The sequence below is a fragment of the uncultured Slackia sp. genome, from assembly GCF_934630525.1.
GTDB lineage: Bacteria > Actinomycetota > Coriobacteriia > Coriobacteriales > Eggerthellaceae > Slackia.
The window spans coordinates 1-57,671 of the sequence record NZ_CAKTVX010000011.1 but is presented as its reverse complement, the minus strand read 5'-3'; the positions used below and the strand labels follow the sequence as shown (position 1 = coordinate 57,671).

The following is a 57,671-nucleotide window of genomic DNA, read 5'->3' as shown; positions in this document are numbered from 1 at the left end:
TGGGATACCGTCGTCGTCTGCTTGCTCACGGGCCTCATGCTCATGACCACGCTGCTCGCCAACCCCGAGCTTTCCACCGCAATCGCCGATGGCGCCATCTCTTCGGGCGCTGGCCTCGCCACCGCGGCCTTCGAGAAGATTCCCGTGTTCGGCCCGTTGGTGCTGCTCGTTGGCCTGCTGACCTTCACTTACTCCACCATTCTCGGTTGGAGCCAGTACGGCAATCGCGCCATCAGCTACCTGCTTGGCAAGAAGGCCGTGCTCCCGTACTACATCGTGTTTCTGCTGTTCGTCTTCTGGGGCTGCATGATGGTCGGCGACGCAACCGGCAGCGCCGCGGTTTCGAATCTGAGCTCGGTGGTGTGGAACTTCGCCGACGTGATGAACGCCCTTATGGCGATCCCGAACTGCATCGCAGTGCTCGGCCTTTCCGCCATCATCGCTCGCGAGACCAAGCACTACGTCTACGACGGCAACCTCGACGAGGTTGACGACACCGAGATTCCGCAATACGACGAAAAGTAATTCGCCGGCGGTATTCCCTCACAACCTAGGCGGCTGCCTTCGGGCGGCCGTCCCCTTTTCGGGAGGGGCGCGCATGCCCCCTCCTTTCTTGTTCCCAAATTACGGCATTTGCTTGGAAGGAAGCGCCTGATTATGGAAGGCCTTGGCCGCCGCAATGGCGCATTCGGCCCCATCGTGGAAATGGCCATTCCCATGAACGATCGCGTGTGCTGGTTTGGCGAAGGCGTGTCCCGTGCGAGCGATTTCCACCTATGATTTTACGGCCGATTCGCAGACCTGCATAAGCTGCATGCGTTGCATGTGCGATTGTCCCGCTCATGCGCGCAAGGTTAATGGCCTTATGGCGAAAATCGCATCGGCCGCCATTGCGAAGGAATGCAACGTTCGCAAGGAAGCCGAGTTGTTCCTTTAGACAGCTTTCATCTGAGGGGCGGGCGTTGGCCAATTCATGCGGTTCTTCTCGATGGAGGGGGCCTTGTCGTGCGTTGTCGTGCGCGAGTTCGAGAAACGGCGTTCCCTGTACGCTTCACTTTCGGGACAGCCGCTTCACAATCTTAAACTTTGCTTTTGACACTGTCGCTTCAGACCCCCTGGATTTCAGCGTTTCTAGCGTGGCCTTTGTTGTCAACGACGTCGATCCCTCGGCGCGTTTCCGGTTGCGCGGTTACTCCGCTTCGAGCTTCGTTACGCGGCAGACATTGGTGTGCTGCGGGTTGCCTTTGGCGAGCGGCGAGGGGCGATACACGGTAAGCGTGTTGATGCAGCCCCCGAAGTCGACCTCGCGCTCGTTAACGCGCCGCGCATCGTACCAGGCACCTTGTGAAATCGCTACGGTCCCTTCGACAATATCGCTCGTGAGCTTCGCCGGCAGGCACAGCTCGCCCTGGTAATTTCTCACGAGCACTTTGTCCCCATCGGCGATGCCTCGTTTGTTCGCATCGCTCGTATTCATCCATACCACCTGCGGAAACATCGATTTCAGCTTCTCGTCGAATCCCCAGCTCGAATGGATGCGCGCGCGGTCGTGAAAACCCGTGAGCCGCAGCGGCATTTCGGCATTGGGAATGCCCGCTTCCGTCCATTCGGGAATGTAGGCGGGAATGGGCGCGAGGGTTGAAAGACACGCGAGCGTGTCGCCCTCGCGCAGGTCCCAGCCAGCCGTGTCGCGCAGGATCGCTTCGCTGAAAAGCTCGATTTTGCCCGACGCGGTCGCAAGCGGATGCTCGTCGGGCGATTCGCGGAACGCCTTAAGCGCGACATGCGGTCCGCGCCATACGCTCACGATGCCGGCGCGCTGCGCCTCGTCGAATTCGGGAAGGCCAAGTTCGGGCTGTTGTTCGCGCGCTTCGTCGTAGAGCACGCGAATCCAGTCGCTTTCGGTGCGGCCCAGCGTGAATTCTTGCTCGACGCCGAGGCTCGCGGCCATGAGACGCGCCATCTCGTAGGCGCTTTTCTGCTCGTCACGCGCGGTGGGCACGGGCCGCCCCGTCACGATATGCCCTCAATCGGCGCCGCCCGAGGTTTGCGATTGCTGCTCGATGCGCAGCAGGTCGGGGAATATGATGTCGGCGTATTTCAGCGAATCGCACATCACGGTGTCGATGCCCAAAATGAACTCACATTTGCTCTCGTCGGCGAGCACTTCATGGGAATGACGCACGTCTGAATGCTGGTTGGTGAGGCTGTTGCCCGCGTAGTTGATGAGATATTTGATTCCGTGTTCAAGGCGGGACGCGCCGCGAACGCCGCTGTTTTCGGCGGTCATTTCCTCGCCATGCTCAATGGCATGAATGGTCTCGAACACGGGGATGCTCGCCGCCACGGGGTTTTGTCCTGCGGGAAGCGAGCTCGAAAGCACGCGGTGGTGCCAGGGATACAGGCCGTTTGACGTGCCTTCGAGGCCGACGTGGCCGACGAGGCACGGCAGCGCCATGACCGCCCAGGCGTTCCATTCGCCGTTGCTGCGCCGCTGTGGACCCCAACCCGACAACACATGGAGGCGCCGGGCGTTCGCGATGCTGCGCGCAAGCGAGCGAATGTCGCTCGCCGCAATGCCGCACATGCCTTCGGCCCATTCGGGCGTTTTCGCAGTGCGGTCATAGCCTTCGCCCGTCACGTAGTCGTGATACGACATATGCTTTCCGCGGAAAGCTTCCGGCATGGTCGTCTCGTCGAAGCCGACGCAGTATGCATGCAGAAAGTCCAGGTCAACGACATTCTCCTGGATAAACTCCCACGCAATTGCCGCCACAAGCGCCGCATCGGTTCCCGGCGTGATGGGCAGCCATTCGACGTTGCCCACGACCGATTCGGTCTTGCGCGGGTCAATGACGATGATGCGCGTGCCCTCTTGCTTTGCCAGGCGTCGCCATTGCGCGCCGATGTTCGCGCCGCCGTCGTTGGCGACAACGGGGTTCGCGCCGAAGGCGATCACGAGGTCGGCCGAAAACGCCTGCTCAAAGGAGCTGCCGTTGTCGGGCTTCATTCCGAAGCAGTATTTCGCGGCCCAGGTGGCCTGCGCGCATGAGTAGTCGTTGTAGCGTGATAGGTAGCCACCCAGGCAGTTCATGAGCCTGTTGAAGGGGCGCGCGGTGGTGCAGTTCGCGTTCGTGCCGTAGGCGATGAAGACGGCGTCGTTGCCAAAGCGGTCGATGGTATCGCGCAGCTTACTCGATGCGATATCGATTGCCTCGTTCCATGTGATGCGTTCGTAGAGGCCCGATCCTCGCGGTCCCGTGCGTTTGAGCGGCCATTTCAGGCGCAGCGGGCTCTGAGCCCAGGCGAGCATGCGGCGCCCGCGCACGCAGGCTTGGGGCAGGGGCGTGCCGTCAGGCGCGCTCGCCGGGCACGAGCCAACGCCCACGGCGCGCCCGTCTTCGACCTCGAAGCGCAGTGCGCATCGGCCCCCGCAGTTGGCGGCGCAGTGGCTCCAAATGACTTGGATGGCGGTGGGCGTGTTCGCCGTTTGAGCCTCGACGCATCCTGAGTTTGCGAAGCGCGTATTGTTGGTAGATGTATCCATGGAATGGCCTAGCGTGAAGGAAGGTTGCACGAGCCATTGTATGGCTTTGCGGCCAATGCATCATCGCAATTGCTCCTACAAGCGCTCGAATCTACGGTTTTCCGAATTTAATTCAACCGCTTCGCCGTCCGCGTTAATTCTCGGCTTGAATTGCGGTTGCGTGGCGTTTGCATATCGCCACGAAATCGGCGACTTTTTCTCGTTCGGGATGCTTGCGATACATGACATAGATCGGATAGCGTGCACAGCCATTGTCTATGAGGCGGCCTTCGAGTTTCGCGCTCACATTGGGATCGAGTATGTTTGCCGCATTGCCGAACACGATTTCGTCGTCTTCCAAAATGAACCCGACCATATCGAAGTCGGTGAAATCGCGATAACGGCATTTTGGCCGAACGCCGTTGCGACCCAACGCATTGATGGCCCCGTCGAACACGGTTTGGAGTTTCGCGTTCGACGAACAAAGCAGGTATTGGCCGTCGAGGTCCTCGAATCGAAGCGCGTCCTTTTCCTTCAAGGGGTTGCTTTTGCTGAAAAATACGGCCAAAGGCAATTCGGCGATTTTCTCGCACATGCAATCGGGCAGATCTTCGTCCGGAGGTCGGAATACAATTCCGACGTCGGCCGATCCTGACGCAATCGATTGCCCAATTGACGAGAAATCATCGTGAACGAAGTAAGGCTCGGGCGTATCGGGGAAGCTGCGGGCGAATTCCGGAACGGCTCGATAGAATATGTCTCCCCAAATGCTGTTGCTGGATAGTGGCATATTGAGGCGAATCGCTTCGGACGACTTGCGGGCTATAACCTTGCATTGCCTGACAACCTCGTCGTATCGCGACAAAACCTCGTCGCAGCCCAAAAGGAAGTAGCGGCCCTGAGCTGTAAGGGCCATCGGGTTGCGATTGAGCAGGCGAAACCCGAGCTCCTGTTCGAGCGATGCGATATGGCGGGTGAGGGTGGGCTGCGAGATATGGAGCTGATCGGCTGCGGTATTGAAGTTCAGCGTTTTGGCAAGGACGCGGAACTCTCGTATATTCTCAAACATTTTATCCCCCCAGATATTCAAGGCCTTGTCGTTCTACCATGATACCCCTTCGAAGCTTCGTTTCAAACCGCACGCTTCATAGGCAATCGAGGTCGCTGCGCCGCATATTCCGAATTGGGCCATCGCGATGTGAATCGCCGATTCGGAATATGAAAGCCCCTTCCAGACATTGAGAGAGCCTTCTCAAAAATGTGGCGATTTAATGAACCTACAGCCCAAGGATTGGGAAAAAAGGACTAAAAGGGGTCGAAATGAACGAAAACATGGCTATGCTTGGCCGCCGCAGCTTCTTGATGGGCATGGGCGTCATGGGAGCCGGTATCGTCGGCATGAGCACGGCTGGCTGCTCGCCCAAACCTAAGGAAGAGGAGCACGCTTCCGGTGATGCCGCCAATACGGAGCCCAGCGAGGTTACTGCCGATACCGTCGAGATCATCAATACGCGCGACCTGATGACGCTCGAAGAGCTCAACGCGAAGCGCAAGCAGCTGGTTGATTCCAAGACCGACGACTATGTGAAGGCCGACGGCACCGTTGTTCCTAACGTGTATGTGAAGCTGCAAGCTTTGCTGAACACTTACGGCAATGGCGTCGGCTCCGAGATTCACGACAACAGCTTCAACGAGGTCATGTATCTTTTCAAGCCGGAAGAAGCCCAGGCGTATCTCGAAATGCCCATGGGAGTGATGTTCACGGCCAAGCAGTTCGCCGATGTTTCGGGGCGTGCCGAGGCTGATTGCACCACGGTGTGCGACGACCTGGCTTCGCGCGGCTTGTTGTTCCGTACGGTGTCAAACGGCGAGCCCCAGTACCATCAGCTCGCTGAGGCCCATGGCATTTGGGAGTACAACATGGGCAATTACGAGAAAAACAACGGCGAATACGTGAAAATTCACTCGAGCCAATGGGGCACCGATATCGTCTACCAGCTCTACAATGCCCGCACGAGCTTCTATACGCCGGTTCCCGTGAGCCGCGAGGTGGTCGGCGACAGCTCGATCGCCCTCGAGTACGACGATTACGAGGCTGTGATCAAGAAATTTGACACAATTGCGGTATCTCCCTGCCAATGCCGCTTGAGCCACAAGGCGGTCGGCAAGGAAGACCCGGGCGACCATCCTCTCGAGACGTGCATCACGCTCGGTGAAGAGGCCGAGTACTACATCGCCAACGGCATCGCTCGCCAGATCGATCAGCAAGAGGCGCTTGACATCGTGCACCACAGCGTCGAGTGCGGCATGGTAATTCAAATTTGCAATTCGAAAAAAACCGAGGTCATTTGCTCGTGCCACGGCGATTGCTGCGACATTTTGGGAAGCTATGTGACTATTGCGCAATCGGAGGACCTCAAGCCCGAGGATTTCAACGTCTTCGAGCATCTGAGCCACTACAACCTGCGTCACGATAAGGAAACATGCTTGAAGTGCGGCAAATGCGCCGAGCGTTGCCCGCTGTTCGCGATTACGATGGATGAGGAAACGGGATTCCCCACTGTGAATGGCACCTGCGTGCGCTGCGGCCAATGCGGCACCGTATGCCCGGTTGGCGCCCGAACCCTGCATTTGGCCGACTCGATCCTCGAGTTGCCCGACGATTTGCTTGACGACTACAACACCAAGGCGAAGTATCGCTTTGCCAACGACATGGTGTATTAGTTTCTCGCTGTCTAGCCCCTCCCAGCCCCGCACGTCGGCCTCATAGCCGACGTGCGGATTTTATATTGGAATAATCGAACAGGAGCAGCTCATGCATGAGATGGCCCTATGTCGCAATGTGGTCGACATGGTTTTGGAGGAAGCAGACAAGGTCGGGGCACAGCGCGTTTCCGGTGTGTATCTTACCGTGGGCTATTCGCGCGATATCGTGGAGAGCCTTTTCGACGATGTATTCAAATGGCTCAGCCGCGATACGAAGCTCGAGGGCGCGAGCCTGTACATCACGCGCGTCCCCTTCACGGTCAAGTGCCTGGAATGCGGCTACATCTATCACGTTGATGTTCACGACCCCGATACGCTCCCGTGTCCGAAATGCGGTAAGAAGCGCTACACGCTTCACAGCGGGATGGAATTCTTCATAAACGACATCGAAGTGGTAATGCCAAGCGAGCCGATTAAGGAGCAATGATGGAAGAAAAGCGAATCATCCAAGTTAAGCGCGACATTCTTTCGGCCAACGACAGCAAGGCCGACGCATTTCGCCGAACTTTGCGTGAGCGCGGGACGTTCTTCATGGACATCATGGCATCGCCCGGTGCAGGGAAGACGACGTTGCTTTTGGCGCTGATCAGGCAGCTGCGCGCGCTTGGACAAAGCGATTTGGCGGTAATCGAGGCCGATTTGGAGTCGGACGTCGACGCCCTAAAGATCAAAGAGGCCGACGTCACCTCGATTGAACTGAACACGCGAGGGGTGTGCCATGTCGAGATGGGCATGGTCGAAGCTGCCTTCGAGCCGCTCGAATCGATGAACCTCGACTGGCTTTTCCTGGAGAACATCGGGAATTTGGTTTGTCCGGCCGAGTTCGATACGGGCGCACACTGCCGAGTGATGCTGCTTTCAGTCCCCGAGGGCTACGACAAGGTCTACAAATACCCTCCCATGTTCTCGCTTGCCGATGCCCTCATTGTTACCAAGAGCGATTACCTCCCGCTCAATCCCGATTTCAAAATGGACGCCCTGCGCGAGCAAGCCGCGGTTCTCAACCCCGATATAAACATCTTCGTCACATCGGCGCGCACGGGCGAGGGCATCGAAGACCTCGCGCAATGGCTCATGGCCAAGCGCTTCGAAGCGTTGTCGTAGCAAGGGTTTCCCAGGAAGGAAAGATATGTGCACAAACGGAATCAACGTCGGGCAATTTGCCACCATGATCGAGCAGATTGACGACCATATAAAGCTCGAGCGCAGGTGGGCCCACAATCTGGCGCACAAGGCGGAAGATGCAGGGTATGAAGCCGTGCATCAAAAGCTGCACGAGGCGCAACACATGCTCGACGACGTGCGGGCCGTGCTCGACGATGCGAAGGACGCTCTCGACGAAGACGCCGCGGCCGCGACGAATTTCGACGTGAAGCTCGTGTAGGCCGATTTCCTCTGGGCCGTTTGATTTGGAATCTCGTATAGGTTGGAGTATATATGGGCACGCCTCAAATTGCGCGTCTTGCCGATTCGGATGCCGATTTCGAAAGATTCAACGTCGTAAGGAATCGCCCGGCGCCGCGCGAGGACACGCTGCGCACGAACGGCAGCAAGGGCTCTTTTGAGTGGTGGTATACCGATGCCGCCTTCGAAGACGGCACGACTGTTGTGGTGATTTTCTTCGCGAAGAACTATTTCGACGTTTCGGGCCCCGCATGGCCCACTGTTGATTTCGAGGTCACGAATAAAAACGGCGAGCGCGTCAACGTGTTCGTTCAAGGCGAAAAGGGTCGCGTCGTCAGCAGTGCAAAAAATGCGTGCGATGTGCGCATAGAAGATTGCTTCATTCGTTGGCAAGAAGACGGCAGCTACCATGTCCGTTATAAAGACGCGTCGATTACCTACGACGCCATTATGAGGCCCAAGGTTCCTATGTGGCGTCCGGGCAGCGGATACTGGCTGTATGGCGAAGGAAAGCGCGAAAAGCAATTCGGGTGGTTCGTGGCGCTGCCCGAGGCCATTGTCGACGCGACTCTCAGCATGGACGGGGCAATGCGTACACTTTCGGGCGGGCACGGCTATCACGACCATAATTGGGGCAACGTGAGTCTCGACTATATTTTCAACCATTGGTATTGGGGCCGCGCGAAAGTCGGCGAATACAATGTGATCATCAGCGATATGATTCTGCATAAGCGCTACGGGAACAAACGGTTGATGTCGTTCATGTGCGCGCAGGGCGACGCAATCGTGTCCGACGACTCTCATATCACAAAAGCCGAGCGCAGCGGCACGCGTATACATCCCAAAACGGGTAAGTTCATCGATGACTCGATCAAAATTATCCAGCATGTCTCCGACGATGAAGAGTACGTCATCAGCCTCGACCGCAAATACGACATTATGTATCGCAGCCTGCTCGAGGTGGTTTCTCCTCTGAAGCGTAAACTCGCGCAAATGGTGGGCATCAACCCCACATATCTGCGCATCGGCGGTGACGTGACGCTGACGGTCAAAAAAGACGGCAAAGTTGAAACGCATACGCAGGAAGGCCTGTGGGAGCAGTATTTTACTGGTTCGAACAAATATCCGACCATCGAAGGCGTAACGTACAAGGTTGACGAATAAGCACCGGCAAATCGTCGATTGGCTCAGTCGTATCGCGATGAAGACGGCAAGGGCGCCGCGGATTGATTTCCGCGGCGTTTTTTTATGCAACGGGGTCCATTTCCTCCAGGCCTTCCGCCTTCGCTTCGGCCTCAATCTCGCGGTCGGTCGCGCTCTTGCGGCTCGGCAGCGCGATGTCCATGTCGAAATCGACCGGCTTGGTGACCAGGCTCACGAGCGGCACAATCGCAAGCGAGAGCACCATGGCGAGCGCGCCACAGTTGATGGGGCTCGCGATAATCGCGTGGCCGAAGAAGCCTGCGAGCATGTTTCCGCTGGTCAGGCCTACGCCAACGATGAAGCTCGTCCACACGGCCGCCTTCGAGATGCGCTTGGAGTACAAGCCCCACAAGAAGGGACCGAGGAAGGCGCCGGCCAGCGCGCCCCAGCTGATGGACATGAGCTGCGCGATGAACGTGATCGACGAGTTGTACTGCACGAGCGCGATGATCGCGGAAATGGCCACGAACGCCATGAGCAGGCCGCGCATCCATACGAGCTGGCGCTTCTCGTCCATGTTCTTCACCACGTTGTCTTTCAGCAAGTCGAGCGTGAGCGTGCTCGACGAGGTAAGCACAAGCGAGCTGAGGGTCGACATCGAGGCCGAAAGCACGAGCACGATCACGAGACCGACGAGCAAATCGGGCAGGGTGGAAAGCATGGTGGGGATGATGGAGTCGTAGATGGGCGTGCCTGCGGCCGACATCTCGATTTGACCCGAGTACAGGCGTCCGAAGCCGCCAAGGAAGTAGCTGCCGCCGGCGACGATCATCGCGAAAAACGTGGAGATGATTGCGCCCTGTTTAATGGCGGGGCCGCTTTTGATGGCGTAGAACTTCTGCACCATTTGCGGAAGGCCCCACGTGCCGAGGCTCGTGAGCACCACAACGCCGAGCAGGTTGAGCAAATCGGGCCCGAACATGCTCACGAACGCGCCTTGCAAATCGGGGTTCGTTTCGGCCTGCACGTGCGACAGGTCGATGACCGCCTGTGAGAAGCCGCCATTGCCGGCGAGCACGGCACAAATTACGGCGGTGATGCCGAACAGCATCACAATGCCCTGCAGAAAGTCGTTCACCACGGTGGCCATGTAGCCGCCGAGCACCACGTAAATGCAGGTGATAAGTGCCATGCCGATGACGCATGCCTCGTACGGCAGGCCGAACGCCATGCCGAACAGGCGCGACAGGCCGTTGTAGACGCTCGCGGTGTAGGGAATGAGGAACACGAAGATGATGGCGGCGGCGGCGATGCGCAGCGCGCGGCTGCGGTAGCGCTTGCCGAAGAATTCGGGCATGGTGGCAGCACCCAGGCGCTGCGTCATTTCGCGCGTGCGGGGGCCGAGCACCCACCAGGCGAGCAGGCTGCCCAAAATGGCGTTGCCGATGCCTACCCACGTGGCCGACAAGCCGTATTTCCAGCCGAATTGGCCGGCGTAGCCGACGAAGATGACGGCCGAGAAGTACGACGTGCCGAATGCGAACGCGGAAAGCCAAGGGCCCACGTTTCGGCCGCCCAGAATGAAACCGGTCACGCTGCCGGCGTGTTTTTGGCACAGGATGCCGATGATGATGGCGATTGCCGCGAAGGCGAGCACCATGGTGATTTTTGCGATCATTGGAATTCCCAATCGGTCTTGCGCGTTTGGGCGCGAGCCGATTTCTCGACGGGGCACCCGTTTGCCCTATTCGCCCCTTATTGAGAAACCGGACCATGCCCAAATGCGCGAAATTACGCGGACATGGAGGCGCACACGACGGCTGTGGCTGTACGCGACGCTGGCGTGCGACGCGACGAGCGGCCCTCGTGCGCTAGAGGTATCGATAGGAATAGAGGTACTCGGGGTAGCGGCCCGTGTGGGCATGGCAGAAGAAGCCGGCGGCGGCTGCGCAGGTATGTGCGGCGGCGTTGCTCACGCATGCTCCTTCCAAATTCGGCCCGAGGAAGCGGGCGACGTGCGCGATCTTCGTTCGGTGTGCCGTGGGCGTTCATTTCGTCGCGCGCGGTTCCCGATTGGTTGCGGAATGCGTTTAGTATAGCGGCGAAATCGCACACGTCAACACTCTAATGCGCTAAAGTGTCGTTTTCCGTTGATGGCCGGTTCGTCGTCGAGCCGATTTACATTTGTCGGAAATTCCGCGAGCAGTGCACGGTTTTTGTTTCGTCCGAGCTTCATTCGTCGGGAGTTTCGTATGCTTTCGCGAGCTTGACGCAATGCGGGCGATGTATTTGTTGAGGTGTCGCCGAATTCGTCGCGCGGGCGAGCTCGTTCGTCGGAAACGCTATTATCCCCTTTGGCAAAAAGTTGATCGCGCGTGCGGCTCAGGAGGAAATCGTGCATATCGAATCGGAATCATCGTTTGACGTTGTCGTCGTTGGCGGCGGCATTGCCGGATGCTGCGCGGCGATCGAGGCGGCACGCGCTGGTGCTTCGGTGTGCCTTGCGAGTGCGTCGGGCGTCTTTTCCGGCTCGAGCTTCTATCCAGGAACGTGGGGCTTGGGGCTTGTCGGGCCTCGCGACGCGTCCGATATCGACGATATGGTCGAGGCGATTCTGCACGTCGGTCGCGGCGTTGCCAATGCGGCGCTCGTAGAGTCGTTCGTGCGGGGCATTCCCGAGGCTATCGCCGCGCTTGAAGCGATGGGTGTTTCTTTGAAGCGACCCGCGAATCCCGATGAGCCGCAATACATTCCCTGCTTCGACCATTCGCTGCGTATGTGGCGCGGGCTTGAGCGCGACTCTATGAAACGCGGCATTGAACAGGCTCTTTGTGAAGGAGGAGTTGTTCGCTTCGACAGGTGCGAGCTGCTTGATATCGCCATGGACGATGGGCGTGTGCGCGGCGCGCTGTTTTTCGACCATTCGGCCAAACGTTTTCGTGCGGTGTCGTGTGGGGCAATCGTGCTTGCGGGAGGCGGCGTGGCTGGGCTTTACAAGCGCAGCCTTTCCGCCTCGGGCAATTCCGCGACGGTTCAGGCGCTTGCTGCGCGCTGCGGCGCTCGTTTGGTGAATTTGGAATTTATGCAAATCATGCCGGGACTTGTGTCGCCGCGCCGCAACATCGTGTTCAACGAAAAGGCGTTTCGTTTTGCGCGTGCTAGGGATGCGTCGGGCAAGCCGATCGCGCGCGATGTCCTTGAGGCTCGCAGCGAGCATGGGCCGTTTTCGTGCGAGCGGGCTGGCGCGCCGCTCGATTTCGCCATGGAAGCATGCGGCGATGAGGGCATGGAAATCACGTGCGACGTGGGCGATGGCTCGCCGGAATTCGTGCGTACGTTTTCCGAGTGGCTCGAGCGGGAATGCGGCGTTTCGGCGAGCGCTCCTGCGCGCATTGCGCCGTACGCGCACGCGTCGAATGGCGGCATCGCGATTGACGAGCATGGCGCGTGCGGCGTGCCGGGCCTGTTCGCGGCCGGCGAATGCACGGGCGGCATGCATGGCGCCGATAGGATCGGCGGCCTCGCGAGCGCGAATGCGTTGGTTTTTGGCCGCCGCGCGGGCGTTGCTGCAGCGAAATTCGCGAGTCGGAATGAATTTTGCGATGCCCATTCCGCGGCGGGCTTCTGTTTCCCGTTGGGCAGTGAATCGGTTTCGTTTGAAATTGAGGAACGTGCATATTCCTCAAGCAGCGCGATACTTCGCGAATTGCGTGAGACGATGTCGGCGCACTGCATGATTTCCCGCGACGCCGAAGGGCTAAAGGCGGCGGCAAGTGCGATTTCCGCTCTTCAGGCACGCGTTGAGGAACCGGCTTCCGCGTCTGGGCTTGCGTCTGCGGCCGTGGCGACAGTCGCGCCTGCGCCTATGGCTGCGCCTACACTTACGCCTGCACCCATGGTTGCATCGACGCCTGCGGCTGCGGCCGCGACTATGTCTTCACTTGTGTCTGGGCTTAAGCCCGAGCCTGCGCTTAGGTCTGCGCCTTCACCTGCGTCTGAGCACGTGGCGATGGCTGCGCTCACGCCGTCTTCCGATGCTGCGTCGATTGCCGCCACCATGAGAATTCGTTTGCAGCTCGAAACTGCAAGCGCGGCCGTCGCGGCAATGCTCGCGCGCAAAGAAAGCTGCGGCTCCCACTATCGCAGCGACGCCGTCCTGTAGTCGGCGATGCGGCCCGCTTGCCGGTGGTTTTGCTTGGTGATGCGGCGTTGTGGCTCAGCAATCGGCGGTATCGTCCAGCAACGGCGATGCGGTTCGGTGCCGTTGAGGCGCGGCTTGGCAGCTGGCGATGATGGCTGGTGGCGCGATGTGGCGACGCGCGACGCGGGGCTGGTTCGGTGTCATCGAAAATCATCCCGCTAGCGTGCTGCGCGTTAGGAATTCGCGGGATCGAAGCGGAATCTGCGCGTGTTTTCGAGGGAATTCGACGGCATTCGGGCGAGGTTTTTGCATGAATTCCGCGGCCTTTGATCATGACTTTCGCGGTGTTTGGAGATGCTATTCGTGCTGTTTGGGCATGAAAATCGTCGCTTTCGAGCGTGGGTATTGCGACTTTCCAGCATGGATTCCGCAGTTTTCGGGCACGAATCTCGCGGCCTCCAGACAAGAATTCGGCAAGGTTTTCGCGTTAGAGTCTTCCGTATGACTATTTGCCTTGCACATATGAGCGCGCTCCAATACTGGAGGGCCGTGCGATGTGGGCTTCGCCCGAAGCCTCGCGCGGCTCGCGTTGCGTTGCCCGCAAAAACGAATAGGAGTGAAGTGACGTCTTTGCGAAACGCCTCATGGTCACAGGGCGTTTTTTCGGGGCGGCTTCATGTGGCGGTATCATGCCAAGGCGGAATGAGAACTATTCCGGGGGCCACATGTCACTGTTTGTCGGGACCGTTTGTTTCGAAGAGTCTTATGCGCATTGGTCGCGACACGTTCGTCTTGTCTCCGGAGGCGACATTTCTCCAGCTTGCGCAGTTTTACTCCTTCGAACAGCTCTCTTTACTCGCATATGAGCTGTGCGGGACCTATTCGCGTGTTATTGGGGAGTCGAATGCTGCTCTTTTGAGGACGATTTCGGGCTCGAGTCGCGTCGTTCCAAAGCCAACTTACGAATCAGGCCATGATGCTTTGCAAGCTTGCTCTGAATCTTATTCCGAAACCTCGGATTATAGCGAGGCGCCTCGCCGAACTATTTTAGATAGCACGTCTGGGCCCAACGGGTCCGACTTTGTGCAGGCTTTCGGGTTCGATAAATTCGCCGCAACGTGTAACTTCAAGTCCGGCTTCGTGTCCTCGGAGCCAATTTCTTCTGTGGGTTCGCTTCTCGCTTTTGCAAATTCCGCGGCGGCATTCCCGGGATGCGCCCGAGCGCGGAAAGCTCTTCGGTATGTGCTCGACCGGTCCGCTTCTCCCGCGGAGTCAAGGCTCGTGTTGCTTCTTTGCACGAAGCGGTCACTGGGGGGCTACGGGCTCCCCCTTCCTCAAATGAACTACCGTATCGACGTTGTTGGCGAAGGGCGAAAATGCACGTCGCACAAGTATTTTGTGCTTGATTTGTTTTGGGAAAGTGCACGCCTTGACGTCGAATACGACAGCGATGCATTTCACGTTTCGAAAGCTGGAATTACTTCTGACGCCGAGCGTCGGAATGCACTCGTTGCAATGGGTTATACGGTTATCACGGTGACGAATGGCCAGGTGTCATCGGTGAATTCCCTTGACGACGTTGCCTTTGCCATCGCCCAGGCGTTAAAGGTTCGTATTCGGCGGCAAAATGGGACATGGAATCAGAAGCGATATGCTTTCCGACGTCGCGTCGACGTTGCCCAGAGGAGCATATAAGGGCGCGGTGTCGTCCAGAGGAGCGCATAAGGGCAGGGGTCATAAAATCATGTGAGGGGTTCTCGAGGGAGGTTTCCATCGAAGGGGCTCCTCTCGAAAGTGTACTCCTCGTGTCAAAAAACGCCACGATTAGGTCGGATTGCGCATGGTGGGGAGGCAAACTTTCGTTTCGCAGTGTGATTGCTGGAAGCAGAAGAAAACTTGACCTGGTGTTTTGTCGGTAAACAGAATGCCGCGTAGGGAGAAGGGGCGCGCTTGACTCTTTTTGGATGGGTTGAAAGTACCTAATCGTGGCGTTTTCTGCCGTATAACCGGCCAAGCGCTGCAATCTAGCCTAATGGTCGCGTTTTTTGCCGCGGTGCTAAGCGAAGGGAGCGGTGTGGAGTCGTATGTTGTCGCGCCGCCGCGCCGCCGCGCCGTCGCGTTGCCGTGATGCCGTGTCGCAAAAATGGCGCGCATTTGTCGTTGGCCGTCCCTCGTCGAGGGGCTGGCATGCAAGCATTATCATGCAAAGCGTAATGAACGCCGAAGAAAGGGGCTATCCCATGGATAAGGAATTGTTCGATTACGTGGCCGAACGCGCCGAAGTGCTCGCGACCAACGATGCGAGCACGCAGGTCACCAAAGACGCGGCAGCTGCGTGGAAGGCTGCCGTCGCGGCGGATGCGAGCGATGGGGCGGTCAGGGCCGCTACCGACAAGCTGCTTGACGTGCTCGAAGGCCGCCCCACGACCATCGACGGCGTGATTGCATTTGCCGAAGGCCCCGCCAAGCAGCTCATGGGCGAAGAGATCGCTGCGGCGATGCTCGCTGAGCAGCTCAAGCGCAAGGAAGCCGGCGCGAAGTACTGCAACTGCCCGTCGTGCACCGCGGCAAGCGAGCTGCTTGCGAAGTTCGGCCGCATCGAGCTGTAGGTTTCTGCTCGCTTAAGCTCGCAGGGGGCCGCTTGGGCGGAGCATTTTCAATGGTGGCGTCGCCGGAGCTTCGACAGGGATTTCGACAGGGATCTCGACAGAGACCTCGATAGAAATTTCAGGAGGCGTTTCGACAAGGGGTTTCGGGGGCGTTTTCCGATTGTCGGTCGATAGGAAACTCTCCCTGAGACATTCGTATTGCCTGGCCATGGCGCCCGCGCCTGGCGGTTCTATCGGTTGTTCGGGGCGGCAGGCGCTTCGGCGGCAACGCCCCGACCCTCTTCGGAGTGGGACAGGCGGCCATCTGGAGGCGTCCTATCGGCGACCCCTGGCGGCTTTTCCATATCGTAGGCAATACGTCGAATGATCCCCATCGAATCCTGTCGGCGACTTACTTCGAACCGTAATGGGCGTTTCGACTGGGGTTTTCGATAAAAGGTTTCAGCGGGGCGTATTGAGAAGGGGCTCAACAGGGGCTCATAAGGCTTTGATCCGCGTTTTGATGGGGCTCGATGAAACCCAGTAGAAACCCATTGCAGACCCAGCAGAAGCCCAGCAGGAATCCGGTAGAGACCTGGTAAGGATTCGGCAAAGATCAAGTAGCGATCCAATAAAGACCCGGTGGAAACCCAGCAGAGATCCAGTAGGATCCTGGCAAGGATTCGGCCAAGGCCCAGTAAAGACCCAGCAGGGACCTTGGTTGGGGTCCAGCGAGGCCCGATAGGGAATCCGGTAGGGCACGGTAGGACCTGGTTGAGCCTCGATAGCGCTCGGCAGGAATTTGGCCCCAAAGGGATTCCTCCCCAGCCCGCATTCCCCAAGCTGCAAGGAGGTGCTCCGTTGACGCGTTATTTCGAATATGGCACCGACGCCATTGAATACCTCAAGGCGAAAGACAAAAAGCTCGGTGCCGCGATCGATGCGGTGGGCGTTGTGCGCCGGGAAATGGACGAGGACGATTTGTTCTCGGCGATCGTGCATCAGATTGTCGGTCAACAAATCTCGACCGCAGCTCAGGCGACCATATGGAATCGCATGCGGGAGCGCTTGGGCGAGGTGACGCCTGCTGCCGTGCGCGCCGCCGCCGAAGAAGAGCTGCAGTCGTGTGGCATCACGTTCACGAAGGCGCGGTACATGAAAAGTTGTGCCGAAAAAGTCGCTTCGGGGCAATTCGATTTGGATGCGGTGCGCGAGATGAACGACGCCGAGGCTATCGCGGCGCTTTCCTCGCTCGAAGGCGTTGGGGCTTGGACCGCCGAAATGCTGCTGCTCTTTTGCTTGGGCCGCCCCGATATTTTGAGCTACGGCGATTTGGCAATCCGGCGCGGCATGCGCATGGTGTACCACCATCGCAAGGTGACGCGCGAGATGTTTGAGCGATATCGCCGTCGCTACAGCCCCTACGGCAGCGTGGCGAGCCTTTATTTGTGGGTGATATCGAGCACGAAGGTGCCTGGCTACGAGCGGGACTATGCGCCGAAAAGGGCGAGGTCGACGAAGGAAGGGAAGCCGGGCGGCACCAAGGCTGGGAAAGGGCTAAAAGGGGATAGGAAGAAGAAGGCTCTCGCTTGCCTTAGGGAGCGCTCGTGAGGTTGAGCTTCGAATGGGCTATCATGCAGGGTATGAAAACCACGTTGAACATAGCGGGCGAGCGCGTAACGATCACGGCCTTTGGCGATGAGGCTCGTGCGGTTTTTGACGGCATGGATTCTGTGGTTTGCGACGACATGAAGCTAGCAGCTCTCGACGACAAGCACTTTGCTCTTTCGCGCAGTGGGGTCTCTATGTCCTCCGACGACGAGTCTTCCGCGTCCCTGGCGCATGAACCTCGCATGTCGTTCGGCGCCGACAGCCTTGCGGCCAGAATCGTCGAATCGCGAGTGCCGCCCGACGGCGGATGCCGTGCGGCTTTTGGCGACGCGAGCCTCGTTCTTGAAGCCGCCGAATCGCGCGTGCCCTCCGACGATGGCCCTCATGCGCCCTTCGGCGGTTCGAGTGTCGGGCACGACGCTACCGAATCTCACGTGCCGTTTGTGTATATGCACGAAATCCAAGACGAAAGCGACGCCGTGTTGAAGCGGTGCGCGGAATTGGGATGTCCGCCGTTTGTGCTGGTCGCGGTTCATGTTCCCGAATGGAACGACATGCTTACGCCATGGGAATGCCCAGGCATTTTTGCCGATGACGCGCCGTTTGCGGGGCATGCGGAGCACCAGCTTGAAATACTTTCGGAAATCGTGCAGAAGACGGAAGAACAGCTTGGCGTGCGGCCGATCCATCGTTGCATTGCTGGCTATTCGCTTGCGGGGTTGTTCGCAACCTGGGCGCCGTTTCAGGCCGATCTATTCGATGCCGTCGCGAGCGCGTCGGGCTCGATGTGGTATCCAGACTTTGCGGAATACGTTGAGGCTGGCATGTTCGACTGCCCGCCGCGATGCGCGTATTTCTCGTTTGGGTCGAAGGAAGCACGCACGCCGAGCCGTCTTTTGCGCGGCGTGGCCGACGGCACGCAGCGCGTTGTCGACGCCTTCAGAATGAAAGGCGTCAAGACTGTTTTCGAAAGCAACCCAGGCAACCATTTCAAAGAACCCGATTTGCGCATGGCGAAGGCGATTTGTTGGGCGGTTTCGAATTGCGGCGAGGACGGGCCATCGAAGTTGAGGGAATGCGAGCTGAGACGCGAGTAGTCGGCGGAAACTCTGAGCGATTCGCGGAGTGCTTGCGATATCGTTCTTGCCGCTGTGAGCGTTTGGCTCGTCGCCGATTTCCGATTAACGACGCCGATTGCTGAATGCCGATCGCCGATTGACGCCGCCGATTGACGCCGCCGATTGCCGATCAGCGATCGCGAATCGCTGATCGCCGTTGTTGTTTCCGCGCTTCTTCTCTGGGCTGTCTCCCCCGATGAATTGCGTTTTATGTTTCTGCATGTGACCACTTGAAAGGATTCCCCATGATTCGTCCCATCGTAAAGTCCCCTGCGCTGCTCTCGACGCCGAGCGTCGATGCCACGCCCGCCGATGCTGCCGTGGGCCAAGATCTGCTCGACACGCTTGCAGCGCATGCGCACGAATGCGTGGGGCTCGCGGCGAACATGATTGGCGTGCGCAAGCGCGTCATCGTGGCCGCGTGCGCGGGCGGCGCGGTGCTCATGTATAACCCCGAAATCGTGGAAGCGTCGGGCGAGTATCAAACCGAGGAAAGCTGTCTGTCGCTCGAAGGCTCGCGTCCGTGCGCGCGCTACAGGCGCATTAAAGTCGCTTATCTCGACGCGTCGTTCACGCCACGCAAAAAGTCGTTCTCGGGTTTCGACGCACAAATCGTCCAGCACGAAATCGACCACTGCGCGGGCATTGTGATTTAGGGACGCAATCGCTTCTCGCGCTTTCGCTGCCGTTGCGCGATGGCATATCTCGCTCAGTCGCGAAATGCGCTATGGTGAACATTCCTGCAAAAAGCTGAAAAGGCGCTCTGAAAGGGGAATCTATGGCTGAAATCGTGCCCTGCACCGACGAGTTTGAGGAATACCTGCGCGACGAATCACGCAGCGTGGGGTCTGCGGAAAGCATCGTGTTCCCCGAATCGGAGGCCGATGTGCGCACCGCGTTGCGCGAGCTGTATGCCACAGGTGCGCCCGTTACCGTGCAGGGCGCGCGTTCCGGCTTGGCGGCCGGCGCGGTTCCCCATGGCGGCTGCGTGCTGAACACGTCGCGCATGAACCGCGTGCTCGGGCTGCGCCGCGCCTCCGACGGCTGCTTCTTCGTGCGCGTGCAGCCAGGCCTTTCGCTCATGGAGCTGCGCGATATGCTGCAGAAGGCGAGCTTCGATACGGCTGGTTGGAGTGATGAAAGCCTCGCTGCGTTGTCGCAGTTCAAGGCCGCTCCTGCACAGTTTTTCGCGCCCGACCCGACCGAGGCGTCGGCGGCGCTCGGCGGCATCGTGGCATGCAACGCGTCGGGCTCGCGCAGCTATGCCTATGGGGCGGCGCGCCCGCACGTTGAGGCGATGCGCGTGGTGCTTGCCGATGGCGATATTCTTGCCTTGCGTCGCGGTGAGGCGTTCGCGGTTGGCCGCGAGCTCCGCCTTGTGACCGAGGGCGGTCGCGAGCTGGTGTTGAACCTTCCCACGTACGATATGCCGAAGGCGAAAAATGCGTCGGGCTATTTTGCGTCCGACGATATGGACGCGATCGACCTCTTCATTGGCGCATGCGGCACGCTTGGCGTGATTTGCGAGCTTGAGCTGGCGCTTTTGCCCGTGCCTGTCGAGGTATGGGGCGCGAGTTGCTTTTTTCCGGGCGAGGCCGAGGCGGTCGAGTTCACGATTGCCGTGCGCGACGCGCTCGAGCATGCAACGGCTATTGAATACTTCGACGGCGCCGCGCTCGATGTTCTGCGTGCGCAAAAGGCGAACAACCCGGCATTCGCCGAGCTTCCCGAGCTCGCCGACGATGCTCGAGCATGCGTATTCGTCGAGCTGAGCTGCGGCGATGAGGAAACTGCCGAAGCCGAGCTCATGGTGCTGTGCGAGCAGCTGGAAGCATGCGGCGCCGATACCGAAGGCGCGTGGGTTGCGACGACCGAGGCCGAACGCGCCGGCCAGCGCTTCTTCCGCCATGCGGTTCCCGAAAGCGTGAACATGCTTATCGACCAGCGCCGCCGTACCGATCCTTCTATCACGAAGCTCGGCAGCGATATGTCGGTGCCCGACGATCGCCTGCGCGATGTGATTGCGATGTATCGCCGCACGCTAGCCGAAGGTGGTTTCGAGAGCGCCACCTGGGGCCATATTGGAAGCAACCACGTGCATGTGAACATTTTGCCGCGCTCCGCCGAGGAATACGCGCGCGGTACCGAGCTGTTCGCGCAGTGGGCCGCCGAGGTGTCGGCCATGGGCGGCGCGGTGTCGGCCGAGCATGGCGTGGGCAAGCTCAAGGCTCATTTCCTCGAAGAAATGTATGGCGCCGACCATATCGCGGAAAGCGCGCGCATGAAGGCGCAAATCGACCCGAAAGGCCAGCTCGGTCGCGGGAATCTGTTTAGCGAAGAGGTGCTTGACGCCGCGTTGGCGGAGTTGGCCTAGGCGCACGAGCGGGAAACGGGCAGGTGTGTTTGCCCGCCTGGTTTGCGGCGTGGCGCTCGCTTCGCCTGGTCCTTCTCTTAGAAACGCAGCGCTTCGGGGTTCAGGCAATCCATCGGACGCACGCCGCTCACGACGTCGATTGCGGCTTGCATGGCGCGGCGGCGAAGTTCTTCGCCCGATTCCTCCGACCAGTATGCCGCGTGCGGCGTGAGCACGGTGTGCGGCGCCGAAAGCAGCGGATGGTCGCGTTCGACTGGCTCGTTTTCGAATACGTCAATGCCTGCGCCCCACAGCTTGCCGGCATTGAGCGCTTCGGCGAGCGCCACTGTGTCGACAACGGCTCCGCGGGCGGTGTTCACGACGATGGCATCGGGTTTCATCAGGGAAATCGCGTGCGCGTCGAGCATGTGGTGCGTGTCGGGCGTAAGCGCGGTGTGGAAGCTCACCACGTCGGCGCGGCGGAGGAGCTCCTCATATTCCACGATGTCATAGCCTTCGGGCGTGCGGCGCCCTGGCACGAGCGAGCGCGACGTGCATATCACGCGGAAGCCGAGCCCCGCGGCCTTGCGGGCGGTCGCGCGTCCGATTTCGCCCATGCCCACCACGCCGAACGCGCGGCCGTAAATCTGGCCCAGCGGGCGGTGGCGGGCGTAATCCCAAATGCCCGAGCGCATGTCCGCATCGGTTTCGCTCATGCGTCGCAGCACGCACAAGGCAAGGGTAATGGCGTGGTCGGAAACCACTTCTGCGCCATAGCCGGGCACCACGCACACGGCGGTTTTGTTTTTCGTGGCGGCAGGCACGTCAATCGTGTCGTAGCCAATGCCCGTGCGGCTTACGACCTGCAGGTTTGGCAGCGCCGCGAACACTTCGGGCGTGAATGTGCCGTATGAGGTCACTATGGCGTCGGCATCGGCGGCGTTGCGGATGATGTCCTGCGGCTTGGGTCCTTGAAACGCGGCAATTTCGACGCCCGCGGCGCGCGCCATGGCGAACTCGAAGTCGCTGTTTTCGAAATCGGAGTCGGTGATGACGATTTTCGGCATGGCGGCAACCTTTCGAATGGGGAGTTTCTCGACCGATTGTACAGCGCGGCGCGTGCCATGCCGAGAAACGAGTCGTGATTGGGTTTGAGCGGCCGCTTTCCGCGCGCATCTGCCGTTTTTTCGCAAAAATAGCCACGAAGTGCGTAGGTCTTTGCGCGGGCGGCGCGCAGCTGTCTTTGTGGCTTTGCAAAACCCCAGGTCACATGTTCTCGAAAAATCGCTCTTCTTGGCGACTTTCGGAGGACCTACGCACTTCGCGACTATTCATGCATGTTGCGCGGCGAATATCGCATGGAGGCGCTCGCCACAAAGCGAATGGGCGCCCAGGGAATGAAGCGAGGGATGATTTGCGGGGTCCACGCGGGGGATTGCCGCTGTTCTCGAAAGTGCACAGCGTACAGCGTGTTCCTCAAAAAGCGAATGGCCCAGGCGGCTTTTGCAAAAAGTCGAATGGCGCATGGCGCCCGCCAAGGTCGAGTAGCCCATGGCGTCGCGCGTCGAAAAAAACGAAGGGCGTTCGATGATGCCTGCCGAAAAGCGAATGGCGTACAATGGCAGCCGTCAAAAATCGCGATAGGAATGCCATGGACCAGAACTTCTACAACCTTCTTTATAACGGCTACACGGGCGAGTTTCAGCTGATGGGCGCGCTGTATCGTAACGGTCTCGATGCGCTGCGTCCGCCGGCCGATATGGGCGTCGATGTGGTGACGGTGAACTTGAAGGCGCAGCTTCAAGATCCATCGGTGCAGCCTGAAACGCTCATGTTCCAGGTGAAAACTGCCGTAGTTACCGTCCAGAAGGCGGGGGAAGGCATGCGCGGTTATACAACGGTGTATTTCATGCTAAAGGAAAGCGAAGTCAACATGCTGTGTGCGGCGCGAACCCGTGCGCTCGTGTGCTACGTATATGACAATCGCAACAGCATGCTGACCGATGCCTACGAGGCGCCATTTATTAGTTTCTGGATCGATGGCGAGCATCTGCGCAAACTGCGCGAATCGGGCGCTTTCACCCAAGCCGACAACGGCAAGCTCGCGATTACCTGCCAGTTGCGCGAGCCCGCCGATGAGACGGGTCACTGGTACGCGTCGGTTATCGACCAAATGGGCAGAACGGTCGACAACGGATATTTGGGAAGCCTCGAGGCCGATGGCAACAGGAAGGACTCTTTCGACGGAGCTGACCATTACAGCATACGCGGGTATCTGGAGCACGTGAGAAAGGATTCATGCGGTGCGACCTGCGATAACCACGCTTTTGTGAAGGGGTCGGGGTCTACAGCGGCGAAACCTGCTGGCGCGCAGCCTGCTGCCGCGGAGCTCTCTGGCGCGGGGCCTGATGCCTCTCAATCTTCCGTCGCTCGGTCCGCTGGTTCGGAATCGGGCGCCGCGCAATCTGCCAGTGCGCAATCTGTTGGCTCGGAGCATGACGCTGCTCGATTAGTTGGCACGAAACCTTTTGTTGTCCAGGTTGTTGGCGTCGGCTCGGACGTCGCACGGTCCGATGCCGCGCAGCCTGCTGGTGCGGGGCAAACCGACGAGGGCGCGGCAGAAGTTGAGCTCCCCTGGTAGAGAGCCGGCTCGCTGTCCAGGACCCAACGGCCGATGTTGACCGAATGGTCCATGGCGCCTGCGAGATGGCTCGCTGCGCAAGGGCCGGTGGCTGGACAGGGAACGAACCGCAATCCATCCCTATGCTCGTTGCCCTGCGCCTATGCCGCGGGGCAGGGGCTGAACGGTTCGTCTGGCTCGTCGAAGTCGAAGAACTCCTCGAACTCCCACTCATCGGGCGTGCTGAAAACCGCTTCCGTCTCGGCGCGCTCGAGGCATGCGGCGAGCTCGGGGTAGCGCGGGTGGTCTTCGAGACGGAAGGCCTGCTCCATGCGGCCGCGCTGCCCGCGCACGAACACCCACCACATGCCGGCCGGGGTTTCGAGCAGCGCGCTCGCCGGCTTGTTGGCGCGCGTGGCGAAGTACTGCGCGGTTCGCTCGTCTTGGAAGGCGAGTACGAGCTGCGCGTCGCAGTTGCCGATGATTGAGTTTGCGGCGGGCGTCCCGTATCGCGCCTCGAGTTGGCTGACGGTTTGGCAAATGATCGTGCAGCTGATCTCGCGGCTGCGTATGACCGCCATCACGTCGTCGATGTGCGGCAGGTTCAGGTTCGCGAAATCGTCGAGCACGAATCGGACGGGCACGGGCAGGCGATGGTCGGGGTAATCGTGGTCGGCCGAATCGCAAAGCGCGCAGAACGCCTGGCGAATGAACATGCTCGTGAGCCTATCGAGGCTGCGGTCCATATCGTTGATGGTGACGAACAGCGCACGCTTTTCGCGGCCGAATGAACGAAAATCCACCTGACGCGCGCGGCGATACGCTTTTGTGGCCTCGGGAAAACCGAACGGCATGAGGTTCGCCGCAAGAATCCCCAGAATGCTCGAATGCATCTTCTCGGCGCCGCAGGTAACCCTCGTGCGACGGTAGAGCGCAGGCGCAAACGCGCCCGGTTCGTCGGCATCGAGTTGGGCGAACATCCTGTCAACGCGGCCGGAGCAGGCGGCCTCGAACACCTGCATCACTGATCCCATGTGCCACTCAGTGCTCGGTAGCGCCTCAAGCACGTAGGTGATGTAGGCGCACAGATAGTTCGCGGCGGCTTGCGGCCAAAATGGGTCGCTTTCGTGGTCTTCGATGGGACAAATCGCCGAGGCGATGGCGATGATGTCTTGCTGAAGGGGTTCGCCGTCGACGAAACGCACGTTGGCGAGTGGGTTGTAGCCCACAGTGCCTCCCATGGTGGAGAAGTCGAGCTGGTCGACTACGTATCCCGCTTCGGCCAGGTAAGGTCCCACTTCGCGATACAGGCTGCCCTTGCAGTCGAGCACGATGTAGGAGCCCGATGCCTGCAGCAGGTTGGGTTTGACGTGGTGTCGGGTTTTGCCGCCGCCCGAGCAGCCCAGCACGAGCACGTTGTTGTTCAGACCGCTTTGCCAGGTGTCGGTTTCGATTTCGGTATGGGCGGTGAGCAGGGTGCGTCCGCGGTATGCGAGGCGCGGGTCGCGCGTGTCGGCTTCATGCATGAGGCCCGATTCTACGGCGGTGTCGGTCCAAGGGCCGCGCCCAGTTTCGGCTGCGTTTTCGACGAGGGTTTCGAATTCGGCGATTTTCATAAGGTTCTCCTTAAAAGGGCTGTTGGTGAATGGAGAATGCGGTCGACGCGGTTGTTTGCGAGGGGTGCGGGGCGCGAGGAACGCGGTCGACGCGGCCGTTGGCGTGATTCGCGGGAGAAGGGCGCCTCCCTGGACTCGCGCCGCGCCGCACCAACCTTGCGTTGGGCCGCATCGAGCTCGCGTTGGGTTGTGCTCGCGCTGGGCCGCACCGACCTTGTGTTGCATTGCGCCGTGCCACGCTGCACCGTGCTCGGTGTTGGGTCATGCTCGCGTTGGACCGTTCCGAGCTTCGTGCTGGGGCCGTGCACATGACGACTGTGGTTGCGCCGCGTCGCACTCGGTGTTGGGGCCGCGTGCATGAAAGCCGTGGTTGCGGCGCGCATCGCGGCCACGACCGCGTGCCGCTTCTAGAGCTCGCGAATCACGCGGTCGGCTAGATGCGCGGCAACGGCTTCTTCGGCTTCGAAATACGTGTCGCGGGCCGTGAGTTCGAACACACGCTCGAGCGGCATGCCGGTATGCTCCGCAATGACCTGCGCGGTTATGTCGCGAATGCGCATCAAGTCGTCGGCGCGCGCCTTCACCGAAAGGGCGCTTCCGCCCACGCCTGCGCCGCCGATGAGCGGGTCGTGGATCATGACGCGGCTGTGCGGCAGCATGTCTCGCGTGTCGCCGGCGATGAACAGCAGCGCGGCCATGCTGGCGGCAAGCCCCAGGCACACGGTGCGCACGGGGCAGCTGATGGCGCTCATCACGTCGTAGAGCGCCAGTCCCGATTGCACCTCGCCGCCGGGGCTGTTGATGAACAGCGTGATGGGTGCGGCGGGGTCGGCTTTCTGCAGGTGGCGCAGGCCGCGGATGATGTCCGCGACCGATTCCGCGTCGACGGGCCCGCACAATTCGAGCTCGCGGCAGGCGAGCATCTCGTCGCGCATGTCGAATCGCTCGAGGCCAAGAGCGGTTTCTTGCATAATTTGGGGCGAGTAGGAAAACGTGCTCATGGGGCTCCTTCCAAGGGGCATGAAGACGCTACGGGTGCGCATGAGCGAGGGGGCGCCGGCGAAAGCGATACGGGTTGCGGTGATATGGCCGCGAGACTTTGAAGGGTCGCAAGGCGATGCAAAACGCCGCAAGGTCGCACGAAAGCTCGAAACGGCAGCGAAAACCACTCTGCTCGGGATGCGTCTTCGTATTCGGTTGTGATGGAAAAAATGAACCAGCATGTAACACGCCGCCGCGCTGTGCGCGACTCATAAGCAAGGGCCGCCGATGCGTCCCCCATGCGGTTTTAAAAAGGCTGAATCAGCCGTAACGGGTGCTTTTCGAATATAGCACGCTCGATTCGGGCTTTGCAAGAAAAAATAGCACAAGCGTTCGAAAAAGTACTCTTATCAGGTATTTTGTTGGACGTGACGCCGCGGTGCGCCGCCTGGGATATAATGCACTGTTCGTATGCATTCGCCCGCTTTTCCAGCCGCTTTTCGGCGCATTTCGCAGCGGGCGCACCCATAGAAAGGACCCCCGTGGCACCACTTGCCGACCAAATCGCCTCGCGCCGCACGTTCGCGATTATTTCGCACCCTGACGCAGGCAAAACTACGCTCACCGAAAAGCTGCTGCTCTATACCGGCAGCATTCAGACCGCCGGCTCGGTCAAGGGCAAATCGTCCTCCAAGCATGCCGTGTCTGACTGGATGGACATCGAAAAGGAGCGCGGCATTTCGGTCACGTCGTCGGTGCTGCAGTTTACCTACGACGATTGTTGCGTGAATATTCTCGACACCCCTGGCCATCAGGACTTTTCCGAAGACACGTATCGAACGCTCATGGCTGCCGACGCCGCCGTCATGGTTATCGACGCTGCCAAGGGCGTCGAGGCGCAAACCAAGAAGCTCTTCAAAGTGTGCACGCTGCGCCACATCCCCATTTTCACGTTCGTGAACAAGCTCGACCGCGAGGCGCGCGACCCGTTTGACCTCATGGAGGAAATCGAGTCGGTGCTCGGCATTGGCACGTATCCCATGAACTGGCCCATCGGCTGCGGCCAGAACTTCCGCGGCGTGTTCGACCGCCAGGCTCGCCGCGTGATTGCGTTCGAGGGCGACGGCCATGCGAACGCCACGAAGAAGGTTGCCGAAATCGAAGCCGAGCTCGGCGCGCCCGAGCTGGGCGAGCTCATCGGCGAGGCGAACCACGAGAACCTGATGGACGACATCGAGCTGCTCGACGGTGCGGGTGACGAGCTCGACTACGCCGCTGTGAACTGCGGAAAGCTTTCGCCGGTGTTCTTCGGTTCGGCGCTCACGAACTTCGGCGTCGAGCCCTTCCTGAAGGAATTCCTGCGCCTGGCGCCAAGTCCGCTGCCGTACACCGACACGCTCACCGGCGAACAGGTCGACCCGCAGCGCGACGATTTCAGCGGCTTCGTGTTCAAAATCCAGGCGAACATGGACAAGAACCACCGCGACCGCATCGCGTTCGTGCGCATTTGCTCGGGCAAATTCGAGCGCGGCATGGAGGCCTTCCATATGCAGGGCGGCAAGAAGCTCAAGCTCGCCACGGGCACGTCGCTTATGGCCGATGACCGCGCGATTGTCGACGAGGCGTACGCGGGCGACATCGTGGGCCTATTCGACCCGGGCATTTTCAGCATCGGCGATACGGTGTGCACGGGCAAAACGCATGTGCAGTTTCCCGAAATTCCCACGTTCGCGCCTGAAATGTTCAGCCGCATCACGCAGGTGAACACGCTGAAGCGCAAGCAGTTCGTGAAAGGTATGGAGGAGCTGGCTCAGGAGGGCGCCATCCAGATTTTCCGCGAACCGGGCTTTGGCATGGAAAGCGTCATCGTCGGCGTCGTGGGCGTGTTGCAGCTCGAGGTGCTCGAGCAGCGCCTGAAGAGCGAATACGGCGTGGAAGTGCGTCGCACAGGCCTACCGTACACCGACGTGCGCTGGATTAAAACCGACTCGAAGACGTTCGAGTTCTCGAGCCTGAACGTCACGCGCGACACGCTCAAGGTTGAGGACATGCGCGGGCGCCGCCTGCTGCTGTTCACGAGCCCGTGGAACGTGAACTGGGCGGTCGATAAGAATCCCGACATCGAGCTTTCCGAAGTGGGCAACTGGGAAGCGTAAGGCTTGCGGGCAAGTTGTGCCGCGGCATTGGCGATTTTGTGTGGCGTGAGCAGCCGCGTTGCTGAGCCGTTACAATACGAACCCTCCCATACGCGCCTTTTGGCGATAACTGAAGAATTCAAATTCCACCCGGGGTTGCCTGGGTGGAATTTTTCTGTCCCAAATGCGGGATGGGGAATGCGCGTGCGAAATGCCCAGTTGGGCGCTCCTTATGAAGGAAATCCTTTGCCGGGGTGCACTTTATTGGGCGTCTTCGCTTGGACGCTGCCTGTTTGGGGCGGCCCTTTATCTTGGTGCCGACTTGGGCAAGGCGGTCTGCTGGCTACGCCGCCGTTTGGCCAGGAGGTCCTTTGTTCGGCCTGCTTGGCCCTGCCGGCTATTCTGGCAGTGCTGCTTTTGCCCCCAGGCGACGCGCGCGACACGAACGACGTACGACGAAGAAGAATTGAGAGCCCTTGCAGCGCGACAAAATCAAACCGATCCTGTTCAGCATCATCAAGCACTCGAGCAAAGAGGAGCTTAAAGAGCAGCTCCCTCGCGACATCGTATCGGGCATCGTGGTCGCCATCGTGGCGTTGCCGCTTTCGATCGCGCTGGCAATTGCTTCGGGCGTCGGTCCTGAGCAGGGCTTGTACACGGCAATCGTCGCAGGCTTCCTCATCGCGTTTCTCGGCGGTTCTCGTGTGCAAATCTCCGGCCCTACAGCGGCGTTCGCGACCATCGTTGCCGGTATCGTCGCGACCGACGGCATCGATGGCCTCGTCGCGGCGACGCTCATTGCCGGCGTGCTGCTTGTGGCTATGGGCCTGCTCAAGCTGGGTACCATCATCCGCTTCGTTCCGTACACCATCACCACGGGCTTCACGGCAGGCATCGCGGTGACCATCGTCATTGGTCAGCTGAAAGATTTCTTCGGGCTCACGTACCCCACCGGCACGGTGACGGTCGAGACGGCTGATAAGGTTTCGGCGCTCGCGGCGAACTTCGGCACCTTCAATTGGCAGGCGCTCCTAGTGGGCGCGGTGTGCCTCGCGGTGCTGTTTTTGTGGCCGCGTTTGGGCGCGCTGGGCGCCAAGGTCCCCAGTTCGCTTGTCGCCGTTATCGTGGGCATGGTTATGGTGCCCCTGTTCGGCATGAACGTGAACACCATCGGTGATTTGTACACCATTAACGCCGGCCTGCCCGAGCTGCATGTACCGCAACTTTCAATCAATTTGCTGCGTGAACAGCTTCCCAACGGCATCACCATCGCTATTCTGGCCGCCATTGAGTCGCTGCTTTCGTGTGTTGTTGCCGACTCCATGATCAGCTCGCACCACCGCTGCAATATGGAGCTCGTGGCTCAGGGCGTGGGCAACATGGGATCGGTGCTGTTCGGCGGCATTCCCGCGACGGGCGCCATCGCGCGCACGGCCGCTAATGTGAAGAGCGGCGGACGCACACCGGTTGCCGGCATGGTGCATGCGCTCGTTTTGCTCGTGGTGCTCGTGTTCCTTATGCCGTACGCGGCGCTCATTCCCATGCCGACCATCGCGGCCATTCTGCTGCAGGTCGCTTACAACATGAGCGGATGGCGCAATTTCGCGCACCTGTGCCACACGGCTTCGAAGGGCGCGGTGGCCACGCTTCTGCTCACGTTCATGCTGACCATCGTGTTTGATCTGGTGACGGCCATTGCGGTGGGCATGCTCATTACCGTGGTGCTGTTCATGAAGATGGTTTCCGAGGAAACCGAGGTCAAAGGTTGGCAGTATTACTGCGACGCCGATTCCGAGGTCACGCATTTGCGCGAGCTGCCCAAGAGCGTGCGCGTGTATGAGATCAACGGCCCCATGTTCTTCGGCATGACCGACCGCATTACCGATATTTCGGTGAAGGAGTTCACGAAATACCTGATCATCCGCATGCGCGGCGTACCGTCGCTCGACTCGTCGGGCATGAATGCGCTTGAGAATCTCTACGATTACTGCGAGGAAAATGGCGTGAAGCTCATTTTCAGCCACGCCAACGAGCAGCCCATGAAAACGATGCGCCGTGCCGGCTTCGTCGACCTGGTGGGCGAGGAGCACTTCCGTCCGAATATCGATGACGCCATCGCCCACGCGCGTGAGCTGCTTGAGGCCGAAGAGGCTGCAAAGGGTGCCAAAGGAGCGAAGGCTGAAAAGGTTGCATAAACCGAAGGGCTGTGAAAGTTTGCGAGGGTGCGTTTGACGCGTGAAGGCGTGAGACCAAATAGCTGCATAGAAATCTGAAAAGGGGCCTTGTGCCCCTTTTTCGGTTGCTTTTCCTTCGGTTTGCACGAATATGCACGAAGTGCGTACCCATAATTTAGTTTTGCAATGAAGCGGACGTTTTATGCCGGTAAAACTCCAGGTCGCGGCTTTTTTAGTTACAATGCGAAGCGGCTTTTTCGAACCAGGGTACGCACTTCGCGCGATTTCTTGCAACAAACCATTTCCGATGCTTATTTTGCAATCCCCATGCCCTGAGCGTACCATGAGGCGACTTGCTCGGGCGTCTCGCTCACGCCACTCCCGAACCACCACGAAACTATGCGCGAAAACAAGCTCGCGCATAGTACGCGCATCAGATCTGCAGGCATGCCCTTTGGTGCCACCGGGCCGCTTTTTTCAAACAGCACGCCGAGTTGTTGCTCGAAGTACCTGGTGAAGCGCAATCTGCAATCGTGTTGGGAAATCGGGGATTGGCAACCATAGAAACATCTTTTTCGACGCTGCCTAATCCGTCTCTTTGCCGCGCTGTGCAATGCATGCTCTTAGGGCGAATTTCGCGGTCTTGCGTTTGAGCTAAGGGCGCGAATTAGAAGCTATGCTTTGTGGCGGGGATATGCCCACACCGCGCTGGGCGCACGTTGCTTCTGCCTCCTTGCACGCTGTGATTCGACCACGGGGCCATCGTTTGCGCGAAGATGGCCCCGTGTCAGCCATGGGGTTATGGCTTGCGTGTCGTCGTCGACTAAAGCTTGCGTAGCGTTATGGCAATGGTGTTCAAGTATTCGAGCGCGCCAGCTTCGATAGCCTTGCGATCGCCTTGCGCGTAGGGGTTGTCGCACGCGAGCCAATCGGCCCATGCCTCAGTGGTGCACTCCATAGCGTGCATATCAACGATTTCGACTCCTTCGGTTTGTGAAATCATAGCTCGCCACCAGGCGATATCGTGCATATAGTCGAGCTGCTCGGACGTCCACGACTCAAGCAGGCATGCTGGCAGGTTGTTGTGGCAATCGCGCACCATGCCGGGAAGGGCCAGGTAGAGCATGTCGTTTCGTTTTACGTAAGGCAGCAGCTTCTCGCCGAGATAGTGCGGGTCGCGGCCATAATAGTTGTATGAATCAACGCTCACCACAGCGTCAAAGAATTCTGGTGCAAACGGCAGTCCCTGCGTGGCGTCGGCTTTCACGGGGTGAATGGTCTCAGGGAGAATGCCGAGCTCGTTGAAGAACGCACGGTTCTCGACGGGGTTGCTCCACAGGTCGACGGCATACACGTCGAACCCGTACTCGCGCGCAAGCATTGCGCTTGTGATGCCCGTGCCCGAGCCAAGGTCGCATACGACTGAGCCAGGTGCCAGATTCACTTCACTCAGGAGCTCTTCGCAAATTTTGAGTGGGTTGGGACCCATAATTTTCTCGCGCACGAGATTGGCGGGGAAGCTATTTGCTTTTGGGAAATTCAGTGTTCAGTCCTGTCTTTTGAAAACAGCGGCTGCGTTGCCATGCGCGTTGGTGCTAACGCGCATCCACAACCGCCGTGTATTTGCTCATATGGTTCAACAGGCGGGAAAAGCGCCACACGAATTTAAGCCCTGAGGGCCCTCCTTATCGCATTATTCGTTTGGCGTTCCCTAAAGAACAACGACCGTAAGCCATCACCCTTGATAATCGGTCTTGGAGGGCCAATCCCTCTCCGTTGCGTTCGATTCTAGCACGCCGTTGCGGCTATTTCTCTTCTTGTGCTTCCATGAAAGGAAAAAGTAAGGTTGTCTTCAGGGTGAGGTCTTCGCCGTACTTGTTCGGCCTTTTTTGTACAGCTCTTTTGCTGGTTGCGTTTGGACGCCGGCGCGTTGATTGCGACATACGAGCATTGCTACGAGCCTCGTTGCATGAAAACGCACGAAGTGCGTACCCGTAAAAGAAACAATGGGCGAGACGTCAGGATTGAATTTTCGTGACCTGGGGTTTTGCAGCGGCGCGCGTTTGTTGCTATCTCAAGCGCTCGACAAGGGTACGCACTTCGCGCGTTTTCACGCAACCGCATTTCGGCGCGGCGCAAAATGCATGAGCCAATCGGGCTATTGCCCGAGGGTCGCCCAGTCGATGAAGATGTTGCGCCTTAAATCTATTTCGCGCCGCGTTTCTTCGGCGCTCTTGTTTCGATACGTAACTCCGATTTGCTTGGCGACCATCCTGCGCACCACGTCGAAATTGGCGCGCTCGGCGATTTGCCGGTAGGTGAGCGGCATAACGGTAAAGCCCATCTGTTGAAGCGCGGCCATTCGGTCCGAATCGGAAATCGCCGCCGCGTAATCGTCGTGGGCTACCTTCCCTTGGCACTCGATAATGAGCGGGCTGGACGTTTCAGGGACGTCGAAGAGCAGGTCGGCGTAGCAGGCGGTTTTACTGCAGATGCGCCTCGCGTTTCTCGAAAGCGGAATCTTCTCATTGTTGGTGAAGCTCGAAAAGCCTTCGCCTCCTTTGCTTCTTGGCAGCGCGAACAGCATCGAAGCCTGCGCTTCGAAGGGCGAAGCCGTAATTCCGGTCACGTATTTCACCGCACGCGCGAACTGCCGTCCGCCGCGAGCACTTTTCATTTCGACGGCGAATCGCTGCAGCTCGTTTATCTCGATAAGCGGTTCGCGTTTCCAGAGGTCGGTCTTTCGGCCGGCGGGACTTTTGATTCGTTGCCATCCGAATGAACGAGGAATCAGCTCGGAACAATCGATTCGATCGAGGAGCGCCTCGATAAGCGGGCTCGGCCGAAAAACCGAAAATGTGCCGCAGAATTCGTACATTGCCATCGCAAGATGAACTTCGCTGGTGTGTCCGGTGAGACTGAGCAGGGAATAAAGGGGACTTGTCGTCAAGATTCCCAGACTGGTTTCTTGTATGCATCCCGACGGCAATTCGTTCGTGACGAGGTGTGATACCGTGCTCGAATTATTCAAGCGCTGTTTGCGATCGCGCGTCAGAAGGTGAACGGGCCCGCCAAGCACCTCCTGCGTGAGCACGTGGTTTTTGAACCCGGCGCGATTCCTGTCGCATGCCCTATCGGGGTAAGGCGGGCAGAGCATAAGAATCTGCGGAGGGGTCCGATGAAAGCGGAACGCCGATATGTCGCACAAAATTTCTTCCATGTGCGAACTTTACCAGGCCCGGCACGCCAGGAGGGGCAAAATGGGGAGACGGGGCTGAAATGTATCGTTTCGTTGCATGAAAACGCACGAAGTGCGTACCCTCTTGGCGATGTTGTCGAATTGGCGGAGGAGCGTTATTAACCGACCTGGGCTTTTATTGAACTGCAAAATTAATGCGAGAGCATAGAAATCAGCAGGGTACGCACTTCGCGCGTTTTCATGCGAAAAGCTTCGAAGAAGTCCGTCAAGATGCTGCCGCCTGGGCCGCTCTTTGTTGCTGCCTGGGTCGTCCAACGTTTTACGCAACTAGATGTTGCTTGGAATGGTGCTTCGCGCACGATAAAGTTTAAGCAGGGAAGGCCGGCGGGCGGCATTCCAGACGGTGCTTCGTGGGAGGTTGCGAATGAATTTCGGAGAAACGCTTCTTGATCTGCGTAAACGCAAAGGGCTCACACAGGAGGAGCTTGCGGCGAAATTATACGTGACGCGTCAGGCGGTGTCGCGGTGGGAGCGCGGCGAAGTGACGCCCGGCATTGATATGCTGAAGCTTATCGCGAATGTGCTGAATGAGCCTGTTGCTCACTTGCTTGATTGGCCCGAGCATTACTGCGAAAGCTGCGGAATGATGCTCGCGCCCGAAGAATATGGCACCGATGCTCACGGTTCGGCCGACTCGCATTATTGCAAATGGTGCTACCAACAGGGCGAATATACCTATGAAACAACAATGGATGCCATGATCGAAGACTGTGCGCCGCGCCTGGCGGAAAGCACAGGAATGACGCGCGACGAGGCCGTGTCTCTTATGGGCGCGGTGTTGCCGCACCTGAAGCGCTGGAGCGCGGTGCACTCGAACGAGATGCGTTATGGCATTGAGGCTCGCGAGCGCTATGGCGATGCGGCGGTTGATGCGGCCAATGAAAGGCTGCTCGACATGAGCGATGAGGAGTGGGGGACGAAAGAAAAGCTTGAAGTCGCGATTATCAAGCAGTTGAAGAAGGCGATGTCGACGGGCGATGCGTTGAGCCCTGAAGCTACGAAGTTGGCGCGCATGCATGCCGACTGGATTTGCATGCAATGGGCAAAGGGCGCCTATTCGCCGCAAGCTCACGTCTGTCTCGCTCAGGGATATTTGGCCGATAGCCGATTCGTCGAGTATTATGACTCCCGCGCGGGAAAGGGCGCGACGGAGTTCCTCATGAAGGCGATAGAGGCTGCGCTCGTTTAGAGCGATACGCTGTCGCGCAGATGATGCGGATCGGCTCATGCATGTGAGCCAGCTGGAACTCATGGGCTCTTTGAATCGGCACGGGCATCTGATGCGGCTACGCTATTTCGTCCGATTTGGATAAGCCAGTCGCAAGCCGTCCACAGGGCCCGATCGTACATGGCGTTTCTGTCCCAGTTTTATCCCAATTCGGAAACAGATGTTGCAAAAGCTACCAATTCGTATTGAGACGGTGTATCATTTGCAGCATAAGCCACGGGCGAAGGGCCCACGGCTGGAAATCCAAAAGGGGGATTCGAAATGTCCAAATACGCTGGAACCCAAACTGAGAAAAACCTGCAGGCTGCGTTCGCGGGCGAGTCGCAGGCGACCAATAAATACACGTATTTCGCGTCGGTCGCGAAGAAAGAGGGCTACGAGCAGATTGCCGAAATCTTCCGCAAGACTTCCGCGAACGAGCAGTATCACGCCAAGATGTGGTTCCGCGAGCTCGAGGGCATTGGCACCACGGCGGAAAACCTTGCCGCTGCGGCCGATGGCGAGAATTTCGAGTGGACCGACATGTACGACGAGTTTGCCAAGACGGCTGAAGAAGAGGGCTTCCCCGAGCTCGCCGAAAAGTTCCGTCAGGTTGGCGCCATCGAGAAGCATCATGAGGAGCGTTATCGCGCGCTGCTGCACAACGTCGAAACCGCCGCTGTGTTTGAGAAGAGCGAGGTCAAGGTGTGGGAATGCCGTAATTGCGGCCACATCGTCGTAGGCACGAAGGCTCCGGACGTGTGCCCCGTTTGCAACCATCCGCAGGCGTACTTCGAGATTTCGGCTGAAAACTTCTAAGCCGAAATCGATCTCGAAAGTAAATATCGAACATCGCAAGAAAGCCGCCCAAGGGCGGCTTTCTTGATGAGATCTCCCGTTTTCGGGGTCGATTCGCATGGTGAGAAATGAACGTTTACGAGGCAAAAGGGCTTATGGGAAAAGCCCGGGACAAAAGCCCGGGACATAAACCCATAGCGCAAAAGCACGCAGGGGAAGAGCCTCGGACAAAAGCCCACAGGACAAGCTGTGCCTGTTTCCAGAGCGCCCGCGCAAGCCTTGTTTATCTTTCATGAAAGAAGCCGCCCGAACCGACTTTTCCTATAAACCGAAGTGGGTGCCACAAGACCTAGCCTTCAGGCCATACGAATTCGGCGGCGCCCGCCTCGCCTCCATCGATAAGGAGGTTTTGGCCGGTCATGAAGCGATTCGTCACGCCAACGAAATAAACCCACTCGGCGATTTCGTCGGGTTCGGCCCAACGGCGCAGCGGCGTGAGCTGCATGATACGCTCCCACATGGCGGCGTCGTCCATCACGGGGCGATTGAGCTCGGTAAGCACGCCTCCCGGGTCGACGCTGTTGCAAATGCCCTGGGGCGCCAAGCGATTTGCGACGTTTTTCGTGTACGAAAGAATGCCGCCCTTGCTCGCTGCGTACTCGGGAAATTCGGAACCCGTGTGTCCGCTCGCCGAGCCGACATTCACGATCGAGCGAATCCACGGCGCGGGCTTCGCGGCGGGAAAGTCGCCCACGAATGCGTACGCCTCGGTGATATTGATGGTGCCCTGCAGGTTCACGGCAATATCGTCTGCGCCCTGCACGCCGGCATTATTCACGATGACGTTAGGCTCGAGACCGGCAGGAAACGCTGCTCGATCACGCACGTCGACAATGAAATGCTCGTATTCTGCGTGAGCAATCGACGCCGGCGCGATATCGAAGCCGTACACCTGCCACCCGCGCCGTAAAAACAACTCGGCGCATGCTCGGCCAATGCCTGCCGAAGGGCCCGTTACGAGTGCCTTCATTGGTTGGCTTTCTGTGCGGCGATGCGATTGATGTATGCTGCGCCCACGTTCTCGCGCTCCCAGCCGCGCACGACTTTGTAGCCCACGGGGCTCAGCAAAATCTCGCACAGCAGCTCAGCCATAGCACCCGTGAACGAGCAGGTGAGCACCTGAATCCACGTCCAGCCGAAGAACACATGCGACACGACGATGGCGAAAATCAAGTTGTCGACGAACTGCGCAATGCCTGTGGAAATGTAGGAACGCTTCGCGAACGCGCCGAAGGTATTCGACGTGGAAAGGCGGCCGATGGCCACGTTGAGCAGGGAATTCACGGTCGACGAGCACAGCATCGCAAGCGAGCTGCCCAGCACGACGTACCACGTGCCGCCGATGGTGGCGTTCAGGGCGTCGTTGACTTCGACCATGCCGGTGTCGTAATAGGCGCCCCACATGCCCGGGGTGAGGCTCATGAGCCAGAAGAACAGGCACACAGCCAGGTTCACGCCCAGCGCGAGAATCGAGATTTTGATGGACGCCTTCGCGCCGAAGCGCTTGCAGATCATGTCCATGCAGAGGAAGGAAACCCAGCTCACGGCGAAGCCGCAGTCGAGCGCGAGCCATGGCGTGCTCAGAAGCTCCTTGTTTGCCATGAGATTCATGAGGATGACGCTCACGATGAAAATCGTGACGGTGGGAGCGGGAATGCTCCGCAGCAAGACCTTGTAGTCTTCGAAAAATTTGCGCATTGCGACTTTCTCCTTTGGTTTTAGGTTTTACAAGCAGGATTTCGGACCCGAACTGCTTGGGTGGCGCTTCTTGCTTTTGCGTACCATTTACCATAATAACGCTCTGGTTCTGTTTTTCCAAGGCAATGCGCGCGCTTTGCACAACGAACGCGCGCCCGTCATATAGAATTCAACGGTTGCATAAATACACATGAATGCGGAAGGTTTAGCGCCCATGCTTATTGAAGCTTTAAAAGCACTGCTCATTGGTCTGGTCGAGGGCATTACCGAATGGCTGCCTATTTCCTCGACGGGCCACATGATTCTCGTTGACGAGTTCGTGAAACTGCAGGTTTCCGATTCGTTCCTTGCGCTGTTCTTGGTGGTTATCCAGATTGGCGCCATCATGGCGGTCATTATTCTGTATTTCCATAAGCTCAACCCCTTCTCGCCGAGCAAAACGGTCGACGAGCGTCGCAGCACGTGGCGCCTTTGGGGCATGGTGGTCATTGGGTGCCTGCCTGCGGCCGTGTTCGGTTTCGCGCTCGACGATTTCATGAACGAGCATTTCTATAACAAAGTTACCGTCGCGGCCATGCTCGTTTTGTACGGCATCGTGTTCATCGTGCTCGAGCGTCGCAATCGCCGTCGTTTCAAGGAAGCGCTCGCCGAGGTGGAAGCGCCGCGCGGCCGTCATGCGCGCGTGAGCGAGGCCGACGCTGAAGCCGCCGCCGAGGCGTCGCTGTTCAAGGTGACGAACGTCGACGACATCGATTGGAAAACCGCGCTGAAGATCGGCTTCTTCCAGTGCTTGGCCATGGTCCCCGGCACGTCGCGCTCGGGTGCAACCATCATTGGCGGCATGCTCACGGGCTGTTCGCGCACGGCTGCGACTGAGTTCACGTTCTTCCTGGCCATTCCCGTGATGCTCGGTTGGGGCGTGGTGAAGGTTGCGAAGTTCGTTTTGGCAGGCGTTGCCATGACGCAGACCGAAATCGTCGTGCTCGTGGTGGGCATTGTGACCGCTTTCGTGATGTCGGTCATTTCAATCAAGTTCCTCATGGGCTATATCAAGAAGAACGACTTCACGGCATTCGGCATTTACCGCATCATCGTGGGCGCGCTGGTTTTGGGCTATTTCGCGTTCGAGACCATGGGAATGTTGCCGTAGGAAACTCGCGGGAAACGGACCTGTCCGCCCCATGCCCCAGTGCATGGTTTCATGCTCAAACAGTCCTGAGCTCGCGCAAACAGCACATGAGGTGCTGTTTGGCTCGTGCGGAACTGTGCGGAAAACCACGCACTGAGGCATGGGGCTTCGTTTATATTTGCTTGCGTCGAAGGTGGATATATGACTAGCATCGATATCGATTCCTTGAATCCCGCGCAGCGCGAGGCCGTGCTGTGCACCGAAGGCCCGCTGCTCGTGCTCGCGGGCGCTGGTTCGGGTAAAACGCGCGTGCTCACGTATCGCATTGCGCATATGCTCGCCGACAATGGCGTGCAGCCGTGGGAAATTCTGGCTATCACGTTCACCAACAAGGCGGCCGCCGAGATGCGCGAGCGCTTGAGCAAGCTCGTGGGCCCGGGCGCGCGTGGCATGTGGGTGTCTACCTTCCATAGCATGTGCGTGCGCATTCTGCGCGTCGATTGCGAGAAGCTCGGTTTCGACAAGGGCTTCACCATTTACGACGACGACGATTCGAAGCGCCTCGTGAAGGACATCTACAGCGAGCTCGATTTGGATCCGAAGCGCTGGCCCATCAACAACATTCGCAATCGCATTTCATCCGCGAAAAACGAACTTATGACTCCGGGCGAATTCGCGAAAAGCGCCACGGGCGACCCTGGTGCGAAGGTCGCGGCGCGCGTGTACGAGAAGCTGCAGCAGCGCTTGAAGGCGGCCAACGCATTCGACTTCGACGATTTGCTGCTCTACACGCATTTGCTTTTGAAGAACCATGCCGACGTGCTCGAGGCGTACCAAAATCGCTTCCGCTATCTGCTCGTGGACGAGTATCAGGATACGAACAAGGCGCAGTACGAGATCACGAAGCTGCTCGCCGCGAAAAACCAGAACATCATGGTCGTAGGCGACGACGACCAGTCGATTTATAGCTGGCGTGGCGCCGACATTCGCAACATTCTGGAATTCGAGAGCGATTATCCGAATTGCAAAACGGTGAAGCTCGAGGAAAACTACCGCTCAACGGGCAACATCCTGAATGCGGCGAACGCCGTAGTGCGCCATAACCAGCATCGCAAAGACAAAACGTTGCGCACTTCCCAGCCTGATGGCGACAAGATTTACGTGTATGTGGCGTCGGATGAGCGTGACGAAGGCCGCTGGATTGCTGGAGAAATCGACAAGCGCCGATCCGAAGGCTTCTCGTATGACGAGATGGCGGTGTTCTATCGCACGAACGCTCAGTCGCGCTCGCTCGAAGACATGATGCTGCGCGCTGGCGTTCCCTACAAGATCGTCGGCGGCACGCGATTCTTCGATCGCGCCGAAATTCGCGACGTTATGGCATACCTCACGTTGCTCGTGAATCCCAACGACGATATTGCGGCCAAGCGCGTCATCAACACGCCGCGCCGAGGCATCGGCAAAACCACCATCGATTATATCGACCAGGCGGCAGCCATGACGAACATGCCGTTCATGCTGGCGGCTGAGCTGTGCGTGGCTGACGAGAACCTGCAGATGCGCGCCCGCACGGCGCTTGGTGGCTTCGTCTCGCTTGTCGAGGAGTGCCGCAGCTACGGCGGCGATTTGCGCAAAGTGATCGAGGCGGTTATCCAGAAATCGGGCCTCATTGCCGCGCTTGAAAATGAGAACACCGACGAAGCGCGCGGGCGCGTCGAGAACATCAAGGAGTTCTTGTCAGTTGTCGAGGAATACGTGCAGTCGCACCAGAATTCCGAGGAAGAAGAGCCCGAGCTGCCCGAAGGCGAGAACCTCGCGGGCGTGCGCCAGCTTTCGCCCGATTCGCTGGCTGACTTCATCGAGTGGGTTCGCCTGCGCACCGATTTGGATTCTATGGCCGAAGACGATTCCGCCGTCACGCTTATGACGGTGCACGCGTCGAAGGGCCTGGAGTTCGACGTGGTGTTCGTCGCGGGCATGGAAGAAACGCTGTTCCCGCATTCGAATTCCTCGCAAGACGAATCGGGCTTGGAGGAAGAGCGCCGTCTTGCCTATGTCGCCATTACGCGTGCGCGCAAGAAGTTGTATTTGACGTGTGCCCAATCGCGTACGATTTTCGGCGATACGGTCGCGAACCCGATTTCTCGCTTCATTGGCGAGATTCCGGGTGAGCTTCGCCAGACCATTGGCCTTGGCTCTATGGGCTTTTCGGGCACGGGTTGGGAAAAGCGCGGCAGCCGTCGCGGCATTTCGGGCTCGGGCGTGGAAGCGGGCGGCGGCCGTGTGTTCGGCCAGTCGAGCGCGAACGTGTCGGCGCGCCGCAATTCTTCGACGGGCGGGCGCACATTCGGGACCGGCAAGCCTGGCGGTGGGCAGTCGTTCTCTGATTTCACGGCAAGCCATGGCGGCGCTGCTCGCAAGAGCTCGAGCGCGTCGCATTCAACGCGCGCGGCGGGGTCGCTTGGTTCGAGTCGAGCGCGCGGCGGCAAGGTTCCCACGTATACGCCCGAAGGCGGTTGGGGCGGATCGGCCGCAGCCAGGGCGGCATCGGCTGGCAAGAAAGAGGCGGCGCACAATACGTTCGCGGCCGGCGATACCGTCGACCACAAAACGTTCGGCCGCGGCAAAGTGCTCAAGGTCGACGGCGATTCGCTCGTGATTAAATTCGCGCGCACAGGCCAGACGAAGACCTTGTTGAAAGACTACGCGCCTATCGTGAAAATCAATTAGCAATAGAAAGAGAGAGAGGGGCTTGCGGCTCCTCTCTCTTTCTATATGGCTTTCGATGAGCAATGGGAAAAAGAAAAGGGGCCCTGCAGGGTCCCTTTTCTTCAAAAATGCTGCAATCTCTTGCAAAGTTTGAGCTATACGTTGTAAAGAAGCGATTTCTTTACGCAGTTGCAAGCTTTTTGCCGACCATGCGGCCGAAGGTTGCGCAGCGGCCCGCGTTCAGGCCTGCAGCCTGATTGGGGTAGGTTCCCGCATAGAAGCAGCCTTGGTCGTTGCCGACAACATAGACGCCTTCGATAGGCTCGCCGTTTTCGCCGATGGGCTGCAGCTCGTCGTTAACCTGAATGCCGTCGAGTGTGCACAGCGTGAGGCCGCACGATTTCACGGTTGCATAGAACGGGGCCGTGCGCAGCTCGGACAGGCGGAACGCGTCCTTGCCGAAGTCGGGGTCTTCCTGGGCGTCGAAGAGCTCGTTCTGGCGTTCGCAGGTGGCAAGGAAGTTCTTCTTTGCGTCGCCTTCGAAGCCGAGCTTGCCAGCAAGCTCTTCAAGGGTGTCAGCCTTCACGATGTAGCCAGCATCGACGAACGATTCCATCTCGGGCTCAATCCATTCGTCCATCATTCCAGGGAACGCGTCATGGTCGGCGCCTTCGCGATAGGTGATGGTGGAGCAGCCAACGGTGTGGAAACGGTCGACATCGCCCTTCCAGTTCGCATCCCAAACCTGGTGCCAGTTGCGCTGGCCTTCGGGGTATTTGGTCATGGCATTCAGCACGAAGTCATACGGAGTCGATTCGTTATGGAAGCGCAGGCCGTCGTTGTCGACGCGCAGGAACGGCTGGGAGCTGAAGAAGTAGTAGCCGTAATCATCGCCGGAAATCGAGTAGGGGTCGCCGACTTCCTGCTCTTTGGTGAGCAGGCAACGGTTGAACGTGAGCGACGTGTGCACGGCGTCCATCTTGGCGCCCGCCCACAAAAGCGTCTTGATGCCGTCGCCTGTGCAGTTCGGGAATGCGTCGAGGGTGCCCAGACACGAATAGCGCTCAGGCTGAAGCGCCTTGTACATGTCCTCGTTGTAGGCATAGCCGCCCGTTGCGACGATGACGCCCTTGCTTGCGTTGATGCGAATGTACTTGCCATCGGAATTCTTGGCGTAGACGCCTGCGACCTTGCCGTTCTCGACGATCAGGTTCTGCATGGGCGTGTTGAAGAGCACTTCGCAGCCCGAGAACGAGGCGATGTAGGTGTTGATGATCTCGGCGACGTCGCCCTCGCGGCTCGGATACTCGCCGTTGGTGCCATGGCCGGTCGGCCATTCGGGGTAGCGGGTTCCCTCGGGCATGTTCCACTCGAGCTGGACCACCATGCCGTTCTCGTTCATGAGGTCGGTGTACCAGTCGATGGCCTCGCCGGAATTGTCGGCCCATTTGCGAATGAGCTTGCTGTTCACCTGGCCGGACGCGTAGTGGTCGAAGTCGTTGACGATGTCCATCTTGTTGATCTTGGTACCCTGCGCGGCCTGGAGCTTCGTGTCGATTGCGCCAAGCGCGGAGCTGCGCACGCTCGAGCCCGATGCGGCCTTTTCGATGAGCAGGGTTTTCGCGCCATTTTCTGCGGCGCTTGCGGCGGCAAAGTATCCCGACGTGCCGGCGCCGACGACGACGACTTCGAAGTCAAGCGTTTCAACGCAGTCGCTGTCGGCGATTTGAGGTGCCTCGCCAAGCCAATCGTTGGCCTTGTCGCCATCGGTTGCGGCGGCTTCTTTGGAGCCGCTCTGCTTAGGCGAGCCGCAGCCCGTCATGCTTGCGACGGCGGCAAGTCCCATGGTTGCTGCTGCGCCCGTCAGAAACGAGCGACGATTCATTTCTGCAGTCATTCTTTTCCCTTCCCGTGTGCGCCCGTAGGCGCAAGCTTTCCGCCAAGGGCCAGAACGGATATGAGGGAGGGGTCCGTTCTAAACTCTGGCATGTTGCGTCTGCGCGGTCGTGCCGCATTCCAGACACTTGCAGCATGCCCGGCGATGTGAGGGAAAACATCGCCCAAATGCAGTGTTTGGCGTAAAATCGAGCTGTTTTCACCTAGAATAGGTGAGGTTTTGAGCTGGGATTTTCGTCACTATCGGTGAGGTTTGCATACGGTGATGCTAGAAACTCACCGTTATTAGTAGATAATCTCTTGCGCTTTGGGAACGTGAAGGGGCTGGCGGATTTCTCGCTATTCGCAATGGAGGGTTGCGTTTTGGCTATGAGCGACTTTGTGTCGAAGGTCGAAGGTTCGGTTCGACCGAGGCATTTGGGCCTTGGCTTCGTATGGGCTTGGATCTACTGTTCGTTTTCGACCTCGGCGTTGTTTGCGGGTCGTGCGGGTTCGTCCATTAATGCCGATTCTTCGTGGTTCGCTTCGGCCGTTGCCGTTGTCGGGTGCTTTTTCGTGTTCGCGCTTGTGTGGCGTCGTGTCGATATGTCACGCATGAGACCGGCCGCGTTTGCGGGTACCGTGCTCATGGCCGCGGGAACTTTCTTGTTGGGCGTATTCGACTTGCCCGCGTGGGCGGGCTCGCTCTGTGGCGTGGCGAGCGGCATCGGCAGCGGTCTGCTCGTCTTGTTTTGGGGTGATGCGTATTCTCGCCTCGAAACCGAGCGAGTGGAGATTGCGGTTCCCGCGGCGTCGGGGGTGATGCTCGCGTGCGCGTTCGTATTCCCCTATATTCAAGGACTGCCGGGCGTGTGCGGTGTTTCGTCGCTGCCTATTCTTTCAATGGTTTGCCTTTATTTAACATGGAACGATATTGACGCGGGTCGGTTTGTCGAACGTCTTTCCGAGGGGGAGACGTGGCGCGCGGGAGGGCGTGCGGGCTTGCGCACGAGCGCCGCGCATACCCTGGATGCCTCGCGGAAGGATACGCGGGGCATGCGTTTTTTGGGAATGCCGCCTTCGGCGATGCGCGATTGCTCAAATGGAAGCTCGCAAGCGCCTCAGAGGAAAGCGCTGGCGTTCCTCGTGAGGATATCGGTCGTGCTTTTCGCCGCGTACATGGCGATTGGCGTGACGTCTGCCACCGGCGGCGTGATCGATGCATTCCAGGCTGCCTATGGCTTCGATGCCGCGACTATGCTCGGATCGGTGTGCGGTGTGTGCTTGGCATTTTGGTTCATCTTCTTCTCGCCCCGCGTGAATGTGCCCGCGCTTTTGCGCTGGGTGGCTCCGTTTATCATGGTCGGGTTGGCTGCGATTCCTTTCAGCGGAATGGCTCCAGAATTCGTCGCGAGCGCAACGATGTCGGTGGCCGACACCGTGCTGCAGATCATCGCATTTCTAAGCTTGGTGAACTTTGTGCGAGCCGGCGTATTTTCGCCTGCGTTCGCCATTGGCGTGGGGCAGGGCATGATTCAGCTTGGTGTTTTGGTAGGCAATTTGGCCGGGAAGTGGTCGGCGCTCGCTGCAACGTCAAGCGGTTATGGTTTATGGGAGACCTCGCTTGTCGTGATATGCCTCTTTTCGGTTGCCATGGCGCTCGCGCCCTCTGATCGAAACATGGGCGGAATCGGTCTTCGCTATGCGGGCGACCTTGATGATGCGGTTCCCATGGGTGCCGGCGAGTTGTCCGTCTCGCAGGGTGGTTCAGCGGCGTCCGAGAAGGCGCTTCGTGCTTTTGAGGGCGAGGGCGATGGTCTATTGTCGCAGGAAGAGAACCTCGACGAAAAGGTTGTGCGCATAGCCGCCGAAGGTGGGCTTTCGGCGCGCGAGACCGAAGTGCTCGGCTATTTGGCTCGAGGCCGTTCGCAGCCGTATATTCGCGATGCGCTCGTGCTTTCGAAAAACACGGTGGCGAGCCATGTGAAGCATATTTATCAGAAGCTCAATGTGCATAGCCGGCAAGAGCTGCTTGACTTGTTTTCGGATTAAGTTGTCGGGTCACGGTGGGCGAGTATTGATGGTTGGCGGCCGATGACGCCTCGCGCGGTGGGCGCCGAGTGGCTTCCCATTGCCCGACTCGATGCATCGCTGCTGTTTGTTCTGTTACGTGTGGCAATCGGCCGCATTGCGCGTGGAGTCGATTCTTAAAGGCGTTCAAGGGCTATGAAGCAATTGCGGGTAGTGATTAAGGCCAGTCGTGGGCTGCAGAAAGCGTTAAAGCCGGCTTGCACGCAGCGTGGGAAGCCTTTGAGGCTGACTGCACGCTGCGTGCAAGCTTTTGACTGCTTGCTATGGGAACCTTTCGAGGTTGGCTGCAATACAAGGGCCCTTTTGGGGCCCTTTCTTTATGTCAAAAATAAGCTCGTGAATGAGCGGAATAGAAAAATGAAGCTATACACTGTAAAGTATCGATAAACTATACGCTGCTACCAGGTGTTTTATAAAATGCTGCATAGTAAGGAATCTCCCTGGATACGGTGTAGTGAAGTGTATTTTTTTTGGGTTCGATGCCCGTGCCGACATCTGGTTCGTGGTCGTTTTCACCATTCTGCCGAACAGCGCTTTGCCGCTACTGCGCTAGTCGAGCGAGTGCTATTTCGAGACAAGAAAACACGAAGAGGCGAATGCGCCGATAAGCGTGCGCCAACGCATGTAAAGCGAGGGAAAAACGCATGAAAGCGAACGCATAACTCATGTATTTGGGCAAGAAACGGGCAAGGTTTCCGTTCTAACATCGTCTTTATGTCCATTTGCTTCTCACATATCACAGCTCTCTCGGTGTGGCGTGCCGCTCGTGCTTCGCTTTTGCCTGCGCCGAGTGTTTCGCACGCGGGCGTTCCGGAAAAAGTTGCGGCGCGTGAAGTGAGGGCCTTGCGCGATTCTTCATTGTCGACGATTGTTGCGCTCGAGCGTCCACATCTTATCGTCGCTTCCCAGAATGGTAAGACGAGTCGATTTTCCGTTGCGTGCCATTGCCCTTTTTCATCAAAAGTGCCGCCTCGGCTTTTCGGCATCAATCTCGACGTCTACGTTGTTTCCGTCGAAGATGCCTTTGTGCAAGTTTCCATGCGCGCGTCCGTCGAGAGTTTGCTGCTGCTTGCTTTCGAGTTTTGCGGTACATACTCGCTTCTTCCTGATGGGAGCTTTGTTGCCGCCCGGCCATTGACAAGCGTGAGGCGGTTGGCGAATTGCGTCGATGCGTTGGCTCCATTTCCCGGCTCCGCTAAGGCAGCAACGGCGCTTCGCTATGCGTTTGACGGTGCGGCGTCTCCCGCGGAAGCGAAGCTTGCGATGCTGCTGTGTTTAAGGCAAACGCTCGGCGGCTACGGGTTTCCCGCGCCTCGCATGAATTGGCGCGTTGATGTCACGGGCGACGCGCGCAAGTTCACTCCATGCAAGTTTTTCGTGCTCGATTTATTTTGGTCCGACGCGATGCTCGACGTGGAGTATGACAGCAATGCGTTTCATCGTTCTCCGGGCGCTCTTGCGAGCAACGCTGAGCGCCGTAATGCATTGCAGGCAATGGGATATACGGTAATTACGGTAACGCATGACCAGATGGCATCCCCCGATTTGTTCGACGATGCTGCACGTGCCATAGCGAAAGCGCTCCATATACGTGTGCGCCATTCGAGCAAGCGTTGGCCGCGAATGCGTTACGATCTTCGACGCCGTATCGATGATCCAGGGAACCTGTTGCTTTAGGGCTCTATTGAGGGGTCCAATTTAGAATCCGCGAAGCCATCCTGTTTAAGAGGGACTTTGTAAGGGGAACCTAAGAGGAGCCGTTCCCATGGTGGGAAGGGCTGCCCCCACGGGGAGAAAATCTGCCTCCACGAGGAAGGAACTGTTCTATTGAGCTCGGCTTTACCGTGCCGCGTTCTTTGCCATCCCCACGCGATGAGAAGAGCTGTCTCCCTGAGGTTCAATTCTGGCTTGAAGCATAGAGCTGTCTCCGCGAGGTTCGATTCTGGCTTGAGACATGGAACTGTCGGGCTTTCATGCCGTTGCTGCATGGGGCGTTAGCGCACCAGCTCCAGTGCCCCGCGGAATCGCTTAGCGCCCCTGCATCGGCGTCGTACGGAATCGCTTGACGTTTCTGCTCCCACATTGCGCGGAATCGCTTGACGCTCCTGTTCTGGCATTGCATGGAATTCTTTGCGTTCTCGCGCCGTTGCTATTTGGCTGCATAGGGCGCTGCGTTCTTGGCTGCTTTTGCCCGTATGCGGCGTCGGCGTTCTTGGCTGTCTTTTCTTGCATGGAGCGTTGACGCCCTTGGTTGTCTTTGCTTGCACGGGGCCGATCGACCCTTCTCGCGCTGTTTCGGTTGATAAGCTGTTGCCGAGCGCGGCTTCATCGCTACAGCGCATTGTGTCTTTGCGCCTTAAGCCCTTCGACTTTCTGCCTGGCAGAATAACGCGCGGAAGGGTCATGAAATCGCCCTTGTGCGAGGCTTGCGGGTTTCTGAGGGTTGTTTCTTAACCGAAGACGTAGTTGTCGGTCGTAATAAGGCTATCTGAACTGGGGTTTTGTGTATCTCTATTTGATCGCCGAGGAATGGCTCGTCGCGTTTTGCGGGAGTGGCGGAATATGCGTCCCTTGGGACGCGTATTCTGGCAGAAGAAGGGGATTTACGCGATTTTGCGACCCTTGGGCGCGATATTCTGCCATGAACGATATGGGCAAGCTTCAAGGGATGCTAATCGGGCGCTTCCGGATGGTCGCTTGTTTCCGCCTCGAAGAGGAATCAAAATCCCCGTCTCGAAGGAGATTCAGAGGCGATGCCTCGAAGGGGATTCGGGAGTCCCTACCTCGAAGGAAGTCGGGAGTCACCGCCTCGATCCCTGTCTCGAAGAGGACTCAAAGCGGCGTCGCCCAAGACGTCCGCCGCTCCGAACAACCGATGGGAGACCGCCGGGCGCGGGCGTCATTCTCTTTTGAAGTCGTGCGCTACAATGGAGGGCGTTTGCGTTTCAGGCATAAGAGGGGATGCTGTGGGAGCTTTCGTTTCAACTATTCCAAATACTTCGAGCAATTCGAATACTTCAAATATGACCGTCGACGTCGTTATCGTGGGTGCCGGTCCTGCGGGCATTTTCACGGCGCTGTCGCTTCTGAAAGATGCTCCTTCTACGGCAATCGCGCTTGTGGAGAAGGGCCTTCCCATCGAACGGCGCAGTTGCCCCAAGGCGAAAGTCGGCCATTGCGTGGGCTGCGAGCCATGTCGCATTACGACGGGCTTTTCGGGCGCGGGCGCGTTTTCTGACGGAAAGCTGTCGCTCTCGCATGAGGTCGGCGGTGACCTGCCCGAGCTTATTGGGGAAGACGTGGCGCAGGCCGCCATCAAGCGGGTCGACGACGCGTATTTGTCCTTTGGTGCCGACGAGCATGTCGAGGGCATCGACAATCCTGGCGAAGTCAAAGACATTCGCCGCCGTGCGATTCAAGCGGGTTTGAAGCTCGTCGATTGCCCCATTCGCCACCTTGGAACCGAAAAGGCGCAAGAAATTTACGGCCGCATTGAAGACCATCTGCGCGATGCCGGCGTGAAGCTGTTGTTCGAAACGGAATGCACCGACGTGATTATCGAAGGCGACGCCGCGACCGATTCGGCCGCATGCAAAGGCGTTCGCGTGCGCACGCGTGAGGGCGAGGAGTTCTCGATTCTCGCCGAGAAAACCGTGGTGGCGACGGGCCGCCGCGGCGCCGATTGGCTCGAGCGCCTTTGCAGCGAGCACGACATCGAGCATGCGCCCGGCCCGGTTGACATTGGCGTGCGCATCGAGATGCGTAACGAAATCATGGAGCGCGTGAACAACGTGCTCTACGAAAGTAAGCTCATCGGATACCCGAATCCGTTCCGCAACAAGGTGCGCACCTTCTGCCAGAACCCTGGCGGCTTCGTGAGCCAAGAAAATTACGATGGCGGCCTCGCGGTGGTGAACGGGCATTCCTACAAGGAGCGCAAGTCCGAGAACACCAACCTCGCGATTCTGTGCACGCATAACTTCCTTGAGCCGTTCAACCAACCCATCGCGTACGCGAAGAAAATCGGCGAGCTGTGCAACGCGCTGGGCGCCGGCCATATTCTGGTGCAGCGTTTCGGCGACATTCTGGACGGCAAGCGCACATGGCAAAAGGAATTGTCGCGCTCCAACGTTCGCCCCACGCTTCCTGACGCCGTTGCGGGCGACGTGACCGCCGCGCTGCCGTATCGCACGATGACGTCGATCATCAATTTCATGCTCGCCGTCGACGAGGCGATTCCCGGCTTCGCGTCGGCCGAGACTCTGTTGTACGCGCCCGAGCTCAAGTTCTACAGCAATCGCGTGAAGATGGATGCGAACCTCGACACCAACATCGCGAATCTGCACTGCCTGGGCGATTCGAGCGGTTGGACGCGCGGCCTGATGATGGCGTCGGTCATGGGCTGCTTGATGGGCGAGCGCCTAGCGAGTGAAGCGTAGCGCCCGCTTTCGGAAGGCGTGCAGGTCGACTCGCGGAAAACCACGAACGATTGCGGAAAGCCGTGCGGAAAAGGCGCGCTGTCGCGTTACACTTGCAGTAACGAGAGTCGCCCGTCGTGTTCGACGGGCCTCCTGAAGAGAAGGGACGTGCTATGTCTTTTGCCGATTTGACCCTTGAGCGCTACTCCTGCCGCAAATACGAGAAGCGCGCTGTCGAGCCCGAGAAACTCGATGCCATTCTTGAGGCCGGGCGCCTTGCCCCTACGGCGTGCAACAATCATCCCGTGCGCGTTTTGCCGTGCGCCACGCCCGAGCTGCTCGAGAAGGCGGCGGCCTGCCAGCCGCGTTTCGCGCACGACGGCTCGATCTTCGGGGCGCCTGTGGTGTTGCTGGTGTGCGGCGTGGACGAAGACGCGTGGGTGCGCCCGTACGACCAAATGAATGCGGCGCCTATCGACACCGCGATTGTGTGCGATCAGATGATGATGCAGGCGACCGAGCTTGGCCTGGGCACGTGCTGGGTGTGCCACTTCAAGCCCGAAATCGCGTGCGAGCAGTTCGACTTGCCCGAAGGGGTGTATCCGTACCACATGCTCACTGTGGGTTACGCGGCCGATACCATCGCCTCGCCTGAGCGCCGCGCCGAGCGCACCATCGCTCGCGAGGATTTCCTGCTGTAGCAGCGGAAATCGACACGGAAAAGGGCGAATGACGGCTTCATGCCGGGCGCCCTTGTCGAAGGCCCCACGGGTTTATGCCCGTGGGGCCTTGCTGTGCGGTATGCGATATCTGCTTATGCGACTCGAGAAGTGCAGCGAACCTGGATGGATAGATAGACGCGGCCGCTGATACTGCGTTTGGTTGGGCGTTGTCGCGCTACCTCGTGAGCGGCGCGATTGCGCGCACCACGGCGTCGGCCGCGCGTCCCGTGGCGGCGGAATCTTCCACGCGCATCACGATAGAACCGCGGAAGCCGTATTCGGTGATTTCCGAGAAAAACACCTTCGGGTCCTGCGTCACGGGCGAGATGCTTTCCGCCGCGGCCTTCGCGCGCTCGGCGATTTCTGCGGCAATCTCGTCGAGCTTGCTCGCGTCGCCTGTCGCGCAGAACGGCACTTTGAACTGCTCCGCCGGCGGAAGCTGCACGAGCGACGTTTTCGAAATGACCGAATTAGGAACGATTACGGTCTCGCCGAGCTTCGTGATGATGGTGGTGTGTCGCAGTCCCACGTCGGTCACAACGCCCGTTTCCGAGCCGATTTCGATGTTGTCGCCCGGGCGCACGACGCCCATGAGCGTCATCTGAATGCCGCCAATGAGGTTCGACAGCGTGTCCTGCAGGCCGAGCGAAAGCGCAACGCCGCCAACGCCCAGGGCTGTGACCAGCGCATTCGGATTAATGCCGAAACACGATTGCAAAATGATCGATCCGCCGATCACCCACACCACGCCGCGGCCGATGTTGATGATGAGGCTCGATGCCGGCAGCGGGTTTTCGGGGTGGTCGAGCATCGCATGCAACGCGCGCTTTACCACTTTCGATGCCGCGGCGGTGGCGCACGCCAAAATAACCGCCCAAATAAGGTTGCGCATCGTGTCCGATGTGATGAACGACAAAATCGAATCTTCAATACTCACGCGAGCCTCCTAGCGCCGACGCAATGCGTTCGTTCGGCGGCTATTGTCGCATCGCCACGGCACTCGGCGACATATCGTTACGGTATGCGCACAATGTTCGCGAGACTTTCAGGAGCGCACGGTTCGGGCATTTTCATGCAACGCGCGGCGGCGGGCGCCTTGGGCTCGTCCCCCACCTTATGGGCCTTGAATGCGCCGCATTGCCTGTCGAATCGCAACTGCGTCGACACGGGCACTCTTTCTATGCGTGCGATGCTTGGACCGGCTTTGGCGCAATGGTTGCATTAGAGCCCCTGGGAGCCTTGCGACATTCGTGCGCTTCGAGTGCGTCATTGCAGGATTTTTCGGAAAACGTCCGCGCTCGTTCGTGCTTTGCTTTCGTTACAGTACAATGGTGATAACTGCGATTTTTGAAAGGGGCACTCATGCCAGAAGAAGCTACCAAGCCCGCCGAGGGATATAAGTACCACCGCGTTTTGCTGAAGCTTTCGGGCGAGGCGCTCATGGGCGATAACGGCTATGGCATCGATCCGAAGGTCATCGACGACTTGGCCGAGCAAATCAAGCACATCGTTGACGACGGCGTGCAGGTGGCCATCACGGTGGGCGGCGGCAACATCTTCCGCGGCGTCGCCGGTAGCGCCAACGGCATGGACCGCGCGCAGGCTGACTACATCGGCATGCTCGCCACGGTCATGAACGCGCTCGCTTTGCAGGACGGCCTCGAGCGCCACGGCGTTTCCTCCCGCGTGCAGTCGGCCATCGAAATGCACCAGGTCGCCGAAACCTACATTCGCCTGCGTGCCATTCGCCATATGGAAAAGGGCCGCGTCGTCATTTTCGCCGCGGGCACGGGCAACCCGTACTTCACGACCGATACCACGGCGGCCCTGCGCGCGTGCGAAATCAACGCCGACTGCATGATGAAGGCCACCAAGGTCGACGGCATCTACGATAGCGACCCGGCGAAGAATCCCGACGCCGTGAAGTTCGACAAGATCAGCTACCTCGAGGTGCTCACCAAAGAGCTGCAGGTCATGGACGCGGCCGCCATTTCGCTGTGCAAAGACAACGAAATGCCGCTGCTCGTGTTCGACATGACCACGCCGGGCAACATCAGCCGCATTCTGAAGGGCGAGCCGGTCGGCACCCTGGTGTATTAAACCATCGAAGGCAAACGCGACGGCGCCAGCGCGCCGCAAACGAGAAAGGCAAGAATATGACTGCTGAAATCATGGATGCGGCGAAAGCCGGCATGGAGAAGGCCCTGGCCAACCTGAACGAGGCGTTCGTAAACGTGCGCACGGGCCGCGCGAACCCCATGGTGCTCGACAAGATTCGCGTCGACTACTACGGCGTTCCTACTCCCATCAATCAGATGGCCGCGGTGAAGTCGCCCGATGCCCACATGCTCGTCGTTGAGCCGTGGGACAAGTCGGTGCTGCGCGGCATCGAGGCCGCCATTCTGGCGAGCGACTTGGGCATCACGCCCTCTAACGACGGCTCCGTCATTCGCCTGCCGTTCCCCGCGCTTACCGAAGAGCGCCGCAAGGAAATGGTGAAGCAGTGCCGCAGCTACGCCGAGGAAGCTCGCGTTGCTGTGCGCAACCAGCGTCGCGACGCCAACACCAAGATCGAGCGCGCCAAGAAGGACGCCGAGCTGCCCGAGGACGAGGCTCGTCGCGCGGAAGAGCAGGTGCAGAAGCTCACCGACAAATACATTGCCGAAGTCGACGCCATGCTGAAGAAAAAGGAAGCTGACGTTATGGAGATCTAGGAATTGGGCCGTTCTTCCGAACGGCCCAATGACTCGACGCTGCGCGGAATTCTGGACGGCGCCTTGGCTTTTAATCGTCGCTCGCGTACCGAAGTACACTTCGCTTCTCTTTCAAGCCAACTCGCTCGCCTAGAATTCCGCTCGCTGGCTGGCGTGCGAGGGAAGCCCTTCCCGTTCTTGCGGTCCGACGCGAGAGGGATTATCCCCGGTTCTTGCTGGCCGGTCCGTGAAGGGGTTTTCCGTTCTTGCGCGATGGCGAGCGTTGGCTCTGGCGAGTGCATTGCTCGCGTACTTGCGCCGCGCAAGCATCGGCGGCGGCGCTGGTGGTGGCATCTAGCGCGTCGTCGGAGCTTCTAGTCCTGCATTGGCACGACTGTAACGTGGCGTGATGTGCGCTGCGGAGTTCGTCGCGACATCAACGGCTGGTGGCTCATCAACGAGCTTCTTTTCTTTCGAAATTTTAACGGCCAGGGGCCCATGTTGGTGGCTTCTGGCCGTTGGAGTACCCTAGAGGGGCCTATTTCGAAGGAGCTGACATGTTCCATAAACCTATAGATGAAATGTTCCCGAACCCGCCCGCCGGGCTCGATGCGCACGCTTTGCGCGAAGACGCGGTGCCGCAGCATGTCGCCGTCATCATGGACGGCAATGGCCGCTGGGCGAAAAAGCGTGCCCTCAATCGCCTGAAGGGCCATAAGGCCGGCATTGCGGCGGTTCGCGAGCTCATTCGCGCGGCGAGCGACGCGGGCGTTCGTTTCCTTACCATTTACTCTTTCTCGACGGAAAACTGGAAACGTCCTGAAGAAGAAGTCGTGGGACTGATGGACCTGTTCGCCAAAACCATGCTCGCCGAGGTTGACGGCCTGCATGCCGAAAACGTGCGTGTGCGCACAATTGGCGACATCTCCATGTTGCCGCAGGAAACGCGCGATGCGTTTGCCGAGGCATGGGAGAAAACGCGCAACAACACGGGCATGACGCTTCTCGTGGCCGTGAATTACGGCTCGCGTCAGGAAATGCTGCGCGCCACGCAGCGCTGCATCGATGTTGCTGTTGCGCGCGCCATGGCCGGCGACGCTCCGCGCGAGCTGACTGAAGAGGAATTCGAGCGCGGTCTTTATACCGCCGATTGCCCCGATCCCGACCTGGTGATTCGCACGTCGGGCGAGATGCGCCTGTCGAATTTCCTGCTGTGGCAGGTGGCGTATTCGGAGTTTTACGTGACCGATACCTTGTGGCCCGATTTCGATCGCTATGAATTTTTGCGTGCGCTTCTGAGTTTCCAAGAGCGTAATCGAAGGTTTGGGGCGGTGTAGTCCATGTCAACCGATAGCGAAAAACTCGAGGATGAGCTTTCGGAGCAGTCGGCGCGCGAAGGCGTCGTCGGCGTTCAGCCTGCCGATGTCTCGTGCGAGCCTGTGGTTGGGGCGGAGAATCGCGATGCCGCGGCCGAGACTCGCACCTGCGACGTCGAGGCTCAGGCGGAAGGGCGCGACGCGGCGGCCCGGTCGCGCGACCATGAGGCTACCAATTTCGAAAAAGCCCAGTCCACGTATGAGCACGTCATGCAAACTGCCGTAGCGAAAAAAGACGCTGCGAAGGCATTCGCGTATGGCAAAACGCCTGATAAGTTCAAGCATCCAACCGACTTGCAGGTGAGATTTCGCACGGGCGCCGTGTACGTGGTGCTTTCGGTGACGCTTGCGCTCGTGAGCAATCTGACGTGCGTCATTATGCTGTGCGTGCTCTCGGGCATTTGCGCGGGCGAGCTATTCTTCATGCTGCGTAGCGACGCGAAGCTGCCCAACGAGCTGCTTGGTACGCTGGCTGCGGTGGCGTACCCCATCAGCATGTGGAAGCTGGGGCTTTCCGGCTCGCTCCTGGTGACGGGCGCGCTGCTCGTGGCGTTGCTTGTGTGGTATGTCTTCTTCATGCGTGCGCGCGTGGGTGACGTGGGCGTGTCGTTTTTCGGCGCGGCATACACGGGCCTGCTGCTTTCGAGCCTTATTTTGGTGCGCATGTCGCTGCCCGGCATTTGGGGCGGCGTGCTCGTGTGCGGCATTTTCTGCAGCGTGTGGGCGAACGACTCGTTTGCATATTTGGTGGGAAGCAAATTCGGCAAGCATAAGCTCGCACCGCGCATTTCGCCGAAGAAGAGCTGGGAAGGCTTCATTGGCGGCCTGGTGGGCTCCATGGTCATTTGGTGCCTCATCACGCTGATTCCCGGTGTGAACATGGCGATTCCCCAGGCGCTCGTGTTTGGCTTGATTTGCGGTCTTTCTGGCGTGCTGGGCGATTTGGCCGAAAGTCGCATCAAGCGCAATTCGGGCGTGAAAGATTCGGGTACCATTATGCCTGGTCATGGCGGCCTGCTCGATCGCTGCGACTCGCTGTTCATGGCGTCGGTTACTGCGGCTGTGATGCTTATCGGCGGCGGCTGCGTGCCGTATGTGTTCGGATAGGAATGTTGGATAATTGCGCCGTTCTTTGAGCGGCGCAATTTGTTCCGGGGTGCTTTCGGTAGCGCGCGTTGGGCCGGGCGGGTTTTCCGCCGTATCCGAACGGGTCCTTCCTGAGCTCTGCTCGTTGGTTTTTGGCGCGAAAGTGGCCCACTTTCGCTTCTGGTAAGGGGTGGTTTGAAATGGCCTATACGGCTCATGCAAATGAAGGCGGCATGCCTCGCAAGATTGTTGTTTTGGGATCGACGGGTTCTATTGGCACGCAAACGCTCGATGTGGCCCGTCGCCACCCCGACAAGCTGGAAGTGATCGCCCTCGCGGCCAACTCCAGCATCGATACCGTGCTCGCTCAGGCGCATGAGTTCCGCGTGCGCAATATCGCGTTCGGCAATGCGGAGCTTGCGCATGATGCACGCCTCGCGAATGCGCACGGCGGCGTGAAGGTCGGTTTCGGCCCCGAGGCCGTCGCCGCGCTCGCGAGCATCGAAGAGGCCGACGTCGTAGTGAACGCCCTGGTGGGCGCTGCGGGCCTGCGCGCGAGCTATGAGACGCTCGCCGCTGGCAAGGTGCTTGCGCTTGCGAACAAAGAAAGCCTGGTCGTGGGCGGTGACCTTATTATGCCTATGGCGGCCAAGGTCGATGCGGCTCGCCGCGCGGCAGGCGTGGCCCCCGCGACGGGTCCGGCGGGTGCTCTTATGCCCATCGATTCCGAGCATGGTGCAATCTATCAATGCTTGCTCGGCGAGCGTGCTGAAGAGGTGTCGTGCTTGTGGGTCACCGCGAGCGGCGGTCCGTTCCGCGGTCGCATGCGTGACGAGCTGCGCGGCATGACGGCCGCTCAGGCGCTCAAGCATCCCACGTGGAACATGGGCTCGAAAATCACGATTGACTCTTCGACGCTCATGAACAAAGGCCTCGAGGTGATCGAGGCGCATCATCTGTTCGACATGCCGTACGACCGCATTAAGGTGGTCGTGCAGCCGCAGAGCGCCATTCATTCCATGGTGGAGTATTCCGACGGCAGCGTGAAGGCCCATTTGGGCACCACCGACATGCGCATTCCCATTCAGTTCGCGCTGAGCTATCCCGACCGCTGGGATGCTCCGGTGGAGCCGCTCGATTTCACGCAGCTCGGCAAGCTCGAGTTCTATCCGGTCGACGAGGATACGTTCCGTTGCTTTAAGCTGGCCAAATATGCAGGCGATACGGGTGGCACGCTGCCATGCGTCATGAACGCCGCGAATGAGGTTGCTGTGGCGGCGTTTTTGCGCGACGCGTGCGGCTACCTGGATATCGACGGTTGCGTCGGTGCCATGATGGAGGCGCATGAGGCGGGGCAGGGCGGTGGCCTGCAGAAGGTTGAAAGCCTTGGTCAGCTCGCCGAGATCGACGCTTGGGCGCGCGAGGCTTCTGCCGCATGGCTCGCCGCAAGGGCGAAATAAGGCTTGCTGGCTACGAAGGGCGAAAGGGTCCCGAGTTGCAATGGCGCTTGATCCGATTTCTCCATCGAAATTTGGGTGGTGGCTGCCTGTCGTAAAGCGATTAAGGCTCGGGTAGCGTGCCATGGCACCTCGAATTTCTTCGGGGCAACGCCGCTGGGCCTTCTTTATCGAAGGCGGGTGTTATTCGAGATGCGGATATCGGAGACTCGGAGGGCACAATATTTGGTTTTGGACGCTGGCGCAGGCTGGCGTCCAATTTTTTTTGGACGGTCATCCGGGCCGATTATCCTAAGGTCGAGCTTATGGAACACAAAATGTGTCTTATAGAGGCATCAGTGTCAACCGCCATCCATTTCCTCATTTGCGTGATGAATGGTGCATCGTTTTTTGATCGCGTGCTTTCTCGAATGTACAGTGCCCTTTTCGGAGCGAATACGTCTTTTGAGCTCAATCGGGCTTTTCGGAAGCTCGCGCGCCTTCCGGGATTAAGGCTCGGGCGTTTCCGTGGTGCGCAATCTTGTCGTGTGGCCTCCTGGCCCTTCTGCGACGCGCATGTTTTCCCGGGGTGGGGCTCTGACCTTTCTGCGGCTTGCATGTCTTTTCGTGTTGGGCTCTGTCTTTCGGGAAATCGTGTCCCCAAACGCGGAAATTTGGCAGAGATTTGCGGTTGTGAACGGTTATTGGGCTTCATTTTTACCGAATCGACCGATTCGGGCGACATAACCCCAGGTCAAATTTTCCGCTTTCGCTCACGTTCGCAAAACCATCGTTCACAACCGAAAATCTCTGCCATTTTCTTGAGAAAAGCGACCAAATATGAGGTTTGCTTTAGAATCCGTGCCGTCGTGCCGTCGTGCCGTCGTGCCGTCGTGCCGTCGTGCCGTCGTGCCGTCGTGCCGTCGTGCCGTCGTGCC

Annotated in this window: 44 protein-coding genes (1 of these 44 running past the window's edge); 31 read left to right on the top strand and 13 right to left on the bottom strand. The window is 58.9% G+C overall.

Annotated features, from left to right (window positions below; genetic code table 11):
- The 3 genes from Q0D41_RS08715 to Q0D41_RS08705 all read left to right on the top strand — a co-directional run.
- Positions 1 to 525, top strand: the final stretch of a protein-coding gene (locus Q0D41_RS08715) for a sodium:alanine symporter family protein (RefSeq protein ID WP_294378069.1). It extends 888 nt beyond the left edge of the window; only the last 525 of its 1,413 coding nucleotides appear in the window; its start codon lies off the left edge, out of view; the stop codon is at positions 523 to 525.
- Positions 526 to 657: 132 nt separating this feature from the next.
- Positions 658 to 780 (top strand): hypothetical protein, encoded by a 123-nt coding sequence (locus Q0D41_RS08710; RefSeq protein WP_294378018.1) that lies wholly within the window; start codon positions 658 to 660, stop codon positions 778 to 780.
- Entirely contained in the window at positions 758 to 937 is a 180-nt protein-coding gene (locus tag Q0D41_RS08705; protein ID WP_148039724.1) for a hypothetical protein, read from the top strand. Before Q0D41_RS08710 ends, Q0D41_RS08705 begins: the two co-directional genes overlap by 23 nt.
- A gap of 252 nt (positions 938 to 1,189) precedes the next feature.
- On the opposite strand, the gene Q0D41_RS08700 is transcribed toward Q0D41_RS08705, so the two are convergent.
- The 3 genes from Q0D41_RS08700 to Q0D41_RS08690 form a co-directional block, all read right to left on the bottom strand.
- Positions 1,190 to 2,002, bottom strand: a complete 813-nt coding sequence (locus Q0D41_RS08700) for a molybdopterin dinucleotide binding domain-containing protein (protein WP_294377994.1) — start codon at positions 2,000 to 2,002, stop codon at positions 1,190 to 1,192.
- Between the two features lie 24 nt (positions 2,003 to 2,026).
- On the bottom strand, positions 2,027 to 3,547 hold the full coding sequence (locus Q0D41_RS08695) for a molybdopterin-dependent oxidoreductase (protein ID WP_294377992.1): 1,521 nt from the start codon (positions 3,545 to 3,547) through the stop codon (positions 2,027 to 2,029).
- A 133-nt stretch (positions 3,548 to 3,680) separates the two neighbouring features.
- Positions 3,681 to 4,595: a LysR family transcriptional regulator gene (locus Q0D41_RS08690; RefSeq protein ID WP_294377989.1), complete on the bottom strand. Its 915-nt coding sequence runs from the start codon at positions 4,593 to 4,595 to the stop codon at positions 3,681 to 3,683.
- 251 nt (positions 4,596 to 4,846) lie between these two features.
- On the opposite strand from Q0D41_RS08690, the gene Q0D41_RS08685 reads away from it, so the two are divergent.
- The 5 genes from Q0D41_RS08685 to Q0D41_RS08665 all read left to right on the top strand — a co-directional run bounded on the left by Q0D41_RS08685 (position 4,847) and on the right by Q0D41_RS08665 (position 8,860).
- Positions 4,847 to 6,250, top strand: a complete 1,404-nt coding sequence (locus Q0D41_RS08685) for a 4Fe-4S binding protein (protein ID WP_294377986.1) — start codon at positions 4,847 to 4,849, stop codon at positions 6,248 to 6,250.
- A 91-nt stretch (positions 6,251 to 6,341) separates the two neighbouring features.
- Positions 6,342 to 6,719, top strand: a complete 378-nt coding sequence (locus Q0D41_RS08680) for a hydrogenase maturation nickel metallochaperone HypA (protein WP_281668093.1) — start codon at positions 6,342 to 6,344, stop codon at positions 6,717 to 6,719.
- Entirely contained in the window at positions 6,716 to 7,396 is a 681-nt protein-coding gene (gene hypB / locus Q0D41_RS08675) for a hydrogenase nickel incorporation protein HypB (RefSeq protein ID WP_294377981.1), read from the top strand. The genes Q0D41_RS08680 and hypB overlap by 4 nt, the downstream gene beginning before the upstream one ends.
- Positions 7,397 to 7,421: 25 nt before the next feature.
- On the top strand, positions 7,422 to 7,676 hold the full coding sequence (locus Q0D41_RS08670; protein WP_281668091.1) for a dynein gamma chain protein: 255 nt from the start codon (positions 7,422 to 7,424) through the stop codon (positions 7,674 to 7,676).
- 53 nt (positions 7,677 to 7,729) lie between these two features.
- On the top strand, positions 7,730 to 8,860 hold the full coding sequence (locus Q0D41_RS08665; RefSeq protein ID WP_294377974.1) for a lipocalin-like domain-containing protein: 1,131 nt from the start codon (positions 7,730 to 7,732) through the stop codon (positions 8,858 to 8,860).
- Positions 8,861 to 8,942: 82 nt separating this feature from the next.
- Here the strand turns inward: Q0D41_RS08665 and Q0D41_RS08660 are convergent, their stop codons facing one another.
- Positions 8,943 to 10,517 (bottom strand): sodium:solute symporter, encoded by a 1,575-nt coding sequence (locus tag Q0D41_RS08660; protein WP_294377971.1) that lies wholly within the window; start codon positions 10,515 to 10,517, stop codon positions 8,943 to 8,945.
- 717 nt (positions 10,518 to 11,234) lie between these two features.
- On the opposite strand from Q0D41_RS08660, the gene Q0D41_RS08655 reads away from it, so the two are divergent.
- The 7 genes from Q0D41_RS08655 (at position 11,235) to Q0D41_RS08625 (ending at position 20,671) form a co-directional block, all read left to right on the top strand.
- Complete coding sequence (locus Q0D41_RS08655; protein WP_294377969.1) at positions 11,235 to 13,001, top strand: FAD-binding protein; 1,767 nt, start codon at positions 11,235 to 11,237, stop codon at positions 12,999 to 13,001.
- Positions 13,002 to 14,318: 1,317 nt separating this feature from the next.
- A complete protein-coding gene (locus Q0D41_RS08650) occupies positions 14,319 to 14,675 on the top strand; it encodes a DUF559 domain-containing protein (protein ID WP_294377968.1) in 357 nt (118 codons plus the stop codon).
- Between the two features lie 545 nt (positions 14,676 to 15,220).
- Positions 15,221 to 15,589 carry a 3-hydroxyisobutyrate dehydrogenase gene (locus Q0D41_RS08645; protein ID WP_294377966.1) on the top strand — a complete coding sequence of 123 codons (369 nt, stop codon included), beginning with the start codon at positions 15,221 to 15,223 and terminating at the stop codon, positions 15,587 to 15,589.
- An 840-nt stretch (positions 15,590 to 16,429) separates the two neighbouring features.
- Positions 16,430 to 17,179 carry a DNA-3-methyladenine glycosylase gene (locus Q0D41_RS08640; RefSeq protein ID WP_294377964.1) on the top strand — a complete coding sequence of 250 codons (750 nt, stop codon included), beginning with the start codon at positions 16,430 to 16,432 and terminating at the stop codon, positions 17,177 to 17,179.
- A gap of 23 nt (positions 17,180 to 17,202) precedes the next feature.
- Positions 17,203 to 18,276 (top strand): alpha/beta hydrolase-fold protein, encoded by a 1,074-nt coding sequence (locus Q0D41_RS08635; RefSeq protein ID WP_294377962.1) that lies wholly within the window; start codon positions 17,203 to 17,205, stop codon positions 18,274 to 18,276.
- 266 nt (positions 18,277 to 18,542) lie between these two features.
- The gene (locus Q0D41_RS08630; RefSeq protein WP_294377961.1) at positions 18,543 to 18,953 is read left to right on the top strand and encodes a peptide deformylase; all 411 of its coding nucleotides are present in this window, start codon (positions 18,543 to 18,545) and stop codon (positions 18,951 to 18,953) included.
- Between the two features lie 122 nt (positions 18,954 to 19,075).
- Positions 19,076 to 20,671: an FAD-binding oxidoreductase gene (locus tag Q0D41_RS08625; protein ID WP_294377959.1), complete on the top strand. Its 1,596-nt coding sequence runs from the start codon at positions 19,076 to 19,078 to the stop codon at positions 20,669 to 20,671.
- 77 nt (positions 20,672 to 20,748) lie between these two features.
- On the opposite strand, the gene Q0D41_RS08620 is transcribed toward Q0D41_RS08625, so the two are convergent.
- On the bottom strand, positions 20,749 to 21,717 hold the full coding sequence (locus Q0D41_RS08620; RefSeq protein ID WP_294377956.1) for a C-terminal binding protein: 969 nt from the start codon (positions 21,715 to 21,717) through the stop codon (positions 20,749 to 20,751).
- A 551-nt stretch (positions 21,718 to 22,268) separates the two neighbouring features.
- Between Q0D41_RS08620 and Q0D41_RS08615 the strand changes: the two genes are divergently transcribed.
- Positions 22,269 to 23,291 carry a hypothetical protein gene (locus tag Q0D41_RS08615; RefSeq protein WP_294377954.1) on the top strand — a complete coding sequence of 341 codons (1,023 nt, stop codon included), beginning with the start codon at positions 22,269 to 22,271 and terminating at the stop codon, positions 23,289 to 23,291.
- Between the two features lie 140 nt (positions 23,292 to 23,431).
- On the opposite strand, the gene Q0D41_RS08610 is transcribed toward Q0D41_RS08615, so the two are convergent.
- Entirely contained in the window at positions 23,432 to 24,886 is a 1,455-nt protein-coding gene (locus Q0D41_RS08610; RefSeq protein ID WP_294377950.1) for a VirD4-like conjugal transfer protein, CD1115 family, read from the bottom strand.
- A gap of 407 nt (positions 24,887 to 25,293) precedes the next feature.
- Positions 25,294 to 25,887, bottom strand: coding sequence for a ClpP family protease (locus tag Q0D41_RS08605; protein ID WP_294377948.1), 594 nt, complete (start codon positions 25,885 to 25,887; stop codon positions 25,294 to 25,296).
- Between the two features lie 522 nt (positions 25,888 to 26,409).
- Here Q0D41_RS08605 and Q0D41_RS08600 point away from each other — a divergent pair.
- A complete protein-coding gene (locus tag Q0D41_RS08600; RefSeq protein WP_294377946.1) occupies positions 26,410 to 28,023 on the top strand; it encodes a peptide chain release factor 3 in 1,614 nt (537 codons plus the stop codon).
- 455 nt (positions 28,024 to 28,478) lie between these two features.
- Positions 28,479 to 30,197: a SulP family inorganic anion transporter gene (locus Q0D41_RS08595; protein ID WP_294377943.1), complete on the top strand. Its 1,719-nt coding sequence runs from the start codon at positions 28,479 to 28,481 to the stop codon at positions 30,195 to 30,197.
- Between the two features lie 802 nt (positions 30,198 to 30,999).
- Here Q0D41_RS08595 and Q0D41_RS08590 read toward each other — a convergent pair.
- Together Q0D41_RS08590 and Q0D41_RS08585 are read right to left on the bottom strand one after the other, a co-directional pair.
- Positions 31,000 to 31,665: a cyclopropane-fatty-acyl-phospholipid synthase family protein gene (locus Q0D41_RS08590; RefSeq protein ID WP_294377940.1), complete on the bottom strand. Its 666-nt coding sequence runs from the start codon at positions 31,663 to 31,665 to the stop codon at positions 31,000 to 31,002.
- Between the two features lie 669 nt (positions 31,666 to 32,334).
- Complete coding sequence (locus Q0D41_RS08585) at positions 32,335 to 32,853, bottom strand: hypothetical protein (RefSeq protein WP_294377938.1); 519 nt, start codon at positions 32,851 to 32,853, stop codon at positions 32,335 to 32,337.
- Positions 32,854 to 33,799: 946 nt separating this feature from the next.
- Between Q0D41_RS08585 and Q0D41_RS08580 the strand changes: the two genes are divergently transcribed.
- A complete protein-coding gene (locus Q0D41_RS08580; protein WP_294377935.1) occupies positions 33,800 to 34,624 on the top strand; it encodes a TipAS antibiotic-recognition domain-containing protein in 825 nt (274 codons plus the stop codon).
- Between the two features lie 300 nt (positions 34,625 to 34,924).
- On the top strand, positions 34,925 to 35,461 hold the full coding sequence (rbr, locus tag Q0D41_RS08575; RefSeq protein ID WP_294377933.1) for a rubrerythrin: 537 nt from the start codon (positions 34,925 to 34,927) through the stop codon (positions 35,459 to 35,461).
- Between the two features lie 328 nt (positions 35,462 to 35,789).
- On the opposite strand, the gene Q0D41_RS08570 is transcribed toward rbr, so the two are convergent.
- Together Q0D41_RS08570 and Q0D41_RS08565 are read right to left on the bottom strand one after the other, a co-directional pair.
- The gene (locus Q0D41_RS08570; protein WP_294377931.1) at positions 35,790 to 36,470 is read right to left on the bottom strand and encodes an SDR family NAD(P)-dependent oxidoreductase; all 681 of its coding nucleotides are present in this window, start codon (positions 36,468 to 36,470) and stop codon (positions 35,790 to 35,792) included.
- Positions 36,467 to 37,198 carry a VUT family protein gene (locus Q0D41_RS08565; protein ID WP_294377929.1) on the bottom strand — a complete coding sequence of 244 codons (732 nt, stop codon included), beginning with the start codon at positions 37,196 to 37,198 and terminating at the stop codon, positions 36,467 to 36,469. The genes Q0D41_RS08570 and Q0D41_RS08565 overlap by 4 nt, the downstream gene beginning before the upstream one ends.
- A 214-nt stretch (positions 37,199 to 37,412) precedes the next feature.
- On the opposite strand from Q0D41_RS08565, the gene Q0D41_RS08560 reads away from it, so the two are divergent.
- Together Q0D41_RS08560 and Q0D41_RS08555 are read left to right on the top strand one after the other, a co-directional pair.
- Positions 37,413 to 38,348 carry an undecaprenyl-diphosphate phosphatase gene (locus Q0D41_RS08560; protein WP_294377926.1) on the top strand — a complete coding sequence of 312 codons (936 nt, stop codon included), beginning with the start codon at positions 37,413 to 37,415 and terminating at the stop codon, positions 38,346 to 38,348.
- Between the two features lie 180 nt (positions 38,349 to 38,528).
- Positions 38,529 to 41,057 (top strand): ATP-dependent helicase, encoded by a 2,529-nt coding sequence (locus Q0D41_RS08555; RefSeq protein WP_294377923.1) that lies wholly within the window; start codon positions 38,529 to 38,531, stop codon positions 41,055 to 41,057.
- A 160-nt stretch (positions 41,058 to 41,217) separates the two neighbouring features.
- Here the strand turns inward: Q0D41_RS08555 and Q0D41_RS08550 are convergent, their stop codons facing one another.
- Positions 41,218 to 42,933: an FAD-dependent oxidoreductase gene (locus Q0D41_RS08550; protein WP_294377921.1), complete on the bottom strand. Its 1,716-nt coding sequence runs from the start codon at positions 42,931 to 42,933 to the stop codon at positions 41,218 to 41,220.
- A 368-nt stretch (positions 42,934 to 43,301) separates the two neighbouring features.
- On the opposite strand from Q0D41_RS08550, the gene Q0D41_RS08545 reads away from it, so the two are divergent.
- The 4 genes from Q0D41_RS08545 (at position 43,302) to Q0D41_RS08530 (ending at position 50,121) form a co-directional block, all read left to right on the top strand.
- A complete protein-coding gene (locus tag Q0D41_RS08545) occupies positions 43,302 to 44,963 on the top strand; it encodes a response regulator transcription factor (RefSeq protein WP_294377918.1) in 1,662 nt (553 codons plus the stop codon).
- Positions 44,964 to 46,175: 1,212 nt separating this feature from the next.
- The gene (locus Q0D41_RS08540; RefSeq protein ID WP_294377916.1) at positions 46,176 to 46,679 is read left to right on the top strand and encodes a hypothetical protein; all 504 of its coding nucleotides are present in this window, start codon (positions 46,176 to 46,178) and stop codon (positions 46,677 to 46,679) included.
- A 1,346-nt stretch (positions 46,680 to 48,025) separates the two neighbouring features.
- Positions 48,026 to 49,441 carry an NAD(P)/FAD-dependent oxidoreductase gene (locus tag Q0D41_RS08535; protein WP_294377913.1) on the top strand — a complete coding sequence of 472 codons (1,416 nt, stop codon included), beginning with the start codon at positions 48,026 to 48,028 and terminating at the stop codon, positions 49,439 to 49,441.
- Between the two features lie 152 nt (positions 49,442 to 49,593).
- The gene (locus tag Q0D41_RS08530; RefSeq protein WP_294377909.1) at positions 49,594 to 50,121 is read left to right on the top strand and encodes a nitroreductase family protein; all 528 of its coding nucleotides are present in this window, start codon (positions 49,594 to 49,596) and stop codon (positions 50,119 to 50,121) included.
- Positions 50,122 to 50,317: 196 nt separating this feature from the next.
- Here the strand turns inward: Q0D41_RS08530 and Q0D41_RS08525 are convergent, their stop codons facing one another.
- Positions 50,318 to 51,079 (bottom strand): mechanosensitive ion channel family protein, encoded by a 762-nt coding sequence (locus Q0D41_RS08525; protein WP_294377904.1) that lies wholly within the window; start codon positions 51,077 to 51,079, stop codon positions 50,318 to 50,320.
- Positions 51,080 to 51,504: 425 nt separating this feature from the next.
- Between Q0D41_RS08525 and pyrH the strand changes: the two genes are divergently transcribed.
- The 5 genes from pyrH (at position 51,505) to dxr (ending at position 56,757) form a co-directional block, all read left to right on the top strand.
- Entirely contained in the window at positions 51,505 to 52,242 is a 738-nt protein-coding gene (gene pyrH, locus Q0D41_RS08520) for a UMP kinase (protein ID WP_114615865.1), read from the top strand.
- Between the two features lie 56 nt (positions 52,243 to 52,298).
- Positions 52,299 to 52,856 carry a ribosome recycling factor gene (frr, locus tag Q0D41_RS08515; RefSeq protein ID WP_294377899.1) on the top strand — a complete coding sequence of 186 codons (558 nt, stop codon included), beginning with the start codon at positions 52,299 to 52,301 and terminating at the stop codon, positions 52,854 to 52,856.
- Positions 52,857 to 53,392: 536 nt separating this feature from the next.
- The gene (locus Q0D41_RS08510) at positions 53,393 to 54,172 is read left to right on the top strand and encodes an isoprenyl transferase (protein WP_294377895.1); all 780 of its coding nucleotides are present in this window, start codon (positions 53,393 to 53,395) and stop codon (positions 54,170 to 54,172) included.
- 249 nt (positions 54,173 to 54,421) lie between these two features.
- Positions 54,422 to 55,318: a phosphatidate cytidylyltransferase gene (locus Q0D41_RS08505; protein WP_294378067.1), complete on the top strand. Its 897-nt coding sequence runs from the start codon at positions 54,422 to 54,424 to the stop codon at positions 55,316 to 55,318.
- A gap of 212 nt (positions 55,319 to 55,530) precedes the next feature.
- Entirely contained in the window at positions 55,531 to 56,757 is a 1,227-nt protein-coding gene (gene dxr, locus Q0D41_RS08500; RefSeq protein ID WP_294377892.1) for a 1-deoxy-D-xylulose-5-phosphate reductoisomerase, read from the top strand.
- The last annotated feature ends 914 nt before the right edge of the window (positions 56,758 to 57,671 follow it).

Bases quoted from the DNA above. Each gene is read 5' to 3' on its own strand.
- Q0D41_RS08710 (WP_294378018.1), top strand. From the start codon at position 658: ATGGAAGGCCTTGGCCGCCGCAATGGCGCATTCGGCCCCATCGTGGAA.
- Q0D41_RS08695 (WP_294377992.1), bottom strand. From the start codon at position 3,547: ATGGATACATCTACCAACAATACGCGCTTCGCAAACTCAGGATGCGTC.
- Q0D41_RS08690 (WP_294377989.1), bottom strand. From the start codon at position 4,595: ATGTTTGAGAATATACGAGAGTTCCGCGTCCTTGCCAAAACGCTGAAC.
- Q0D41_RS08685 (WP_294377986.1), top strand. From the start codon at position 4,847: ATGAACGAAAACATGGCTATGCTTGGCCGCCGCAGCTTCTTGATGGGC.
- Q0D41_RS08680 (WP_281668093.1), top strand. From the start codon at position 6,342: ATGCATGAGATGGCCCTATGTCGCAATGTGGTCGACATGGTTTTGGAG.
- hypB (WP_294377981.1), top strand. From the start codon at position 6,716: ATGATGGAAGAAAAGCGAATCATCCAAGTTAAGCGCGACATTCTTTCG.
- Q0D41_RS08670 (WP_281668091.1), top strand. From the start codon at position 7,422: ATGTGCACAAACGGAATCAACGTCGGGCAATTTGCCACCATGATCGAG.
- Q0D41_RS08665 (WP_294377974.1), top strand. From the start codon at position 7,730: ATGGGCACGCCTCAAATTGCGCGTCTTGCCGATTCGGATGCCGATTTC.
- Q0D41_RS08660 (WP_294377971.1), bottom strand. From the start codon at position 10,517: ATGATCGCAAAAATCACCATGGTGCTCGCCTTCGCGGCAATCGCCATC.
- Q0D41_RS08650 (WP_294377968.1), top strand. From the start codon at position 14,319: ATGAACTACCGTATCGACGTTGTTGGCGAAGGGCGAAAATGCACGTCG.
- Q0D41_RS08645 (WP_294377966.1), top strand. From the start codon at position 15,221: ATGGATAAGGAATTGTTCGATTACGTGGCCGAACGCGCCGAAGTGCTC.
- Q0D41_RS08635 (WP_294377962.1), top strand. From the start codon at position 17,203: ATGCAGGGTATGAAAACCACGTTGAACATAGCGGGCGAGCGCGTAACG.
- Q0D41_RS08630 (WP_294377961.1), top strand. From the start codon at position 18,543: ATGATTCGTCCCATCGTAAAGTCCCCTGCGCTGCTCTCGACGCCGAGC.
- Q0D41_RS08625 (WP_294377959.1), top strand. From the start codon at position 19,076: ATGGCTGAAATCGTGCCCTGCACCGACGAGTTTGAGGAATACCTGCGC.
- Q0D41_RS08620 (WP_294377956.1), bottom strand. From the start codon at position 21,717: ATGCCGAAAATCGTCATCACCGACTCCGATTTCGAAAACAGCGACTTC.
- Q0D41_RS08615 (WP_294377954.1), top strand. From the start codon at position 22,269: ATGGCAGCCGTCAAAAATCGCGATAGGAATGCCATGGACCAGAACTTC.
- Q0D41_RS08610 (WP_294377950.1), bottom strand. From the start codon at position 24,886: ATGAAAATCGCCGAATTCGAAACCCTCGTCGAAAACGCAGCCGAAACT.
- Q0D41_RS08605 (WP_294377948.1), bottom strand. From the start codon at position 25,887: ATGAGCACGTTTTCCTACTCGCCCCAAATTATGCAAGAAACCGCTCTT.
- Q0D41_RS08590 (WP_294377940.1), bottom strand. From the start codon at position 31,665: ATGGGTCCCAACCCACTCAAAATTTGCGAAGAGCTCCTGAGTGAAGTG.
- Q0D41_RS08585 (WP_294377938.1), bottom strand. From the start codon at position 32,853: ATGAAAAGTGCTCGCGGCGGACGGCAGTTCGCGCGTGCGGTGAAATAC.
- Q0D41_RS08580 (WP_294377935.1), top strand. From the start codon at position 33,800: ATGAATTTCGGAGAAACGCTTCTTGATCTGCGTAAACGCAAAGGGCTC.
- rbr (WP_294377933.1), top strand. From the start codon at position 34,925: ATGTCCAAATACGCTGGAACCCAAACTGAGAAAAACCTGCAGGCTGCG.
- Q0D41_RS08570 (WP_294377931.1), bottom strand. From the start codon at position 36,470: ATGAAGGCACTCGTAACGGGCCCTTCGGCAGGCATTGGCCGAGCATGC.
- Q0D41_RS08565 (WP_294377929.1), bottom strand. From the start codon at position 37,198: ATGCGCAAATTTTTCGAAGACTACAAGGTCTTGCTGCGGAGCATTCCC.
- Q0D41_RS08560 (WP_294377926.1), top strand. From the start codon at position 37,413: ATGCTTATTGAAGCTTTAAAAGCACTGCTCATTGGTCTGGTCGAGGGC.
- Q0D41_RS08555 (WP_294377923.1), top strand. From the start codon at position 38,529: ATGACTAGCATCGATATCGATTCCTTGAATCCCGCGCAGCGCGAGGCC.
- Q0D41_RS08550 (WP_294377921.1), bottom strand. From the start codon at position 42,933: ATGACTGCAGAAATGAATCGTCGCTCGTTTCTGACGGGCGCAGCAGCA.
- Q0D41_RS08545 (WP_294377918.1), top strand. From the start codon at position 43,302: ATGAGCGACTTTGTGTCGAAGGTCGAAGGTTCGGTTCGACCGAGGCAT.
- Q0D41_RS08535 (WP_294377913.1), top strand. From the start codon at position 48,026: ATGACCGTCGACGTCGTTATCGTGGGTGCCGGTCCTGCGGGCATTTTC.
- Q0D41_RS08530 (WP_294377909.1), top strand. From the start codon at position 49,594: ATGTCTTTTGCCGATTTGACCCTTGAGCGCTACTCCTGCCGCAAATAC.
- pyrH (WP_114615865.1), top strand. From the start codon at position 51,505: ATGCCAGAAGAAGCTACCAAGCCCGCCGAGGGATATAAGTACCACCGC.
- frr (WP_294377899.1), top strand. From the start codon at position 52,299: ATGACTGCTGAAATCATGGATGCGGCGAAAGCCGGCATGGAGAAGGCC.
- Q0D41_RS08510 (WP_294377895.1), top strand. From the start codon at position 53,393: ATGTTCCATAAACCTATAGATGAAATGTTCCCGAACCCGCCCGCCGGG.
- Q0D41_RS08505 (WP_294378067.1), top strand. From the start codon at position 54,422: ATGCAAACTGCCGTAGCGAAAAAAGACGCTGCGAAGGCATTCGCGTAT.
- dxr (WP_294377892.1), top strand. From the start codon at position 55,531: ATGCCTCGCAAGATTGTTGTTTTGGGATCGACGGGTTCTATTGGCACG.